This window comes from Arthrobacter sp. UYEF20, from assembly GCF_040546335.1.
Classification (GTDB): domain Bacteria; phylum Actinomycetota; class Actinomycetes; order Actinomycetales; family Micrococcaceae; genus Arthrobacter.
Genome location: NZ_JBEPNP010000024.1, coordinates 1 through 52,926 on the forward strand (window position 1 = coordinate 1; position 52,926 = coordinate 52,926).

49 protein-coding genes and 1 pseudogene are annotated in these 52,926 nt (G+C 65.7%); 31 read left to right on the forward strand and 19 right to left on the reverse strand.

What is annotated here, in order from left to right:
• The first annotated feature begins 244 nt into the window (after positions 1–244).
• The gene (locus ABIB26_RS20035) at positions 245–475 is read left to right on the forward strand and encodes a hypothetical protein (protein ID WP_354247215.1); all 231 of its coding nucleotides are present in this window, start codon (positions 245–247) and stop codon (positions 473–475) included.
• Positions 476–516: 41 nt separating this feature from the next.
• Complete coding sequence (locus ABIB26_RS20040) at positions 517–861, forward strand: hypothetical protein (protein ID WP_354247218.1); 345 nt, start codon at positions 517–519, stop codon at positions 859–861.
• Between the two features lie 172 nt (positions 862–1,033).
• On the opposite strand, the gene ABIB26_RS20045 is transcribed toward ABIB26_RS20040, so the two are convergent.
• Entirely contained in the window at positions 1,034–1,645 is a 612-nt protein-coding gene (locus ABIB26_RS20045; RefSeq protein ID WP_354247221.1) for a pyridoxamine 5'-phosphate oxidase family protein, read from the reverse strand.
• 104 nt (positions 1,646–1,749) lie between these two features.
• On the opposite strand from ABIB26_RS20045, the gene ABIB26_RS20050 reads away from it, so the two are divergent.
• Positions 1,750–2,229, forward strand: coding sequence for a hypothetical protein (locus tag ABIB26_RS20050; protein WP_354247224.1), 480 nt, complete (start codon positions 1,750–1,752; stop codon positions 2,227–2,229).
• Between the two features lie 43 nt (positions 2,230–2,272).
• Here the strand turns inward: ABIB26_RS20050 and ABIB26_RS20055 are convergent, their stop codons facing one another.
• The 6 genes from ABIB26_RS20055 to ABIB26_RS20080 form a co-directional block, all read right to left on the reverse strand.
• Positions 2,273–2,653 carry a hypothetical protein gene (locus tag ABIB26_RS20055; protein ID WP_354247227.1) on the reverse strand — a complete coding sequence of 127 codons (381 nt, stop codon included), beginning with the start codon at positions 2,651–2,653 and terminating at the stop codon, positions 2,273–2,275.
• 60 nt (positions 2,654–2,713) lie between these two features.
• A protein-coding gene (locus ABIB26_RS20060) for an IS3 family transposase (protein ID WP_354247229.1) occupies positions 2,714–4,098 on the reverse strand; the annotation gives its coding sequence in 2 pieces (ribosomal slippage) (positions 2,714–3,780 and positions 3,780–4,098; 1,386 coding nt in all).
• Positions 4,099–4,600: 502 nt separating this feature from the next.
• Entirely contained in the window at positions 4,601–5,269 is a 669-nt protein-coding gene (locus ABIB26_RS20065; RefSeq protein ID WP_354247231.1) for a LysR substrate-binding domain-containing protein, read from the reverse strand.
• A gap of 274 nt (positions 5,270–5,543) precedes the next feature.
• Positions 5,544–6,047, reverse strand: a complete 504-nt coding sequence (locus ABIB26_RS20070) for a GNAT family N-acetyltransferase (protein ID WP_354247234.1) — start codon at positions 6,045–6,047, stop codon at positions 5,544–5,546.
• 65 nt (positions 6,048–6,112) lie between these two features.
• The gene (locus ABIB26_RS20075; RefSeq protein WP_354247236.1) at positions 6,113–6,667 is read right to left on the reverse strand and encodes a GNAT family N-acetyltransferase; all 555 of its coding nucleotides are present in this window, start codon (positions 6,665–6,667) and stop codon (positions 6,113–6,115) included.
• Positions 6,668–6,789: 122 nt separating this feature from the next.
• Entirely contained in the window at positions 6,790–7,935 is a 1,146-nt protein-coding gene (locus ABIB26_RS20080; RefSeq protein ID WP_354247239.1) for a LysR family transcriptional regulator, read from the reverse strand.
• Positions 7,936–8,061: 126 nt separating this feature from the next.
• Here ABIB26_RS20080 and ABIB26_RS20085 point away from each other — a divergent pair, with 126 nt between their 5' ends.
• The 6 genes from ABIB26_RS20085 to ABIB26_RS20110 all read left to right on the forward strand — a co-directional run bounded on the left by ABIB26_RS20085 (position 8,062) and on the right by ABIB26_RS20110 (position 14,768).
• A complete protein-coding gene (locus ABIB26_RS20085) occupies positions 8,062–9,513 on the forward strand; it encodes an aldehyde dehydrogenase family protein (protein WP_354247241.1) in 1,452 nt (483 codons plus the stop codon).
• Between the two features lie 2 nt (positions 9,514–9,515).
• A complete protein-coding gene (locus tag ABIB26_RS20090; protein WP_354247244.1) occupies positions 9,516–11,234 on the forward strand; it encodes a hypothetical protein in 1,719 nt (572 codons plus the stop codon).
• On the forward strand, positions 11,231–12,223 hold the full coding sequence (locus ABIB26_RS20095; protein WP_354247245.1) for a membrane dipeptidase: 993 nt from the start codon (positions 11,231–11,233) through the stop codon (positions 12,221–12,223). The genes ABIB26_RS20090 and ABIB26_RS20095 overlap by 4 nt, the downstream gene beginning before the upstream one ends.
• Entirely contained in the window at positions 12,216–12,962 is a 747-nt protein-coding gene (locus ABIB26_RS20100; protein ID WP_354247247.1) for a hypothetical protein, read from the forward strand. The genes ABIB26_RS20095 and ABIB26_RS20100 overlap by 8 nt, the downstream gene beginning before the upstream one ends.
• Positions 12,959–13,339, forward strand: coding sequence for a RidA family protein (locus ABIB26_RS20105; RefSeq protein WP_354247250.1), 381 nt, complete (start codon positions 12,959–12,961; stop codon positions 13,337–13,339). Before ABIB26_RS20100 ends, ABIB26_RS20105 begins: the two co-directional genes overlap by 4 nt.
• A 100-nt stretch (positions 13,340–13,439) precedes the next feature.
• Complete coding sequence (locus ABIB26_RS20110; protein ID WP_354247252.1) at positions 13,440–14,768, forward strand: MFS transporter; 1,329 nt, start codon at positions 13,440–13,442, stop codon at positions 14,766–14,768.
• 210 nt (positions 14,769–14,978) lie between these two features.
• On the opposite strand, the gene ABIB26_RS20115 is transcribed toward ABIB26_RS20110, so the two are convergent.
• Both ABIB26_RS20115 and ABIB26_RS20120 read right to left on the reverse strand, forming a co-directional pair.
• The gene (locus ABIB26_RS20115) at positions 14,979–17,357 is read right to left on the reverse strand and encodes a thiamine pyrophosphate-binding protein (RefSeq protein ID WP_354247255.1); all 2,379 of its coding nucleotides are present in this window, start codon (positions 17,355–17,357) and stop codon (positions 14,979–14,981) included.
• Positions 17,358–17,427: 70 nt separating this feature from the next.
• Entirely contained in the window at positions 17,428–18,435 is a 1,008-nt protein-coding gene (locus ABIB26_RS20120; RefSeq protein ID WP_354247257.1) for a 1-aminocyclopropane-1-carboxylate deaminase, read from the reverse strand.
• A 131-nt stretch (positions 18,436–18,566) separates the two neighbouring features.
• Here ABIB26_RS20120 and ABIB26_RS20125 point away from each other — a divergent pair, with 131 nt between their 5' ends.
• Complete coding sequence (locus ABIB26_RS20125; protein WP_354247260.1) at positions 18,567–19,226, forward strand: GntR family transcriptional regulator; 660 nt, start codon at positions 18,567–18,569, stop codon at positions 19,224–19,226.
• Positions 19,227–19,387: 161 nt separating this feature from the next.
• On the opposite strand, the gene ABIB26_RS20130 is transcribed toward ABIB26_RS20125, so the two are convergent.
• Positions 19,388–20,740, reverse strand: coding sequence for a YsnF/AvaK domain-containing protein (locus ABIB26_RS20130; RefSeq protein WP_354247263.1), 1,353 nt, complete (start codon positions 20,738–20,740; stop codon positions 19,388–19,390).
• A 2,704-nt stretch (positions 20,741–23,444) separates the two neighbouring features.
• Between ABIB26_RS20130 and ABIB26_RS20135 the strand changes: the two genes are divergently transcribed.
• The 3 genes from ABIB26_RS20135 to ABIB26_RS20145 are packed head-to-tail and all read left to right on the forward strand — an operon-like array spanning position 23,445 to position 30,224.
• Positions 23,445–26,636, forward strand: coding sequence for an efflux RND transporter permease subunit (locus ABIB26_RS20135; protein ID WP_502913724.1), 3,192 nt, complete (start codon positions 23,445–23,447; stop codon positions 26,634–26,636).
• Positions 26,633–27,088, forward strand: a complete 456-nt coding sequence (locus ABIB26_RS20140) for an efflux RND transporter periplasmic adaptor subunit (RefSeq protein WP_354247269.1) — start codon at positions 26,633–26,635, stop codon at positions 27,086–27,088. The genes ABIB26_RS20135 and ABIB26_RS20140 overlap by 4 nt, the downstream gene beginning before the upstream one ends.
• 1 nt (position 27,089) lies before the next feature.
• Entirely contained in the window at positions 27,090–30,224 is a 3,135-nt protein-coding gene (locus ABIB26_RS20145; protein WP_354247272.1) for an efflux RND transporter permease subunit, read from the forward strand.
• Positions 30,225–30,333: 109 nt separating this feature from the next.
• Here ABIB26_RS20145 and ABIB26_RS20150 read toward each other — a convergent pair whose 3' ends face one another.
• Together ABIB26_RS20150 and ABIB26_RS20155 are read right to left on the reverse strand one after the other, a co-directional pair.
• Positions 30,334–30,651, reverse strand: a complete 318-nt coding sequence (locus ABIB26_RS20150; RefSeq protein ID WP_354247275.1) for a DUF6457 domain-containing protein — start codon at positions 30,649–30,651, stop codon at positions 30,334–30,336.
• 110 nt (positions 30,652–30,761) lie between these two features.
• Positions 30,762–31,742 carry a LysR family transcriptional regulator gene (locus ABIB26_RS20155; RefSeq protein ID WP_354247341.1) on the reverse strand — a complete coding sequence of 327 codons (981 nt, stop codon included), beginning with the start codon at positions 31,740–31,742 and terminating at the stop codon, positions 30,762–30,764.
• A 120-nt stretch (positions 31,743–31,862) separates the two neighbouring features.
• Here ABIB26_RS20155 and ABIB26_RS20160 point away from each other — a divergent pair, with 120 nt between their 5' ends.
• Genes ABIB26_RS20160 through ABIB26_RS20200 form a run of 9 tightly spaced genes read left to right on the forward strand, consistent with a single transcriptional unit; the run spans position 31,863 to position 41,507 of the window.
• Positions 31,863–32,741: an FAD binding domain-containing protein gene (locus ABIB26_RS20160; RefSeq protein ID WP_354247277.1), complete on the forward strand. Its 879-nt coding sequence runs from the start codon at positions 31,863–31,865 to the stop codon at positions 32,739–32,741.
• A 5-nt stretch (positions 32,742–32,746) separates the two neighbouring features.
• Positions 32,747–33,313 carry a (2Fe-2S)-binding protein gene (locus tag ABIB26_RS20165; protein WP_354247279.1) on the forward strand — a complete coding sequence of 189 codons (567 nt, stop codon included), beginning with the start codon at positions 32,747–32,749 and terminating at the stop codon, positions 33,311–33,313.
• Entirely contained in the window at positions 33,310–35,703 is a 2,394-nt protein-coding gene (locus ABIB26_RS20170) for an aerobic carbon-monoxide dehydrogenase large subunit (RefSeq protein ID WP_354247282.1), read from the forward strand. The genes ABIB26_RS20165 and ABIB26_RS20170 overlap by 4 nt, the downstream gene beginning before the upstream one ends.
• Position 35,704: 1 nt before the next feature.
• Positions 35,705–36,649, forward strand: a complete 945-nt coding sequence (locus ABIB26_RS20175; RefSeq protein ID WP_354247285.1) for an XdhC family protein — start codon at positions 35,705–35,707, stop codon at positions 36,647–36,649.
• A 57-nt stretch (positions 36,650–36,706) separates the two neighbouring features.
• Positions 36,707–37,630: an AAA family ATPase gene (locus tag ABIB26_RS20180; protein ID WP_354247287.1), complete on the forward strand. Its 924-nt coding sequence runs from the start codon at positions 36,707–36,709 to the stop codon at positions 37,628–37,630.
• Positions 37,623–38,885, forward strand: coding sequence for a vWA domain-containing protein (locus ABIB26_RS20185; protein ID WP_354247290.1), 1,263 nt, complete (start codon positions 37,623–37,625; stop codon positions 38,883–38,885). The genes ABIB26_RS20180 and ABIB26_RS20185 overlap by 8 nt, the downstream gene beginning before the upstream one ends.
• Positions 38,885–39,712, forward strand: a complete 828-nt coding sequence (locus tag ABIB26_RS20190; protein WP_354247293.1) for an SRPBCC family protein — start codon at positions 38,885–38,887, stop codon at positions 39,710–39,712. Before ABIB26_RS20185 ends, ABIB26_RS20190 begins: the two co-directional genes overlap by 1 nt.
• On the forward strand, positions 39,705–40,832 hold the full coding sequence (locus ABIB26_RS20195) for an XdhC family protein (protein WP_354247295.1): 1,128 nt from the start codon (positions 39,705–39,707) through the stop codon (positions 40,830–40,832). Before ABIB26_RS20190 ends, ABIB26_RS20195 begins: the two co-directional genes overlap by 8 nt.
• Positions 40,833–40,841: 9 nt before the next feature.
• Entirely contained in the window at positions 40,842–41,507 is a 666-nt protein-coding gene (locus tag ABIB26_RS20200; protein ID WP_354247298.1) for a DUF5134 domain-containing protein, read from the forward strand.
• Here ABIB26_RS20200 and ABIB26_RS20205 read toward each other — a convergent pair.
• The 3 genes from ABIB26_RS20205 to ABIB26_RS20215 form a co-directional block, all read right to left on the reverse strand.
• A complete protein-coding gene (locus ABIB26_RS20205; protein WP_354247301.1) occupies positions 41,482–42,000 on the reverse strand; it encodes a helix-turn-helix domain-containing protein in 519 nt (172 codons plus the stop codon). The two genes, ABIB26_RS20200 and ABIB26_RS20205, sit on opposite strands and share 26 nt — an antisense overlap.
• A gap of 471 nt (positions 42,001–42,471) precedes the next feature.
• Positions 42,472–42,729 (reverse strand): hypothetical protein, encoded by a 258-nt coding sequence (locus ABIB26_RS20210; protein ID WP_354247303.1) that lies wholly within the window; start codon positions 42,727–42,729, stop codon positions 42,472–42,474.
• 227 nt (positions 42,730–42,956) lie between these two features.
• Positions 42,957–43,229, reverse strand: a complete 273-nt coding sequence (locus ABIB26_RS20215) for a hypothetical protein (RefSeq protein ID WP_354247306.1) — start codon at positions 43,227–43,229, stop codon at positions 42,957–42,959.
• A gap of 176 nt (positions 43,230–43,405) precedes the next feature.
• On the opposite strand from ABIB26_RS20215, the gene ABIB26_RS20220 reads away from it, so the two are divergent.
• The 3 genes from ABIB26_RS20220 (at position 43,406) to ABIB26_RS20230 (ending at position 44,420) form a co-directional block, all read left to right on the forward strand.
• Positions 43,406–43,600: a hypothetical protein gene (locus ABIB26_RS20220; RefSeq protein ID WP_354247309.1), complete on the forward strand. Its 195-nt coding sequence runs from the start codon at positions 43,406–43,408 to the stop codon at positions 43,598–43,600.
• Positions 43,601–43,679: 79 nt separating this feature from the next.
• Complete coding sequence (locus ABIB26_RS20225) at positions 43,680–43,910, forward strand: zinc-ribbon domain-containing protein (protein ID WP_354247312.1); 231 nt, start codon at positions 43,680–43,682, stop codon at positions 43,908–43,910.
• A 306-nt stretch (positions 43,911–44,216) separates the two neighbouring features.
• On the forward strand, positions 44,217–44,420 hold the full coding sequence (locus tag ABIB26_RS20230; protein ID WP_354247315.1) for a hypothetical protein: 204 nt from the start codon (positions 44,217–44,219) through the stop codon (positions 44,418–44,420).
• A 442-nt stretch (positions 44,421–44,862) separates the two neighbouring features.
• Here the strand turns inward: ABIB26_RS20230 and ABIB26_RS20235 are convergent, their stop codons facing one another.
• The gene (locus ABIB26_RS20235; protein ID WP_354247318.1) at positions 44,863–45,159 is read right to left on the reverse strand and encodes a hypothetical protein; all 297 of its coding nucleotides are present in this window, start codon (positions 45,157–45,159) and stop codon (positions 44,863–44,865) included.
• Positions 45,160–46,061: 902 nt separating this feature from the next.
• On the opposite strand from ABIB26_RS20235, the gene ABIB26_RS20240 reads away from it, so the two are divergent.
• The 3 genes from ABIB26_RS20240 (at position 46,062) to ABIB26_RS20250 (ending at position 48,852) form a co-directional block, all read left to right on the forward strand.
• Positions 46,062–46,601, forward strand: a complete 540-nt coding sequence (locus tag ABIB26_RS20240; protein WP_354247344.1) for a PadR family transcriptional regulator — start codon at positions 46,062–46,064, stop codon at positions 46,599–46,601.
• A gap of 5 nt (positions 46,602–46,606) precedes the next feature.
• Positions 46,607–48,319, forward strand: a complete 1,713-nt coding sequence (locus ABIB26_RS20245) for an ABC1 kinase family protein (RefSeq protein WP_354247321.1) — start codon at positions 46,607–46,609, stop codon at positions 48,317–48,319.
• Between the two features lie 71 nt (positions 48,320–48,390).
• Positions 48,391–48,852, forward strand: coding sequence for an oxidoreductase dimerization domain-containing protein (locus ABIB26_RS20250; RefSeq protein WP_354247324.1), 462 nt, complete (start codon positions 48,391–48,393; stop codon positions 48,850–48,852).
• Between the two features lie 493 nt (positions 48,853–49,345).
• On the opposite strand, the gene ABIB26_RS20255 is transcribed toward ABIB26_RS20250, so the two are convergent.
• Together ABIB26_RS20255 and ABIB26_RS20260 are read right to left on the reverse strand one after the other, a co-directional pair.
• A complete protein-coding gene (locus tag ABIB26_RS20255; RefSeq protein WP_354247327.1) occupies positions 49,346–49,672 on the reverse strand; it encodes a hypothetical protein in 327 nt (108 codons plus the stop codon).
• 848 nt (positions 49,673–50,520) lie between these two features.
• Positions 50,521–50,949 carry a hypothetical protein gene (locus ABIB26_RS20260; RefSeq protein WP_354247330.1) on the reverse strand — a complete coding sequence of 143 codons (429 nt, stop codon included), beginning with the start codon at positions 50,947–50,949 and terminating at the stop codon, positions 50,521–50,523.
• A gap of 88 nt (positions 50,950–51,037) precedes the next feature.
• Between ABIB26_RS20260 and ABIB26_RS20265 the strand changes: the two genes are divergently transcribed.
• The 3 genes from ABIB26_RS20265 (at position 51,038) to ABIB26_RS20275 (ending at position 52,572) form a co-directional block, all read left to right on the forward strand.
• Complete coding sequence (locus tag ABIB26_RS20265) at positions 51,038–51,427, forward strand: hypothetical protein (protein ID WP_354247332.1); 390 nt, start codon at positions 51,038–51,040, stop codon at positions 51,425–51,427.
• Between the two features lie 186 nt (positions 51,428–51,613).
• A complete protein-coding gene (locus ABIB26_RS20270) occupies positions 51,614–51,802 on the forward strand; it encodes a hypothetical protein (RefSeq protein WP_354247335.1) in 189 nt (62 codons plus the stop codon).
• A 551-nt stretch (positions 51,803–52,353) separates the two neighbouring features.
• Positions 52,354–52,572, forward strand: coding sequence for a hypothetical protein (locus ABIB26_RS20275; protein ID WP_354247338.1), 219 nt, complete (start codon positions 52,354–52,356; stop codon positions 52,570–52,572).
• 209 nt (positions 52,573–52,781) lie between these two features.
• On the opposite strand, the pseudogene ABIB26_RS20280 reads toward ABIB26_RS20275, so the two are convergent.
• Positions 52,782–52,926: pseudogene (locus ABIB26_RS20280) on the reverse strand (IS1595 family transposase); the annotation flags it as partial.

Genomic DNA, 52,926 nt, shown 5'->3' on the forward strand with positions numbered 1-52,926 from the left:
GGCGTCGTCCTTGTACTTCTGGCTATACCTCTTACGGTCGGTCATTGTGAAGAAGGGCTCCTAACAAGCTGTCTCACAAAACCATACGGCCGCAGTCGCTCGGGGTCGCGGGCAACGTAATGACAGCGGCCCCCACGACCATCACCGAAACAAAACGGGGGAAGCTTTGGACCAACGTCCGACACATCACACTGGAAAGCCAACGGCACTGTCCGTCGTCCACCTTGTCCTCAGCCTCTGCGCCTTGGCGGCAACAAGCGCCGCGGCCATCCTGTGGAATCCGATCGACACAGACTTCATCACCCGCGCCGACAACGCGGGGTGGGACGTGACCATGCTCCTGCCTCACCAAATGGAACTCTCGCTCCTCGTCAACGCGTCAGTTCTCATAACCTTTGTCCTCGTCGTGACCGCGTCCTATGGAGTGCTGGCATCACGCCGGCGGGCCAAAGAATCACACGGAGCAAACGCATGAGCTACGAGCGGCACCTGACCTTCAACCTCAGAATGCGTGGGTTGTCCGAACCCGAGATCGCCGAAGTACTCGACGAGGTGCGGGCGCATGAGGCCGCCGCAGGGCATCCCGGTGACACCGAATTCGGCACGGCCGAGGACTACGCGAAGCAGTTCCCCAAGAAGAAGAGGCGGACACGGGGAGCCACCATCGTAATCATCGGGGGAGTATTGACGATCGCCTACCTTCTCTTCGCGATCCTCCTCGCAATCCTCTTCAGAGTAGACATTCGAGAGTACGTCGGCCCGGTCACGCTCTGGCCGGGGCTCGTGGTGATCCTGGCTGGTACCTTGGCTGGATTCCTTACCGATTACTTCCAGCCAGCCCGGCGCTCACGAGCCCGCTAGGACTCCCCCAAACGGGACGTTGACAACGCGCCAATCAGAGCTGCGATTTAACCGCCACTTACCGCCAACAGTCACACATTCTGAGACTTCGGAGGGGTGTGTCGAACCGCAGGATCATCGACATTCCTGCCACCACCCGAACACCGGCACGATCGTCTCAGTAATGGATCCCTCAGCGATCACGTCCTTCGAGACCGGGACCGGTCGCGAGGGACTCGCCTCCCGGAGGGCTGGCCGCCTCGGCAGGGAACCCGGGCAGACCGTCGATGCTCCGCGCGTTCTTCCCGGCGCGGTACTCGACCATGCCGTCCGCGCCTTTCTTCTCGGCCTGCAAGCGGAGAAGGTCACGCTCGCCGGTCATTTCCATGACCGGGACACCCCAGCCACACGAGTCGCTGATGCGGGTGACGTCTACCGTGATGACCGCTCGGGTGCTCGGGTGCTCGGGGTGAAGTGCCACTACCTCTTCGAATGTTGCCTCACCCGGAAGGAACACCGAGCCTCGACCGTGTAGGCGAACGATGCGGGGACGGCTACCGAACGAATTGAACATGAGGCACACGCGGCCATTTTCTCGGATGTGTGCGATGGTCTCGACGCCGCTGCCGGTGTAGTCGACCCAGCCGACCCGGTGGGCGCCCAAGACAGAAAACGAGTCGTGGCCACGGGGAGACATGTTTACATGCCCGTCTGCTCCAAGGGGCGCGGTTGCGACGAACCACATGGGCTGTTCCTCGATCCACGACTTGAGGTTCCTGTCGATGGAATCGAAGATTTTGGCCACGGTCAAAGCATAGTACGTCGGATCGGGTCCACTCGGTTCCGTCCCGATTGGGATCCTATCGGGCGGACATACGTGAACGTCTTGCGCATCGGTAGGCTAGGTCCATGGCGTTGGGGGACGCGGCGCAGCCGCAGGCAGTTCAGTCACACAGGGTGGTCCTGGACGCTTACGCGTTCATCAAGGGCTGGTTGATCGCCACTTCGCTCTGGGTAGGCCTATTGCTGCTCTTGGTTGCGGCAAGCTACGGCGTGCCCGCCGCGCGATACGGCACCGACGCCGGCCACGTGTGGGGCCTTCTGGGCATGGTGGTTTTTTATGGCTTCGGAGTTTCTCTGGTGTTCGCGGCGCCACTGGCCTGGGTCTTGGCCTACCTTCTGCGTCCAGTCCGGAATCAAAGGATCCACATCGGGGCCTTTTTCGCGGTGCCCACCCTAGCGTTCTGGCTGCTGGGGAGCGTCCTCGGTCTCGGCTGGCAGCCCTTGCTGCTGATCCCGTGGGCCACCGTTGGCGCAGCGGCAGCGATCGGCCGTTGGGCGGTCCGCAAAGACGTCCTTTCCTCGACTTCCGCAGCTGCCCCCACCTGACCGCCCGGTGAAGGATCCCTAACCGGGCGCTCGATCGTTCATGTCAGTGGGGTACTACAACTATCTGGACGTCGTCCTCGTAGAGTATCTTTCCCGGAGCATCCGAGTAAATGACGTGCCAACCGACGTTATATCGGAGCAGAAGATCCGTGTAAAACGCCACTCCGTCCAACAAGTGCGTGGCCTCGCACTTGAACCAAGACTGCGCGGTTGGGTTGACCGCGCGGTCATAGATTGTTTCGTCCACCGTTGAGGGATCGGCGTACGCCGAGTCGTAGTCATTATTTGCACGACGCCATGATGCCCAGTCTGAGGCGCTAAGTCTGCCGGTGCTTGCGAGGCCATTGGCGAGAGCGAATATCCCCGGGTAGCTTCCTCGGGCGTTGGGCAAGCTGGACTGATAGCGCACATACTTCGGGTTCATGCTCACAGCCAACCAGATTCGGCGTCCGGAATTTTTCAAGTCGGTTGGTACCAGGGGGAGTTAGGCTGCTAGTTTTTCGGTGTTTTCCTTGGGTTGGTTGATCCATGCGGGCCCGGGCAGGGACAGTATTTTGGGGTCGGTGGTTTTGGTGAAGCGGTTGGGATGTTTCGCTCGTGCCGCGGCGAGGGTTTCGGAGCGTTGCTTGGCGACGCCGGCGGCGAGCCTGTAGTGGACGTTGGCGGGCGTGTGGAAGCCGATCCCGGAATTCTGGTGATGATGGTTGTACCAGTCCACAAACTCACTGATAAAGGCCCTGGCATCGCCGAGGGAAGCGAAGCGTTCGGGAAACATGGGCCCGTATTTCATGGTCTTGAAGAGGCTTTCTGAGTACGGATTATCGTTGCTCACGCGGGGCCGGGAATGTGACCGGGTGACCTCCAAATCTGCCAGCAACGCGGCCACAGTCTTGGACGTCATCGAGGTCCCCCGATCCGCGTGCACCACCTGCGGGATGCCGTGGATGCCGAAGATTTCCTTCATCATCTCCACCGCCAGAACCGCGGATTCGCTGGCGTGCACGTGCGCGCCGACAATGAAGCGGGAGTGGATGTCGACCATCATGTAGCAGTCGTAGTATTTGCCCTTCACGGGCCCGGCCAGCTTCGTAATGTCCCACGTCAGCACCTGGCCCGGGGCAGTGGCCACAAGCTCGGGAACGGCCCGGGGAGGGTGCTTGGCCAGGCGGCGGCGTTCCTTGACCTGCTTGTTCTGCTCCAACACCCGGTAAAACGTTGACAACGAGCCCAGATAGATGCCCGCATCCAGGAGCTTCGCATAGACCTGCATCGGTGCCAGGTCCACGAACTCCGGGGCGTTCAACGCCGCCAACACCGCAGCCCGCTCGGCAGGGCTGAGCTTGTTCGGTGGCGTCACCGCCGCCGTCTCCCGGGGCGGGGCCGGCTTGCGGTACACCGTGGTGCGTGAGATCCCGGCCAGGGAGGCCGCCTGCCGGGTGGGGACCTGTTGTTGGCGCAGGCCGTGGTAGGCGGCCATCAGCTCTTCTTGGACTTCGGCTCGTCCGGTGATTCCTGAGTGGCGTTCTCTAAGAACGCCGAGAGTTTTTCCATGATTCCCAGGGCTGCCTCGGATCTTTTCAACCGGCTCTCACTCACCTCCAGCTGGCGGCGCAAACGCGCGATCTCGGCCTGGTCCTGGGAGAGTTTCCCGATTGTTTCCCCGGGCTTCTTGCCCGCCAAGACGCCCGCGTCACGGAGCCGGCGCCATTCAGTCATCTGCGAGGAATACAGGCCCTCACGGCGCAGGAACGCGCCGCCTTCATTGGACTCGATGGCGGCCTCGTACGAGGCCAAAAATTCAAGCTTCTGCGCGGGGGTGAACGACCGACGAAGGCTCGGTCCACCGGCACGCGGTCCGGGACTGTTCATAGGACCATCTTGGCCTACGGCACTCAAAACTGGGCTAGACATAATGATTAGATTCCTGGTTCTCGCCCCACGCGATCAAGCGGACTTGCTATGACCCAGTGGCACCGTTCCAGCCTGACACGTAGGGGTCCGGTAGCCCATCCCTTATCGAGACAGTAGGCGGTCCAGGGCAAGGGCTGCCCGGCCTCATAGCCTGCAAGTCAGAGCGGCCGCACGCTCCTGACGTGACCACTCCAAGCTGCTGCGGATAGGCACTCTCCCGGAAGCAGCGATCCAACCGACCACGGCCTACCCTGCATCATTTGACCGGTAGAAGCACCGGAGGAGTGGCAGCCTCCGCCGCCAGCTCCCCCGGTCGCCGCCATGACAAGGTGCGCCTCCATCACCCTCAGCCACGAACCCCTTTGTCCCGGCTCGGTACAGTAGGTAAACTAGGACAGCCATAATCCTCAGGACCAGGACCAGGACCAGGACCAGGTCTCACCTGCACGTCAGAGATCACCTAGGCCCCTGCCGCGGATCCGAAGCCGGCTACCTCCACCTCCGACCCTGCCGCTGAAGAGGCGGCCCTGACCCATGCTGCATCCCCCGAACAAGGACCGGCCACCCGGTGTTTACGGGGATGAAGGCTGGATGGCCCTTCCCGGCGCCTAGGCCGATCGGGGTTAGGAGTACGGGAAGGCTGCGGGGCCGACGTGCCGTCGGCCCCGGTTGGATCCGAGACGCGATCGGCGCGGCCGTAGCCGCCGAGTTTTTCCACCGCGAAGTCAAGAAGAGCCGAGGCACGCGGCGTGAGGTTCATGTCCTCAGGCCAGATCCCGACCACGTGCGAGACCGTGACGGGTGGGTCGAGGGGCCGCCTGACTACCTGCCGGCCCTCGGTGCTCATCGGGAGCCTGTTGGGTCGTGACATGAGCAGGCCATAGCCCACGCCGCGGCCCACGAGCGCCTCGACGAGGTCCGTCTGGCTGACACGGGCTTCGATCCTGGGTTCAAGACCGCGCGCGGTGAATGCATCGGTGACGTTGACGGTGCCGGGGGTCGCCTCATATTGGATGTAGGGCTCGCTGGCGAGATCCGCGAGGTCGACGGCGCTGGCCGACGCGAGCGGATGGCTCGAGGCGATGGGTTTTCTCCAGATCGTGTTGGCGGCACTCGGGAAGACACGCAATGAATCAGGATTCACCCTGCTGCAGTGAGCAGAGAGCGGTGCATAGTGGTCTGCATCAGGATTCCCCCGAATACGAGACTGTGCCGAAGCGGCACGGCTCCGGTGACCTGAAAGCTAAGCCGTGGCCGGTCGAGGTGTCCGCACATTCCTGTCTATAGGCAGGTATGTGCGGGCATTAGGCCCAAAACTACTTGTTTTCCCTGCTCATAGATCACTTTGGGGTGAGGAAAGATGTCGCAGTGAGGGATCCTCCAGCGGACAGACTCGGACGTGTCTACAGCTGCATGCTGAGGACTGTCCGGACGGGGATGTTCCCGCCTCGATCATCAGCGACGCGATGCATTCCGATTTTCTCAGCTACCCGCTCAGAAGCTCTGTTATCCGGATGGATGATAGCTATCAGTTCGGTGGCTTCAATATGTTCTCGGGCGTAGTCGCGACAAGCAGTGGCTGCTTCTGTCGCGAACCCCTGGCCCTGTAGGTCGGAGCGCACGTGGTACCCGACCTCAAGCTTCTGCGCGCCGTTCACCGGCTGCCAGGTCAGGCCGCAGTCGCCTATGAACTCTCCGTCATGTGTCTCGACAATCCACAGGCCGTACCCGTGCTCCGCGTAGTTCTCCTGGTTCCAATGAATCCAGCTTGCTGCTTCCTCCTGAGACTTGGGTGCAGGGTAGAAGCGCATCACCTCGGGGTCTCCGAGCAACGCGGTCATGTTGTCGAGGTCGACATCAGTCATCTCACGGAACTGCAATCGATCAGTCGGTTGTGGCGTTAGCATCCAATGACTCTATTTCCAGTGCGTGGCTAGGGCCCGCAAGCCGAACGCTCTGCGGGACAGATCAGTCACCAGGGCGTGCCCCGAAGATCGATGTCACCGTTCGGCCACTCGCTCGCATCACGTTTTGCGGAGCAGATGAGGTTCGGACCGCCCTGAGACACGACGACGGACGTCTGGTCTACACGAGACAAACAACGTTCTGCGGCGTAGACCTCAACCCACCCCGCCGACTCATAGAACGGCACGACTTCCCTTCGACAGCCAAGAAAGCCAAAGTCGACCCCGGTTTCATCACGCATCACCTTTTGAGCGTGTCGCAATGCTCGCCCGCCGAGACCCGTACCGCGTGAGCGCTCACCGACCAAGACACCTCCCGTGCCGGCCACCATGACTTCATCTGTGCCCACTGAGATCAGGCGACGTTGAAAGCCCACATGTGCAGCCAACGCTTGCCCACGGAACGCCAGTACGTGACTGTCTGCGGGTGAATAGCCGTAGGGCGCATCGGGGTTCCATGGGCCAAATTCGTTCCGGTACTCACTATTGAAAAGGTTCTCGAGCGCACCAAGTTCCGTTGTAGTGAGGTCGACGTGCCGTCGCACTCGAACGATTTCATTCATAGTTGGAGCATATGTCTCAGCCACCACTGATCCCGGGCCGATCCATGCCCGTAAGTCGATCGGCTTACGGGCACCAGGGTGACATTTAGCGCCGCGAAAACACCGCCATTTATCGCTGCGAATCACATGCTAGTACGGAACATGTCTCGCTGACCTGTCTTGCAACCCTCGGTTTGCAAGACAGCGGGAGGGCTCGGCTTGTCGGCTGATAGGGAGACAACGTCAAGCTGAACGGTGATTGTTGGCTCTGATCCATCGTCCCCACCCTCGCGCTCATTCCTCGCTGCATGGGGGGGTGGTGGCGCTGGGGTGTGCGTGAGCTTTCGAGAGCTGACGTCGTCTTTTTCTTCAGCCGGCGCTCCCCTCTGCTGGTCCTCCCCAGGGTGCCCCATGGTTTGGAGGCAGGCTTCCCTGACTTTGGCCACGAGCAGTGAATCGGTCATTTCGTTGCTGCAGATCAGGCTGAGGCGGGAGATGGCGTTGGTGTCTTGGATATCCAGATATGCCAGTCCGGGGATGACAAAGGCGCGGAGGGATTCGGGGACCACCGCGATGCCCAGGTGCGCGGCCACGAGCCCGAGGATGGTGGGGAATTGGACGGCCTGCTGGACGATGTCGAACTCGACATCGACGGCATGGAACAGTGCAGCGATGTGGTCGAAAAGCCGCGATATCCGGTCCCTCGGGAAAGCGATGAACTTCTCCCCCTTCAGCTCTTCAAGCCCGACCGACGTGCGGGACGCCAGATGGTGGTCAGTGGCGACGGCCACAACGAGGCGTTCGTTTTGAAGGAGTGTCGCGCTGAGGCCTGGAGCGTTCCGGACTTCCCGGGCTATTCCGGCGTCCAGTGTGCCGGCGGCAATGAGGTCAACCTGTGCATCCGTTGTTTCTTCACGCAGCTCAAGGTCTATGCCGGGCCATTGCGCTCGGAGATACCGGACCACCGGCGGCACGGCCGAGATAGCTGCTGAGGAAACGAAGCCGAGCCGAAGCCGGCCGATTTCCCCGTCACGGGCCTGCCGAAGTGCGGCCGTCATGGCCCCGTACTGACCCAGGACTTTCCGGGCGTGCTTCAGAAGGAGCTCGCCGTCCGCGGTGAGCTGCACGTTACGCGAGTTGCGCACGAACAGCTGGAGTTTGCATTCCTCTTCCAGCTTGCGGATCTGCTGGCTCAGCGGAGGCTGGGCCATGTGCAGCCGTTCGGCGGCGCGGCTAAAGTGCAGCTCTTCCGCCACTGCGACGAAAAGCTCCAGACGTCTCAGGTTCATAAAACCAAGACTAAACGAATATTGATAGGCGTCAAATAGATACTTCAGTGAACAGGCCCGCGGGTCTACCGTTGATCGTGAGGACAGTCACAGATCAACGCAATAAGAGGTTAGAGAATGCCCGTAATGACCAAGACCGCCAGTAGTTTCATCAACGGCGCATGGGTGGAGGGGACCGGCGCGTCCGCGTCCCGTTTCAACCCGGCGGCACCGGATGAAACGGTCACCACTTACCGCCAGGCCGGTTCGCCGGAGCTGGAACAGGCGATTCAGGCTGCTGCTGCAGCGGCACCGGCATGGGACGGTCTGGGCATTTTGGCCCGGGGCCGGATCCTGTCAACTGCTGCGGCGCTGATCCGGGAACGGGCCGAAGACATTGCCCGGGCCATGACAGCCGAACACGGCAAGACACTGGCGGAGTCCAGGATGGAGGTCGAAGCCTCCGCCGATACGTTCGACTACCACGCCGGATCTGCCCGGAATCCTGTCGGCACTGAATACCCTTCAAGCCATCCTGACGAGCGGATCCTCACCGTCCGCAGGCCCCTGGGTATCGTCGGTGTGATCACGCCCTGGAACTTTCCGCTGCAGATCCCCGCCTGGAAGATCGCACCGGCGCTGCTGCACGGCAACACGGTGGTCTGGAAGTCCGCCAGCCACACCCCCGGCGTCTCCGTCCTGCTCATGGAAATCCTTGCCGCCGCGGGTGTTCCGGCCGGCGTAGCAAACCTGCTGCTGGGACCTGGCCCGCTGGGCTCTGAACTGGTTTCACATCCGATGGTAGCCGGCGTGACGTTCACCGGGTCCGTGCCGGTCGGCCATCACATCCGCTCCATCGTCTGCGGCCGCGGAGCCAAGCTGCAGATGGAGCTCGGCGGACACAATGCGACACTCGTCCTTCCCGACGCCGACGTCGAGCTGGCGGCCAGCAGCGCCGTCAACGCTGCCATGGGCTCCACCGGGCAGAAGTGCACCGCCACGCGGCGCATCATCCTTGTCGGAGACGGCCACGAGGACTTCCTCGCGCGGCTGAAGGAAACGGTCTCAGCACTGGTCCTGGGTCCGGGCATGGACCCGGCAGTCCAGATCGGTCCTGTCGTTTCCGGCTCGGCACGGGATGAAATCACCTCCGCAATCAGCCAAGCCGTCGCCGAAGGCGCCGACATTCTGGCCCAGGCCACGGTGCCGGCCGGCGGCGGACACTATGTTCCACCGACGGTGCTCACCGGCCCGGCGTCCATGACCATCTGCAGGGAAGAAGTGTTCGGACCCGTCGTCACCGTCCTGCGGGCAGCCACCCTCGATGGGGCCATCGAGCTGGCCAACAGCACAGACTTCGGACTTACCGCGGCAGTGTTCACCAGCGATGAGCGCGCCGCCAGGCGGTGTGTCACCCACCTGGACGCGGGGCTGGTGAAAATCAACGCACCCTCGACCGGCTCCGAGCTGCACGCACCCTTCGGCGGCATGAAGGACTCAACGTTCGCCGGGCCGCGGGAACAGAACAGCGCCGTCGCTGCCGCCTTCTTCACCCACGAAAAAACCGCGTACCTGCGCCTGGCCCCGGAAAAGGCATGATCATGACTCTCCAGGACGAACGCACCATGGACACACTCCGGTCCCCCCACGACGTGCTCTCCGGCACCGACATGAACGGCGCCTGGGCGACACGGCACTCGTTTGCACGCTCGATGCTCCGCCGTGCAGCCTCACACCGCTGGACTTTTGCCAAGACGCGTCTGGACCTCGACGAGCAAGGGTGCGGAACGGCGGTCTACACCGTCCACGCCGAAGGCGCGGAACTGAACTTCATCGCCTTTTCCCGGACGTTGGATGAGAGCGAACGCACCGACCGGGTCATCGCCGACGCCTGGGACGTCACGGCCGCCCTCATCGAGGGCGAACTGACCCCTGAGCGCGAAGCGGGCCTGCGCCGCAACGTTCCGGTCCAGGAACGCGGCCGCGTCGATCCGGACACCATCATCCTGACCCGGGCCAACCGCAGCGCCCGCTTCTTCGACTACGTCAGCGACTGCCTCGCCAACGGATCCCAACCCGACGTCGCAAAGATCGGCCCCAGCCCGTACCTGATCCGCAGCACAGCCTTTTACGGCAACGGAAAATTCGGGCTCAAGGAATTCGCCGACATCCCCGCCGGCCACCCGCTCTCCGTTCCCTACCGTTCCCAGATGCTCACGGCGTGGCTACTGCGCGAACTCAGCATGGATATGGTCGAACACGTCGCAGGGGCCAAGGCCGCAGCCGCCGGCACCCTCGCGGTACCTCTCGACAGGAACTGGGGTACCTACCTCGGGCTGGGCAACGCCACCGGCCTGGGAATGGTCCCGTTCGTCATCAACCACCCCGGCTATCTCGATGCCTGGTGCCGGCTCCGCGAGGTTCCCCTCGCCGCAGGGCTCAGCACCAGCTACGCGCCGGACCACCCGGATCTTTGCCGCATCGCGGAACTGCTCGTCAAAGCAGACCGGCATCTGGAAGAAAAAAACGAGCTCAGCACAGCCCCGTTCCTGCCAACAGATCGGATCCGGCCCCAGCTGCAGCAGCTCCTGGGCGAACTTCAGTCCTTCATGGCCTCGGGGGAGGAACCGGGCCCTGTGCTGGCTCGACTACATGAAAACGCCGCCGGACTCAGCCCGGAAGTCCGCGGCATCTTTGCTTCCATCGTCATCGAACTCCGTACCGACTTCGACGATGAAGCTGAGGCCCTGCTCACCCTCACCGGCTACGCACCGTTCGATCCTGCCATGCGCTGCCATGAACTGCAGGACATTGTGGGGCAGAACTACGGCTGGGCGCGAAGCTACGACTTCACGAACCCGGAGCGCACGAGCTACTACTGGTACTCATCTGCAGCCAACGAGGAACCCCGCCGGGCGCTGCGAACCGGTCTGGCCCCCGGCGCCACTGAGCACTGCACCGACATTGCACGCCGGATCAACGCACTCGCCGCCGATCTGGAGCGGTTCCCTGCCCACCGCACGCTCGCTGACTTCCTCCTGGCACACCCCGTCCACCGGTTTGCTGCAGTCCGCATCCAGCAGACCCGTCCCTACCTCTACGGCGAACTCCGGGACAACCTGCTCGACGCGAACTTCCTGCCCCTGAGCACCCAGCGCTTCCAGCTGGCCACGTATGGCATGAATAACTTCAGCCCCCAGTCAACGGACTGGCTTCGAGTCACCCTGTTCAGCGGCGCCCCACGCGCCGCGGACATCAATCAGGGAACCGACGACGACGACTGGCTCTTCCCCCTCGCACCGGAAGGACCAAAACAATGAGCCTCCACGAAAAAACAACCGTCGTGGACGGACTCCAGATCAGTAACTGGAGCCGCCCGGTCCTGGAGGAACTTCGCACCGGCGGGGTGAGCGCCGTCAACGCCACGTGCGCCGTCTGGGAAAACGCCGCAGACACACTCCGCTCCATCGGCCAATGGCTTGAAGTGGCCAACCGCAACCCGGACCTTGTATTTCTCGCCACCTCAGGCGCCGACATCGAGGCCGCCAAAGCACAGAACAGAATCGCCGTTTTCCTCGGATTCCAAAACGCCAGCCCCTTCGAAGACGACTACCGGTACGTGGAAGTCTTCCACCGCCTCGGGGTCCGGATAGCCCAACTGACCTACAACAACCAGAACCTCATCGGCGGCGGGTGCTTCGAAACGACGGACGCCGGACTTACCCGCTACGGCCAGGTGGTAGTGGAAGAGATGAACCGCGTCGGCATGCTCATCGACCTCTCCCACGTCGGGTACCGGACCAGCCGCGACGCGATCGAGGCCTCCGCCGTCCCGGTATCGGTCACCCACTCCAATCCGCTCTGGTTCCACGACACCCCCCGGAACAAGCCCCACGAAGTGATCCAGCCGCTCGTGGACAGGGGCGGCGTTATCGGCTGCTGCCTCTACCCCACCGTCAGCGGCGGCGAACACGTCACCATCGAAAAATTCTGCGGAATGATCACGCGCATGGTCGACCAGTACGGGCCCTCCCACGTCGGCATAGGCAGCGACTGCACCAGGGGTTGGGACCAGGAATTCGTCGGCTGGCTCCGCAACGGCCGCTGGCAGCCCACCGACCCCCGGAACGCACCCGCATGGCCCGTATGGCCCAACTGGTTCACCGGCCCCCTGGACTTCCCCCGACTCACCGACGGGCTTGTCACCGCCGGCCTCAACGACCACACCATCTCAGCGGTGCTGGGCGGAAACTGGACCCGCCTCTTTAGCGAGGTCATGGACACCACGAAGGAACACGCCCATGTCTGACACCATCACCGGGAACCACCGCGCCAACGCAACCAGGCTCCCCGCATCAGTCACCGTCCAGCCCCGGGAAATCACCGAAGCGGCCTTCCGGGCCCTGTGCGCAGCCGGCGCCGACCCGGCAGAAGCACAGGAAGGAGCCCTCGCGGTCCTGCGCGCCGAAGCCGACGCACAGACTGGCCTCAGCCTCTTCCTGCTACTCCTCGAAGGGGACTGGGCACAACCGCACCACCCTGCCAGAGCAGAGTCCAGTTCCTGGGACGGCGGCACCGTCCGCGACCTCTGCCCCCCGGAACAGCCAGGGCTGCGGACAGCGCTTCAGCTGCTGGACCTGGCCTGCGACGGACCGGCCGACGAAATATCCGTGGCCCGCACCACAGCTCCCATCCCCCGCAGCCTGTGGAACGATCTGCTCCTCCGCCGGACCGCTGAGCTTCAACGCCGAATCGTCGTCGCGACATCCCCACCCGCCAACGGCAACCCCGACGTCGACGCCGGCACCAACTTTCTGACCGTCCGGAACGGCACCGCCACCGCCACCGCCACCCTGCCCTCCGAAGCGCTCACGACGCTGGTGTCCCAACCTGCAGACCCGCGCGCAACGATTGTCATCAGCCTTCCAGGCGGCTCCCAGCCCGACCCGCAAGACATCTCCGTTCCCTCGAAACCCCTGAAAGTCCGAGAAGACCAATGGCATCAGATGTATCAGTTGTCCCGGAAGTTCCTGGTGCCGGGCGCATGAACCCCATCGCCCGCACCCAGTTCTCCGACGGCAAACCCCGCCCCTACTCAGCCTCCGCCGCCGCCAACGGCATCATCTTTCTCTGCGGCCAGGTCCCAACCGGCCCCGACGGGACCTGCCCGCCGGACATCACCGGACAGGTAAGGCAGGTCTTCGAAAACCTGGAACAGGCCCTCACCGCCGCACAATCCGACCTGTCCAGCCTGCTCAAACTTACCGTCTACCTCGCGGACCTGGACGAGTTCGAGGACTACAACGCCGCCTACCTCACCCGGCTCAGCGGCCACCCCCTGCCTCCGAGGACCACCGTGCAGGTTGCCCGTTTCCGAGGCGAGAAGCGCATCGAGATCGATGCAGTCGCAGCCGTAACAGCCTAACCGGACAACGGTCACGGATCTGTTGGGTAACCAACGTCGCTTTCCCTCTTCTCAGATCGGAACCATCATGCTCTCCCAAGCACCAGCCCCTTCCTCTCAAATGACCATCGATTCAGCACCGCTGAACTCTTTCCATAAACGCCTGACCCTCTTCAGCTCCGGCGGACCCTTTCTCGACGGCTACATCCTGGCGATCATCGGAATCGCCCTGGTCCAGATCATTCCCAGCTGGCAGATGAATGACTGGTGGAACGGACTCATCGGCGCCTCCGCGCTGATCGGCGTCTTCCTCGGCGGCCTCATCTTCGGAAACATCACGGACAAAATCGGCCGCAAGCTCATGTACACCATCGACCTGGTCGCCATCATTGTCTTCTCGATCATGCAGTTCTTCGTCCAGGAACCCTGGCAGCTATTCCTCCTGCGGCTCCTCATCGGAATCGCCGTCGGCGCCGACTACCCCATCGCCACAGCCCTCGTCGCCGAATTCGTCCCCGCCAACTGGCGGGCCCGGCTCCTGGGGGGCCTGAACGCCATGTGGTTTGTCGGCGCCACAGTGGCGGCCTTCGTGGGCTACTGGCTACTCTCACTCGAGGACGGATGGCGCTGGATGCTCGTGTCCTCCGCCGTACCGGCCGTGATGATCCTCATCGCCCGCGCCACCATCCCCGAATCCCCGCACTGGCTCGTCGGCAAAGGGCGCCACCAGGAAGCCCTGGACATCCTGCGGAAAACCATCGGTGAAGGCGCAACACTGGACGGAATCACCGCCCATGACCCCAACGCAGCCAAACTCAGCACCAAAAAAGCCTTCGGACTGGTCCTCACCGGCGGATACCTGCACCGCGTCGTCTTCATCTCCATCTTCTGGACCTGCACCATCGTGACCCTGTTCTCCATCTACGCCTTCGGACCCCAGATCCTGGCCCTCTTCAACCTCCAGTCCGGCGACGAGGCCAACATAGGCTACGGCCTGATCAACCTGTTCTTCCTCGTCGGCAACGTCGTAGCCCTCCTCGTCGTGGACAAACTCGGCCGCCGCCCGGTACTCATCTGGGGATTCATCCTCTCCGGTGTCGGGCTGGTATTCCTGGCCCTCTTCCCCAACGCGCCCCTGGCCCTGATCGCCCTCGCCTTCGCCTTCTATGCCATCTTCAACGGCGGCCCCTCCATCCTGGAATGGATCTACCCCAACGAACTCTTCCCCACCAAAGTCCGCGCCACAGCGGTAGGCTTGTGCACCGGAACCAGCCGCATCGGCGCCGCAATCGGCACTTTCGCCACCCCGCTGGCGCTCACCCACCTGGGACTCTCAGGAACCATGTGGATCGCCGCTGGCATCGCGCTTGTCGGAGCAGCAGCAAGCTACTTCATGGCCCCCGAAACCAAAGGCCAGAACCTGGAAGAAGCAGCCGCGCTCCACGCCTAAGCCACACCGCCCTGCGGCCCCCAATTCAGACACAGTCGCGGGGGCAGCCTGATCCCCTAGGACAGGCTGCCCCCGCGACGCTTAATCTCCGGAAAGACCCCTCGAGGAACCTATTCTGCTCCGTGAGGAATCATCTAATGCCAACGCCGAATTCACGTTAGATGAGCGTTCCCAGGGCCAGGATCATCGGCCCGCTGGTCCAGGGCGGCATTACCTGCCGAGGAGGTCCAGGGCGGCAGACGCGATCGAGTCGACGTCGATCCCGTGGATCCCGTACGCCTCCTCAAGGCTGGAGGATTGGCCGAATTCGGTCACGCCCAGGTTGCGGATCCGGTCCCCTCGGGCGCCGGCCAGGAAGGCCAGCGTGTGCGGGTGCCCGTCCAGGACAGTGACCAGCGGGGCGGGGTGCGCGGCTGGGAACAAGGTCTCCACAATGGCGCTGCGTGTTGAATCCCCCACGGAGTGCCGCTCCTGCATAGACGCAAAGACCAGCTCAGGGCTGGTCAGGCACACGACGCCGGCCGCGATGCCCAGCCTTTCCAGCTTTGCGGCTGCGGTCAGCACCTCGGGCATCATGGCGCCCACGCCCACCAGGGTCACCTGCTCGGTCCCGGCATGGTGCGGGGTGATCCGGTAGCCGCCCGCCAGAGCCTGCTGCCGGCGTCGTTCCAACAAAAGCGGGTCCTCCGGCAGGGCGGCCAGAGACTGGTCCACCGGCTTGGTGGAAAGCCGGAAGTACGCGCTGCGGCCGCCGGGGCGCCCGATCTGGTTCATGGCGTGCAGCAGGCACCATTCAAGGTCCTGGGCAAAGGCCGGCTCCCAGGCCGTGCAGCCAGGCTGCTCCAGGCCGATCGACGGCGTCGTGATGGACTGGTGCGCGCCGCCCTCCGGGGCGAGCGTGACACCGGACGGGGTGCCGATGAGAATCGACTGGCCGCCGGCGTAAATTCCGTACGACCACGGCTCGAGGGCGCGGCTGACGAAGGGGTCGTAGATGGTGGCGATGGGGATCAGCGGCTGGCCCCACCGGCTCCACGTGGCGCCCAGCTCGCCGGCCAGGCACACCAGGTTCACCTCGGCGATGCCCAGTTCAATGTGCTGGCCCGAAGACCCTTCCGTCCACTTCAGGAGCCGGCCGGCGTCGTCGGCAAACCAGTCGCGGCGCTCCCCCACGCTCCACACGCCCGTCTTGTTGATCCAGCCGCCCAGGTTCGTGGAGGAGGCCACGTCCGGGCTGAGCGTGACAATGCGTTCGGCCGCTTCCGGGGCGCCGCGCTTGATGTCGGAGAGGAACCGGCCGAGCGCCGCCTGGGTGGACAGTTGTGCCTTGTACGCCCACGGCAGCGAGTCCGGCAGCTTCTTGATGGTGTTAGTCGCCGGTTCCCCGCGTTCCAGCCTCTTCGCTGCGGCGGTGCACGCCGCGGCTTCATCGGTGCCGTTGGCAAAGCGCTGCCACGGCGCAGCCAGGCCCATGCCGGAAAGCTCCGCCAGCTCCTCCATCTGCAGGCGTGTCAGTTGGGCGGAATGGTTGTTGGGATGGCCCTCGGTGGCGAGGCCGCGGCCCTTGACCGTATAGGCAAACAGGACGGTGGGCCGGCCCGGGTCGATCTGCTTGTACGTTTCCAGCAGCATGCCGATGTCGTGTCCGCCCAGGTCGCGGATCGCGGCCGAGAGTTCGCGGTCGCCCAGGGTGGCGACCAACTGGTCAAGGCGGGGGTCCGGCGCTTCCCCGAGCAGCCGGCGTCGTACATCCTGGGGAGGTGTGCGCAAAAGGCGCTGGAATTCCTCATTGGGCATGTCCTCAAGGCGCCCGCGCAGCTGTTCCCCGCCGGGCTGCAGGAACAGCGACTGCAGGCGGCGGCCCCACTTGCAAGTGAGGACCTGCCAGTCGGCGGCCGCAAACATGCCCTGGAGCCGCTCAATCTGGACGTCGGGGATCACACGGTCCAGGGACTGGCGGTTCAGGTCAACAATCCACAGCAGCTCGCCGAGCTGGCGCGCGCCGGGGTCGGTGATGGCCTCCCAGATGGCGCCCTCGTCCAGTTCCGCGTCGCCAAGCAGGCTAATGAAGCGGCCGGCCTTGGGCGTTTCCGGGAAAGTGTCGCGCAGGTAGCGGTGCGACATGGCAGCCCACAGGGGCGCGGTGGCGCCAATGCCCACGCTCCCGGTGGAAAAGTCGACGGCGTCCGGGTCCTTCGCGCGGCTCGGGTAGCTTTGCAGGCCGCCCTTGGCGCGCAGGGTGCCCATGTACTGCTCATCCAGCTTCCCCAGGAGGTAGTTGATGGAGTGCAAGACGGGCGAGGCGTGCGGCTTCACCGACACCCGGTCCAGGGCAGTCAGCTCGGAAAACCACAGCGAGGTCATGATGCCCACCATGGACGCACTGGAAGACTGGTGGCCTCCCACCTTCACACCGGACGTGTTTGCCCGGCCGCGGTTGGCGGCATCGATCATGGCCGAGGACAGCCAGAGAACCCGCTGGGCGATGGAATCAAGGACGTCCCCGTCCAAGGTGGCCGCTGCCGAAAGCGGGCGGCCGTTCACCGCGGGTTCTTCGGCCCCGGGTTCGACGTCGGTCAGTGCGGTCATGATCCATCCCTCCAGCAGGTTCTGTTGTGGCCGTTGCCCCGCGGCGCCGTCGGCACGGGGCAGGTTTGCTTTAGCGGAACAGGCCGCTGTAGGCGTTCAAGGCCAGCTGGCCGCCAAGGTGGGCGTACAGGACGGTGCTGGTCTCGGGAATCTCCTTGGTGCGCACCAGCTCGATGAGCCCGGCCATGGACTTGCCCTCGTAGACCGGGTCAATGATCATGCCCTCCAGGGAGCCCGAGAGGCGGATGGCCTCCATGGTGGATTCCACGGGGATGCCGTAGAAGTCGCCGGCCCAGCCTTCCATGACGTTGATCTCGTCGTCGCGCAGCTCGCGGCCCAGGCCGATCAAGTCCGCGGTGTGCCGGGCGATCCTTGCCACCTGGTCGCGGGTCTTCTCGATCGTGGCGGAGGCGTCGATGCCGATCACACGGCGGGGACGCTTCTGCCCGGCAAACCCGGCGATCATGCCGGCGTGCGTGGAGCCGGTGACTGTGCAGACCACAATGGTGTCGAAGAAGACGCCCATTTCCTGTTCCTGCTGCTCCACCTCGTAGGCCCAGTTGGCAAAGCCCAGGCCGCCCAGATGGTGCTCGGAGGCGCCGGCCGGGATGGGGTAGGGCTTGCCGCCTTCGTCCTCCACGTCCTTGATGGCCTGTTCCCAGCTGCTGCGGATGCCAATGTCAAAGCCGGCCTTGTCCATGCGGACGTCAGCGCCCATGATGCGCGAAAGCTGGATGTTGCCCACGCGGTCGCTTAGCGGGTCCGGCCAGTCAACCCAGTTTTCCTGGACCAGGCGGGCCTTCATGCCGATCTTGGCGGCGACGGCAGCCACCTGGCGGGTGTGGTTGGACTGGTGCCCGCCGATGGATACGAGTGTGTCCGCACCCTGGGCAATTGCATCCGGGATGATGTATTCAAGCTTGCGGGTCTTGTTGCCGCCAAAGGCCAGGCCGCTGTTGCAGTCCTCGCGCTTGGCCCAGATCTTGGCGCCCCCAAGGTGCTCGGTAACGCGGGGCAGGTCGTGGATGGGGCTGGGGCCAAAGGTCAGCGGATAACGCTCAAAATCGGTGATTGCCATTTTGCTGGTCCTCAATCTTGGTGGGAGTGCCGCGGATCACACCGCATGCCGTTATGCAATATATTGCATGCCCTCGACGCATGGTGTCAAGCCTTCCGAACAGGACCTCCCGGCGGGATACGATCATTTGCATGCCCACACCTGCCCCCGATGGCATCCACAAGCGCTCCCTGCTGCGCGACGACGTCTACGAATCCATTCGGGACGCAATAGTCGACGGCACCTTTGGGCCCGGGGAGCGCCTGAAGGACCCGGAGCTCGAGGCGTGGCTTGGCGTGAGCCGGACCCCCATCCGCGAGGCCCTGCTGCGGCTGGAGCGGGCGGGACTGATTGTTGCCCAGCCCGGACGGGCCACCATCGTGACACCCGTGGACCCGGCATCGACCATCAGCGCCCAGCAGGTGGTGGCGGCCATGCATGAACTGGCCGCCCGGCTCGCCGTGCCCTCGGTGACGGGCCATCAGCTAGCCGCCATGGCCGAGGCCAACAGCAGGTTTGAGACTGCCCTGGGGGACGACGACGTCGAGCTCGCCCTGGCCGCCGACGACGACTTTCACTCAGTCTTCATCGGCGCGTGCGGCAATGAAATGATCCCGGACGTCCTTGAACAGGCCCTTCCCCTGCTGCGCCGCGTGGAACGTCAGCGGTTCGGCTCGCGTTCCGGGCGGCACTCAGTGACGGTGCATGCGGAGATCATCCGGCTCGCCGGCATGGGCGACTCCGACGGCGCGGCGCTGGCCAGCCGTGAAAACTGGCTCTCACTGGGGACGGAAAAGCCCGACGCAGGCTGATCGCGGGCGCAGGTCACGGCTCCGAGAGCGAGTCGCGAAGGACATCAATATATGCCGCAACGGCCGATAACCCTTTCTAGTACTCGTTGCCGGGGGCGAGGGAAACAAAAATGCCGGGTAAGGGCGGCTGGCCCTTACCCGGCATTTGTGGGTTCTGCGGGTTAACCGCGGCCGTCTTCGGGGCCGTCGGTGTCCATATGTTCCTTGCGGATGTCCTCATCGACGGTGACCTCGTCGGTGACTTTTTCCGTGCCGATGCGGATCCGTTCGACCGGGACGTTCTCCTTGTGGACTATGAGTCGTTCCTCATAGAGGATGACCTCGTGCTCGTCGTCGCTGTCCGGGCCGCTCAACGCCTCGCCGCGGTTTTCTTCCGTGATCGGCTCTCGCTCGATCCGGATTTCGTCGCGCTGCACCGGCACCGTCTTGGTGACGTTTTCCGTGGTGACGTATTTGCGCAGGCGTGCCCGGCCGGTGGCTTGCTGTTCAGCACCCACGTTCGGGCGTTCCTCGGCACGGGTCGTGGTGTCGTCGGTGGTGCGCCCGGAGGTGTCGTACCCGGCGGCGCCGGTGGCTGGCTGTTCAGCCCCCACGTTCGGGCGTTCCTCGGCGCGGGCCGTCGCGTCGTCGGTGGTGCGTCCGGAGGTGTCGTACCCGGCGGTGCTGGTGGTGCCGGGGACTTGCTGTTCAGCCCCTACGTTCGGGCGTTCCTCGGCGCGGGCCGTGGTGTCCTCGGTGGTGCGTCCGGAGGTGTCGTACCCGGCGGTGCCGGCGGCGCTGGTGGTGCCGGGGGCTTGCTGTTCAGCGCCCACGTTCGGGCGTTCCTCGGCGCGGGCCGTGGCGTCGTCGGTGGTGCGTCGGGAGGTATCGTACCCGGCGGCGCTGGGGGCGCCGGTGGCTTGCTGTTCAGCGCCCACGTTCGGGCGTTCCTCGGCGCGGGCCGTGGTGTCCTCGGTGGTGCGTCCGGAGGTGTCGTACCCGGCGGTCCCGGTGGTGCGCCCGGAGGTGCCGGTGGCTTGCTGTTCAGCACCCACGTTCGGGCGTTCCTCGGCGCGGGCCGTCGCGTCGTCGGTGGTGCGCCCGGCGGTGTCGTACCCCGCGGTACCGGTGGCGCTGGGGGTGCCGGTGGCTTGCTGTTCGACACCCACGTTCGGGCGTTCCTCGGCGCGGGCCGTGGCGTCGTCGGTGGTGCGCCCTATTCCGAGCTGGTAGTGCTGGTAGAGCCGGTCTTCCTCTGCAGGCTCCAGGGGCCGATCGGAATCGATCCGGGGGGCGTCCTTGACTTGGTCTTTGCTGTAAGGGACGACGATGTCATTGCCCTCTGTCCGAGCGCCTTCAAGGGGCACGAAGGATTCAGACATTCCGAACAGTCCGGTCCTGACGGTCACCCAGCTGGGCTGTTCGTTCTCGTTGTCCACGAAGGCCTGGCCGATGGATCCGATCTTTTCGCCGTCCTGCGAAAGGATACTTCCGCCTTGGCTGAGCAGACGGTCAATTTGTTCCTTGGTGAGCATTGTGACTCCTTGGATCCTTTGAATGTTGGAATCGTGCGTCCGATCGGGAGCCTGTGATGGACTACCGGACCGGTACCGGGCAGACCGCCTTTAATGCTGACCGGTGTTTTGTGAGTTCGTGGCGGTGCGAACCGCCCAAGGGGAGGTCGGACCCCGGGGGAACCGCATATCGGGGTCATCACGGACTCCACGATCACCGCGCTGGAATTGCCACGACGATCCTTGGCAGAAACGCGATGATCGCGGCCAGCGGCAGACTGAACGGTTTGGGCCGAAGGCGCCGGGGTCGAACCGCAGCACTGACAGGACCAGCACTGGCAGGACTAGGACTTGTGTGTAATGGAAGTTTTTGGAACTGGTGGCACTCGCCATCGGTGAGGATTTGTCGATTGCTTTGTTGATGCCGCCGCGCCTCATCGGACGGCCAGGGCCCACTCGGTGCAGCACCTGGGTCCGAGCGCTGGAGTCCGCCTTCGCGGCCGGCAGCCAAACGGCCAGGACGATCAGGAGCGGGGGGAGGAACGTTGTCATTACCGCCAGCCCGGCTTTGAGCGAGTGGAGAATCTCCAATGGTGTTCGCCGCCCTTCGTGCAGGAGGCTGGGACCGTTTCCGTCGCGCAGGTGAAAGTCTTCCTGTGCACTACGCCGTTTTTTTACCATAAGGCAGCCTATTTGGGAAGCCTCTTGTGAATTAGTCGCATATTGAGCCCGGCGGAAGAAGCGATGACGGCTCCTGGGACAAACACGGCTCGGTGGAGCAAGCTGACATGAACACGGATCAGGCCGGCCTGCACCCGGAAAGGCATGCAGGAGGACGGGCCGATAGCCGGGATTATGTATGTACGAGATCATGTATGTAACGGTCTGGGTAGCTTGTGCTGGCACCTTGCCGTTTCAGCTTCTGAGCCCCACGCCGTAGTTCGCTACTGTGCGGCCGGCTGGGCACCACACCCATGCAGTCTGCTGAGTTCCGGCGCGCATCCAGTCGCTCTCGACGAACGCGCGGTCGTACGGCCAGAAATTCTGCTTACACACGGCCCAGGCTTGGTAAGAGCCCGTTCCGCCGGAACAGTAAGCAGTGGCGTAGGGGAACCAGACGCCGTCATTCGCCCAGCAGCCCGTCGGTGCGGCCGTCGCCGGCGCAGCACTCAAGGGGAGCAGCAATATGCCAAGCACAGTGGCGGTGAGTGCAATTCGTTTTGATCGTTGTTTCATAGCGGACCCCCTTTGCAGGCCGGGCGAGGCTTCGCGTCGTGCCCCGAATAGGCCAATGCTAAGAGCCTGCCCGATCGTGGGCAATAGGCAGGGCAAACTCCTTGTTTCCGACGGCACCATGCCGGTCCCCCAATGCCTGCCACGCCCGGCCGACGGAATATCTGCACGGGGTGAAAGGAGAGGGCTGGCGCAGGCCAGCCATCCCGGGGATTCAGGATGGGCTGAGACCGGAAACCGCCGGTCGGAGAAGGCAGTTCCAAAGAAACCCCCAAAGTCGCCCGGTACCCGTGCACAGACTCGATGCTGCGCGGGGCAGCCTGCAACGGAAGCGAGCCTCCGTTCAGTGCCCGCGGCACTATGATTTTGCATTTGTAAGACGTTGCGCTTCTGCGCCCGGGATGTCTTCATGTGGGGCAGGTGTCCCGGGCGGTTGAACAGTTCAAATGTTCTTGGCCCATTGTTGAAGGGGTCGGAACCTGTCCGGACGTGGCGTAGCTCAGCCCACAGCCCTCCGCCCGTACGACCCGCTTAGCTGGAGCAGGACGGATCAGGTGCCGCGCCAGCGAAGACGTTTGTGGTGCCCGCTGACGGCCGTCGCCGGAATTCCGGCCCGCCCGGATCCTGCTTCGGCACCAGCCTTCGCGGCTGCAGTGCGCTCATGGTCCGGGGCGCAGTCCCAGTTGCCCCGAGAGGTTCGCGGCATCCAGGTGCGCCCTTGCCGCCATTCCCTGGTCATCAATTCGCTCAACATCGGCGATGGACATCGCACGTCTCCTCCTCCAAGGGTGCTGATGTGCATCATCGTAGGCTTCCAGACGCGGGAGTCAATGCCCGGGTAACCTTGTCGGGCCAGGATCCGCGTCCATGTTCAGGGCCGGCGGGGACAGCTCCGGAACGGTCCGGGGCCCCGCCGTCTGGCGCTTTTTGTGGCTGTACCGACCCTTGCGTTGGGGGCCTTGGCCTTGTCGGGATCCCGGCCATGGCGGCCGATCGTACCAGTCGACGCTGGGCCAGATCAATGGAAGTTCCGCTTCCGGAACCAAAACTGTTGATGTCAAGGGCGACCAGGCCCATGCCGTCTTGAAGGTCTCCGGCCTCGCGGCGACCTTCGTGGACGCCGGTCCCCGCACGTCCAGCACATCAACGTTGGAGGACATGCACTTGACGTCATGTTCTTCCCTTCCGGCAGCGGCGGAAAAGCGTGTCCCGGCGAAGTATTGACGCAGGTGTCCCCGGACGTCATTATTTCCCTTGACGGCTGGGGGGCGCTAAGGCAACCAAGGAGCCGCGCCGTGGATAGCTACTCAGCAGCACAGGAATTCAGCAGTGCCGTTCATTTTCCGGAGAATAATTCCCAGGCACGTCCGCGCCCCAGTACCCCGGAGGCGGCCGGCAACCCCGAAGGGCCCCGCCACCGACGATACCGACGCCGCCCCAGTGGCATCCCCGTAGTGGCTGCGGCTCCGGAGCCTGCGGGGTACCGGCCATGATGGGCGCGGTACTCCGGGGGGCCCTGCAGTTCCGGCTTTTGGTGCTGGCCCTGGCGGTCGGAATCCTGGGCTTTGGGCTCACCACCCTGCCCAACATGCCGGTGGATGCGTTCCCGGAATTCGCTCCGCCCCAGGTCGAGATCCAGACTGAGGCGCTGGGGCTGTCCGCCGCTGAAGTCGAACAGCTGATCACCTCCCCGATGGAGGCCGATCTGCTGAACGGCGTCGCCTGGGTGGAGGCCATCCGCTCCAAATCCGTCCCGGGTCTTTCCTCGATCCAAATGGTCTTCAAGCCGGGAACCGATCTTTTCCGGGCCCGCCAGCTTGTCGCGGAGCGCCTGACCCAGGCGCGCGCGCTGCCGAACGTTTCGGCGGCACCGGTGCTCATGCAACCACTGTCATCGACCAGCCGGGTGATGATGATCAGGCTCACCTCGACGGACATGTCGGCCATCGACATGTCCGTCCTGGCACGATGGACCATGAAGCCCGAGCTCCTGGCGGTGCCCGGCGTTGCGAACGTCGCCATTTGGGGCCAGCGAGACCAACAACTACAGGTCCTGGTCGATCCGGCTCAGCTGCAGGCCAAAGGCGTGACGCTGGACCAGATCATCAAGACCACCGGAAATTCGGTCTGGGTCTCCCCGCTGAGCTACCTCGAGGCCTCCACTCCGGGCACCGGCGGCTTCTTCGAGACGGGACACCAACGGATCGGTGTCCAGCACGTCCTGCCGATCACCACTCCCCAGGATCTGGGTCAGGTTCCGATCGAGGGGCCGGCCGGGAACCTGCTCCTGAAGGATGTCGCCACGGTTGAGACTGACCACCAGCCATTGATCGGCGATGCCCTCCTGAGCAAGGATGCCGAGCTTTTGCTGGTCATCGAGAAGTTCCCCGAGACTAACACCATGGACGTGACGAAGGGCGTCGACGAGGCCCTGCGCTCACTCCAGCCCGGCTTGCCGGGGGTCAAGGTAGACACCACCGTCTACCGGCAGGCGTCCTTCATCGAGGAAGAGGTCGGCACGGTCGGCGCAGCGCTGCTCATCACCTTGCTGCTCATCGTGGCAATGTTCGGGGCGTTCTTCCGGTCCTGGCGCACGGCTCTCATCAGCCTGATCACCATCCCGGTATCGCTGACCGCGGCCGCTCTGGTGCTCTACGTGCGCGGGACCGGCATGAACACCATGGTCCTGGCCGGAATGGTCCTTGCCTTCGCGGTCATCGTGGGCGACGTCGCCGAAGACCTCACGGGGGCCGCCCGGGAAGTCCGGACCTCCACCGCAACCGGAGGCAAGGAGACTGCCGACGCCGGGGCCGCGGCCAAGGAGGCGAGGGAAGCACGGGAAGGACTGATCACCGGAGCCCTGCGCTCGGTTCGCACCCCCATTCTCTATTCCCTGCTCATCATGGCGCTGGCCCTCGTGCCCGCGCTCTTCGTCGCAGGCGAAAACGGTGCGCTGTTCGGGCCCCTCGTGCTCTCCTACCTGCTCGCCATGGCCGTCTCGATGATCGTGGGACTGAGCGTTACGACGGCGCTGGCATTTGTTCTCCCCGGCGACTCCGCGCCGCGGCGGGAAATCCGCGCCGTCAAGCGCCTGGAAAGCGGATACGCCCGGCTCGTGTCGCGTTTGACCGGGAAGACCCGCTGGGTCTTCGCCGCCTCGGCAGTGATCGCCCTGGCCGGCCTTGCACTGGTGCCCCAATTGGCCAGCAACCATCCGATCGTGCCGGTACTGGCCGACAAGACCCTCGTGGTGCACTGGAGCGCGGTAGCCGGCACCTCGGACCAGGAAATGAGCCGCATTACTGAATCGGCCGCCAACGAACTCCGAGCCGTGTCCGGTGTAGCCAACGTGGGTGGGCACGTGGGACGCGCAGTCACCTCGGACCAGTTGGGTGACGTCAGTTCGGGCGAACTGTGGATCACAGTGGCCCCGGACGCCTCGTACAGCGACACTGCCGCCGCTATCGAGCAGGTGGTCCACGGGTATCCCGGCCTGTCCAGCAAGGTATCCACCTACCCGCAGCAGCAGATCGACGAAATCCGGGAGGCCGGCGACAGCGGATTCGCGGTCCGGGTCTACGGGCTGGACATGACAACCCTGCGACAGAAAGCCGGGGAGGTGCAGCAGATACTGGAACACACGGCCGGCGTCGTGAATCCCCGGGTCGATGCACCTAATGAACAACCGATCGCGGAGGTCAAGGTGGATCTGGCCTTAGCCCAGAAGGCCGGCGTCGTACCCGGCGACATCCGACGCGCGGCGGCAGCCCTGCTGCAGGGCATCGAAGTCGGCAACCTCTACGAACAACAGAAGGTCTTCTCGGTGATCGTGAAGGGTGCGGCGTCCACCCGGAACAGCCTGGACAGCGTCCGGAATCTGATCATCGACACTCCGAACGGAGGGCACGTGCGCCTCGGCGACGTCGCCCAGGTCACCATGGTCGGGAATGAAGCGGTGATCCTGCACGACGACACGTCCCGCCGTATCGACGTGAAGGCCGAAATCCAGGGCCGCGCGCTGGGCGACGTCCAGCAGGAAATCGAGCAGAAACTTCAGCAGATTCAGTTCCCGCTGGCCTACCACGCGGAAATCCTCACCCAGTATGCGCAGCAGCAAGGCAACTTCCAGTGGCTGTGGGTGCTGGCGGCGATCGCCGCAGCAGGCATCCTGGTTCTGTTGCAGACGGCCCTGGGAAGCTGGCGGCTCGCCGCCCCGGTCTTCCTGGGCCTGACCGTAGCCCTGTCCGGCGGCGTGCTGGCTGCCATGGCCACCGGCGCGGTCAACTCGCTGATTTCCTTTGTCGCATTCGCTGTCATCCTGGGCTTTGCGGCCCGCGGTGCCATCCTGCTGGTCAGCCATATCCGGAGCCTGCAGGCAGAGGACAGCACGGCCTCCGGGTCCGCCCGGGTCATCCGTGGCGCGAGGGAGCGGGTGGGGCCCGTCCTGATCTCGGCTGTGATGACGGCACTGGCGCTGCTGCCGCTCGTGCTGTTCGGCGGCGTGATCGGAACGGAAATCATTCAGCCGCTCGCGGTGATCATCTGGGGTGGACTGCTCACCTCGACCCTCTTCATTCTGTTCGTTGTACCCGCCGTGTTGCTTCGGTTCGGATCGGAAGCAGCGATGAACCATGCGGTCAAGGATGATTCCCTAGCCCGGCCGGAAAGTCAGGATGCATCATGAAGTCGATAGCTTCGCCACGGGGCCGCAAGCTCGCCGCCCTGATCATTGCGGCCTTCCTGGCACTGAGTGCCGCAAGCTGCGGCCAGGCCCCCGCAGCCGCCCCCACCGACGGCGACCCGGCGGTCCTTGCCGAGGTCCCGGGAACAGACCTCCACCGCCTCACCCTGACGGAACACGCCCTCGAGCGTGTCGACCTCAAGACCGAGGTGACATCCCTGGATCCGCAGACCCAGAAGCTGAGCGTCTCCTACGGGGCCATCCTGTACGACAGCACGGGCCAAACCTGGGTCTATACAAATCCCGAGCCCCGGGTCTTCGTCCGCCAGGCCGTCACCGTCGAACGGATCAACGGCGGCGTCGCGCTACTGACGGACGGTCCAGCGGCCGGCACCGTTGTGGTCACCACGGGGGCCGAGGAACTGTACGGCGCCGAATTCGATACGGCGCGCTGACATGCGCTGGCTCATAGGCATCAGCCTGAAGTTCAGAACCATCGTCGTCGCCCTCGCGTGCGCGGTAATGCTGCTCGGTTCAGTGCAGCTGGGCTCCGCGTCCGTGGACGTCTTCCCCGAATTCGCGCCGCCCCGTGTGGAAATCCAGACCGCCTGCCTGGGTTTGACCGCGCAGGAAGTCGAAGAGCTGGTCAGCGTCCCGATCGAGGCGGCGGTGGGCGGAATGCCGGGCCTGGACGAGCTGCGGTCGAAGTCCGTGCCGCAGTTGTCCTCGATCGTGCTGATATTCCATCAGGGCACCGAACTGCTCGACGCCCGCCAGCTGGTGTCGGAGCGGATGGCGGCCGTGACTGCGGCGCTGCCTACCTGGGCGGCCCCGCCCGTGATGCTGCAGCCGCTGTCCGCGACGAGCCGGGTCATGAAGATCGGGATGACCTCGTCCAACCGGTCCCTGATCGAGATGTCCATGCTGTCCTACTGGACCATCCGGGCCCGGCTACTCCGCGTGCCGGGCGTGGCCAATGTAGCCATCTGGGGCGAACGGCTCCAGATGCTGCAGGTACAGGTGGAGCCGGACAAGCTCAAGGCCCAAAACGTGTCGCTCAACGAGGTCATGGAGGTCACCGCCGGAGCCCTCGACGCCGGGCTCCTGAAGTACTCGCCGGGAAGGTTCATCGGCACGGGCGGCTTCATCGACAGTCCGACCCAGAGAATGGGTGTCCGGCACGTCCAGCCTATCCAGACGCCTGAGGATCTGGCCCAGGTGACCATCCGGGAAAAGGACGGTGTGGCACTGCACCTGGGCGACATCGCCCAGGTCGTGGAGGACCACCAGCCGCTCATTGGTGATGCCGTCATCAACAACGGGCACGGGCTCATGCTGATCGTCGAGAAGCTGCCGTGGGGCAACACCCTGGACGTGACCAAGGGCGTTGAGGAAGCCCTGCACGAGCTCCAGCCGGGGATGAGCGGGATCAGCTTTGACACCACGATCTTCCGCCCGGCAAGTTTTGTCGAGGAGTCGATCTCCAACCTCAGCACGGCCCTGCTGCTGGGCTGCCTGCTTGTCGTCATGATCCTCGGTGCCTTCCTCTTCCAATGGCGCACGGCCCTGATCAGCCTGATTGCGATTCCGCTCTCGCTGCTCACTGCCGCACTGGTCCTCTATTTCACGGCCAGTTCCATCAACACGATGGTCCTCGCGGGGCTGGTCATCGCTGTGGGCGTGGTGGTGGATGACGCCATCATCGACGTCGAAAACATCATGCGCCGGCTGAGACAGCACCGCGCCCGGGGCAGCGACGAATCGGCGGCCTCGGTGGTCCTGAAGGCCTCGCTCGAGATGCGAAGTCCGATCGTGTACGCGACTCTGATCATTGTGGTGGCCGCCGTGCCGATCTTCTTCCTGGACGGACTGACCGGCGTCTTCTTCCGGCCGCTGGCCATCACCTACACCCTGGCAGTCCTCGCCTCCATGGTGGTGGCACTGACTGTCACGCCGGCCCTGGCTCTGATCCTGCTGGGTAATGCGAAACTTGAGGAGCGGGACCCGCCGCTGGTCAGGGTGCTCAAGCGCGGCTACCACGCCGTGCTGTCCCGGATCATGAACCGTCCCCGCTACGGCTATGCCGGCTTCGGCGTCCTCGCCGTCGTGGGCCTGGCGATCACCCCCCTGATGGGCTCGTCGCTGTTCCCCACGTTCAAGGAACGGGACTTCCTGATGCACTGGATCTCGCAGCCGGGAACCTCGGCGGAGGAGGAGTACCGGATCTCGCAGCGCGGCTGCGAGGAATTCCTCAAGGTGCCAGGCGTGCTGAACTGCGGGACGCACATCGGGCAGGCGTTCGCGGCGGACGAGATCGTGGGTGTCAATGCCGGCGAGCACTGGATCAGCATCGACCGCCACGCCAACTATGACCAGACACTGGCCGCGGTCCAGGAAGTGGTGGACGGCTACCCTGGCCTTCACCGCGACGTCCAGACCTATCTGAAGGAGCGGATCGAGGAAGTCCTGACAGGGGCCAGCGAGCCCATCGTGGTCCGTGTCTACGGTGATGATCTCAACGTGCTGCGGGAACAGGCCCAAAGGGTCAAGACGATCCTCGATGACATTCAGGGCACCGATGACGCCCACGTGTCCCTCGAGGTGGAGGTGCCGCAGATTACCGTCACCGTGGATCTTCCCGCGGCACAAAAATACGGGCTCAAACCCGGCGACGTGCGGCGCGCCGCGGCGACGCTGGTCGCCGGGGAAGAGGTCGGCGACGTCTTCCGGGACGGACGGGCCTACGACGTCCAGGTCTGGAGCACCCCGGCGACCCGCTCCAGCCTCACCAGCATCGAGGACCTGCCGATCGACACCCCCAGCGGCCAGCGGGTCAGGCTGGCCGACGTCGCGGCCGTCAAACTGCAGGCGACGCCGAATCAGATCGACCGCACCAACGGGTCGCGCCGGGTTGAAGTGGGATCGTTCCTCGACAAGGGCGCCGATCTGGGGGTGGTGGTCGGCCAATTGCAGAATCGGCTGGACGCACTGGCGCTGCCGCCCGGCTACAGCGTACAGCTGCTGGGTGAGTACACCGAGCGCGAGGCGGCGACGAACCGCCTCATGATCTTCGCGGTGGCGGCCCTTGCCCTGATCCTGCTGCTGCTGCAGACCTCCTTCCGCAGTTGGCGGCTGGCAATACTCTCGCTGTTGACGCTGCCGATCGCCCTGGTCGGTGGGGTCATTGCCGCGTACATCTCCGGCGGGGTCCTGTCCTTGGGATCGGTCGTCGGGTTCCTCACGGTCATGGGGATCGCGGCGCGCAACGGCATCCTGCTCATCAACCACTGCCAGCACCTGGAAAAAAACGAGGGCGAGACCTTCGGCCGAGCACTCGTGCTGCGCGGAGCGGGGGAACGGCTCTCGCCGATCCTCATGACCACGCTGGCCACCGGACTGGCCCTGGTACCCCTGGTGGTCATGGGCACAGTCCCGGGCCATGAAATCGAACACCCCATGGCGGTCGTCATCCTGGGCGGGCTCTTTACGTCGACGCTGCTTAACCTGTTTATTGTTCCGTCGCTCTATCTCCGCTTCGCCAAGTCAAAGAAGGAGCGGGCGGCGCTGGTGCCGGTGCCGGTGCCCGCGTAAAACCGCGGACAGGCGACGCCCCTGCGGAAACCCCGGGTCCTCTATATCATGGTCCCGGGGACCGTCAGGAGGCGTCGCCTGCCCCAGGAGTCATGCCGACAACCGGCCGTTATTGGGCCGTCTTGGTCCAGCCCTTTTCGTCGGGGCCGCCGGACTCGCCGTGCTCGCACAGCTCAAGGACCTTGTTGGAGGCGGCGTGAACAGCCGCCTGGGTGCTCTTGCGGCCGTCGGTGGACGCGGTGCCGGCCGCATAGCCCACGATGAACGCGCTGATGGCGTCCGCGTGCGGTCCGACGGCCTTCGCCGATTCCTCCGCGACTTGGATGATCTTCGCGTGGTCGACTTCCAGATCAAGTATCTGCAGTGCCTGGATCAGGCGGCTGCTCCAATGCCGCAGCGAGCTGTCTTCATCTCGGGTCAAAGTCATTGGTACTCCCCTTCGTAAACTGCTTGGGTCGAACGGCTACCCCTCAAGGGTTAGCACCGACACCGGCCATGTGCAACGCTGCACTTGGCATTTTCCCCGGCTGACTGCCACTAACTCCACAAGGCGACGTGGAACTTCGACCCCCGGCGCTCAAGTCCGCGCGAACCTCCCGGGGCGACCATCGCGGCGGTCGCATCCGCGGTCCCGACGAATCGCTGCAGCGTCTGCGCCACCGTCGTGGTCCGTCGGTGGTCCAGCGTGCTGGCCCACCAGAGGCCGGAGACCGGAGTCCCGACGACGGGCACGTGGACCAGCGACCCGCTGTGGAGTTCAGCCCGGACAATGTGGCCAAGCGCCAGCATGATGCCCTCCCCCGCCCGGACGGCGGCGAGGGCGTCAGTCTCGCTGCTGAGCCGGATGATGTCCGGCCCCACGCCCGTCGAGGCGAGCCAGCGTCCTTCCTCCGTGCTGTCTTGGATCCCGGCCGGGCCGGCAAACCACGGCCGGCCCATCAGCTGCTGCACGGAAACCGGTCCGTGCAGCCGGCCCAGAGGATGGGATGGCGCCGCAATAACAGCGCGCTGGTAGCGCAGGAACGCGACCGACTCCAGACCGAGCTCCGTCACCGCGGTGGCGGCGGGCGCCGTCGGCCGGGCGCCCAGGGCGATGTCGTACGCACGCTCCTTCAGAAGAGAGCAAAGGTCCTCCGCGGACTCGACCACGACGTCGACCGACGCGCCCGGCACCCGTTTCGTGAAGACGTCGAGCAGCCGGCCGGCTGCGTGCTCGGCGAAAGGTGCGGTCGCAGCGATCTTGAGCCGCCCGGCGTCGTTCTTGGCGTTGGAGACCTCCCACCGGGCCTGGTCCGCTAGACCGATGATGTCCTGGGCGTAGTCGGCCAAGGCCCGGCCGCCGGGAGTCAAGGCAATCCCGCCTCCGGCGCGCACGAAGAGCGGGTCGCCGAGGTCCTGCCGGAGCGCGGCCAGGGCGGCGGACACGGCCGGTTCGCTGACCTCCAGGGTTGCCGCCGCAGCATGAAGCGAGCCCAGCCGGGCCACGAGGGCGAACGTGCGGAGTTGGCTCAATGTCATCGACACGGCGTCATAACCTTTCGCTTATGACGATATTGACACTCCGTATCAGCCCGAGCAACACTTTCCTCAAATCGGTGCTGCGCGACGTCGCCAGCGACCAGGAGTGAGGTAGGGACTATGCAGATTCCGGCTCCATTCGACTATGTGCGGGCCACCTCCGTGGACCACGCGCTGGCACTCCTCGCGCGCCACGGCCCGGAGTCACGGGTGGTCGCCGGGGGTCACAGCCTCCTGCCGATGATGAAGCTCCGGCTGTCCCGGCCGGAGTGGCTCATCGACATCAACGACCTCTACGAGCTCGACTTCATCCTCCGCGACGGCGACAAGCTGCGGATCGGCGCCCTGACCCGCCACACCACGCTGTTCGAGTCCGATGAAATCAACGGGCTGTTCCCCATCGTCCGGGACGCCGAGTCCGTCATCGCCGATCCGGTGGTGCGCAACCGCGGCACCATCGGCGGCTCACTCTGCCAGGCAGACCCGGCGGAGGACCTGTCCACCGTGTGCGATGTCCTGGGCGCGGAAGCAGTCATCCGCGGACCAGGCGGCGAGCGCATCCTGACCATGGCCGACTTCCACCGCGGCCCCTACGAAACGGCCGTGGGTCAGGATGAGCTGCTGTGCGAGCTCCGCTTCCCCATCCGCCCGGGCTCGGGCAGCGCCTACGAGAAGGTCGAACGCCGGGTGGGCGACTGGGCCGTGGGAGCGGCCGGCGCCGCCGTCACGCTCGCGGCGGACGGCAGCATCGCCGACGCCGCCGTCGGACTTACCGCCCTCGGCCTGGACCATACCGTTGCGGAGGCCGCCGCGGTGTTGCGGGGCCAGCGGCCCGCGGAGGAACTGTTCGTCGAGGCCGGGCGGCTCGCGGCGGCGGCCTGTGACCCGGTGGATGACCAGCGCGGCCCGATCGACTACAAACGGCACCTCGCCGACGAACTCACGCGGCGGGTGTTGCGGCTTGCCTGCTCCCGCGCCGCCCAGACCCAGGAAGGCTGAAGCGGATGCAGATCAGCATGACCGTGAACGGCAGCGAAGTCATGAGCGACATTGAACCCCGGGTGCTCCTTGTCCACTACATCCGCGAGGTCCTCGGCCTGACCGGCACGCACTGGGGCTGCGACACGAGCAACTGCGGGACCTGCGTGGTCCTCATGGACGGGCAGCCAGTGAAATCCTGCACCGTCCTGGCCGCCATGGCCGCCGGGCACGACATCCGCACCGTCGAGGGGCTCGCGAGCGGCGGAACCCTGGATCCTGTCCAGCAGGGCTTCATGGAGGAGCACGGGCTGCAGTGCGGCTTCTGCACCCCCGGCATGATGCTCACCGCCCGTGCCCTGCTGGACAAGAATCCGCATCCGGAGCCCACCGAGATCCGGCAGGCCATTTCGGGCCAGATCTGCCGGTGCACCGGCTACGCCACGATCGTCCGTTCAGTGCAGTGGGCCGCGGCCCACCCGGCAGGCGCCGGTACCGACGTCGGCGCCACGGCCGGCGAGGTCATCGACGGCACGGATACAGCAGTCCCGGATAGTGCGACGGAGCGAGAGGACACAGAGGTGAAGGCATGACCGTCATCCACGAGCGGCCCAGCAATCCCGCGGCAGGCGACGAGGACCGCCCCATCGGCTATGGCCGTATCCAGCGCAAGGAAGATCCACGCTTCGTGCGCGGCAAGGGCCACTACCTCGACGACATCGTCCTGCCCGGAATGCTCCACGGCGCCATTCTGCGCGCCCCGGTAGCGCACGCCCGGCTGGTCTCCATCGACACCACCAATGCCCTGGCCCATCCCAAGGTCCTGGCCGTCATCACCGGGAAGGATCTCCTGGGACTCAAGCTGGCCTGGGCCCCGACGCTCTCTGCGGACGTCCAGGCCGTCCTGGTGACCGACAAGGTCCGCTTCCAGGGACAGGAGGTCGCGTTCGTCGTGGCCGAGGACCGCTACGCGGCCCGGGACGCACTGGAACTCATCGAGGTTGAATACGACGTCCTCCCCCCGGTCATTGACGCCCGCAAGGCCCTCGATGCGGACGCCCCCGTGATCCGTGACGACATTGAGGGCCGGAAGGACAACCGGATCTTCGACTGGGAAATCGGCGACAGGGCGGAAACCGAGGCCGTGTTCGCCTCCGCCGACGTCGTTGTGTCGCAGGAGATCGTCTACCCGCGGGTGCATCCGGCCCCGATGGAAACCTGCGGCGCCGTCGCGGACTTCGACGCCGTCAACGGGAAGCTGACCCTCTACGAGACAACCCAGGCCCCGCACGCCCACCGCACCCTCTTCGCGATCGTCGCCGGGATTCCCGAGCACAAGATCCGGGTGGTGTCCCCGGACATCGGCGGCGGCTTCGGCAACAAGGTCGGCATCTACCCCGGCTACATCCTGGCCGTGGTTGGCTCGATCGTCACCGGCCGGCCGGTGAAGTGGGTGGAGGACCGCTCCGAGAACCTGATGTCCACCTCCTTCGCCCGTGACTACATCATGCAGGGCGAGATCGCGGCCACCAAGGACGGCAAGATCCTCGCCGTGCGGACCAACGTGCTGGCCGACCACGGCGCGTTCAACGCCACCGCCCAGCCCACCAAGAACCCGGCCGGCTTCTTCTCCATCTTCACCGGCAGCTACGACCTCAAGGCCGCGTACTGCAGCGTCACCGGCGTCTACACGAACAAGGCCCCGGGCGGTGTCGCCTACGCCTGCTCCTTCCGCGTCACGGAGGCCGTCTACCTCGTGGAGCGGATGGTGGACATCCTGGCCCGGAAGCTGGAAATGGATCCGGCCGAGCTGCGGCTGAAGAACTTCATCAAGCCGGAACAGTTCCCCTACGCCAACAAGACCGGCTGGGTTTATGACTCGGGCAACTACGAGCCCGCCATGCGGCTTTCCATGCAGATGGCCGGCTATGACGAGCTCCGGCGCGAGCAGAAGGAGAAGCGCGAGCGCGGCGAGCTGATGGGGATCGGCGTCTCGTTCTTCACCGAGACCGTAGGCGCGGGACCCCGCAAGCACTTCGACATCGTGGGCCTGGGCATGGCCGACGGCGCCGAGCTGCGCGTCCACCCCACCGGCAAGGCCGTCGTCCGGCTCTCGGTCCAAAGCCAGGGCCAGGGCCACGAGACCACCTTCGCGCAGATCGTCGCCGAGGAACTCGGCATCCCGCCGGAGGACATCGATGTGGTCCACGGCGACACGGACCAGACGCCGTTTGGCCTCGGCACCTACGGGAGCCGCTCGACGCCGGTCAGCGGCGGCGCAGTCGCCCTCGTGGCACGGAAAATCCGGGAAAAGGCCAAGCTGATCGCCGCGGCGATGCTGGAGACCCGGGCCGAGGACCTCGAATGGGAGAAGGGACGCTGGTTCGTCAAGGGTGACCCCAGCGTCGGGAAGACCATCGCCGAGATCGCCATGGGAGCCCACGGCACCGTCGCGCTGCCCGAGGGGGTGGACGGCAACCTCGACGCCGAGGTCACCTACGATCCCCCGAACCTGACGTTCCCCTTCGGCGCGTACATCTGCGTGGTCGACGTCGATCCGGGCACCGGACACGTCAAGGTCCGGCGCTTCATCGCGGTGGACGACTGCGGCACCCGGATCAACCCGATGATCATCGAGGGCCAGGTGCATGGCGGACTGACCGACGGCGTCGGGATGGCATTGATGGAGATCATCGAGTTCGACGCCGACGGCAACTGCCTCGGCGGGTCCTTCATGGACTACCTGATCCCCACGGCCATGGAAGTGCCGGACTGGGAGACCGGTTTCACGGTCACCCCGTCCCCGCACCACCCGATCGGCGCGAAAGGCATCGGAGAGTCCGCCACAGTCGGCTCGCCGCCGGCGATCGTGAACGCCGTCGTCGATGCCCTCGCGCCCTACGGGGTGGTGCACATGGACATGCCGTGCACCCCGGCCCGTGTCTGGGCCGCGATGCAGGGCCGTGCAAGGCCACCGATCTGACATGACCACCGCCGCGGAATCCCTTACGGCCCGGGCGAATGATCTCGCCTCCCGCCGTGAGCCGTTCGTCCACGCCACGGTGGTCCGCGCCCAGCGGCCCACCATCGCCCACGCCGGAGACACCGCGCTGGTACTGCCCACCGGTGAAATCCAGGGCTTCGTGGGCGGAAACTGCGTCGAGTCCTCGGTACGGGACTACGGCCTTCAGGTCCTGGCGTCCGGGGAGCCGCTGCTGCTGCGCGTGCTCCCCGGCAAACCGCTGCGCAGCGCTGAAGAGGGCGCCGTCGAGGTCTCCAACCCATGCCTCAGCGGCGGCGCCATCGAGATCTTCCTGCAGCCGCGCATCCCGGAGCCCCGCGTCCTGGTGGTGGGCACGACGCCGGTAGCCCAGGCCCTCGCGACGCTCGGCTCCGGCGTGGGCCTGGCCATGGAGCTCACGGACGGGCAGTCCGCGGAACCCCGGGCCGACGACGCGGCGCTGATCGTCGCCTCCCACGGCAAGGCGGAGGAAGTAGCCCTCGAGGCGGCCCTGCGCGCCGGCGTGCCCTACATCGCGCTGGTGGCCAGCGAGACGCGGGGCGCCGCCGTGCTGGACTCCCTCGAGATCACCACAGAGCAGCGCTCGCGGGTCTTCACGCCGGCCGGTCTGCAGCTTGGGGCCCGCACCCCCGGCGAGATCGCCCTGTCGATTCTCGCCCAGCTCATTCAGGAACGGTCCAAGGCCCGGTATCACCCGCCGCCCGGCGCACCCGCGGCCATGCCCGCGGGGATGCCGCAACCGGACGCGGCCCCGGCAACCGCGATCGATCCGGTCTGTGGCATGACCGTCGCAGCGGTGGAGGCGTCACTGCATCTTGAACACAACGGCGTCACCGTGTACTTCTGCTCACCCGGCTGCCGTGCCGCCTTCCGCAAGGATCCGGAGCGTTATGCCCTTACTACTTGAGCCCTCCCCCACGCAACGCAGGACCGCCGGGCTGATCCGGGCAGCCGGAGGCCCCCGGTGACCACGGCGGCGCGAACCGGCGCGGAGGAAGACGTGCAGCGCAGGGTGCCCGATGTCCCCTCGCTGATGTCGGCGCTGGACCGGGGCGATTACCTGGCCGACGTCGGCCTGGCCACGGCACTGTTCCTCGCCGTCCGGCTGCCGCAGCCGATCCTGCTGGAGGGTGAGGCCGGGGTGGGCAAGACGGAGGCGGCGAAGGCCCTGGCGGAGCTGCTCGACACGCCGCTGTACCGGCTGCAGTGCTACGAGGGGATCGACGCCGGGGAGGCGCTCTACGAGTGGAACCACCAGCGGCAGCTCCTCGGGATCCGCCTGGCCGAGGTGCGGGACGCCGCCGTCACCGAAGCCGACCTCTTCAGCCCGGAGTACCTGCTGCGGCGTCCCCTGCTGCAGGCGATCGAGCATCCCGGCCCTCGCCCGGCGGTGCTGCTGCTGGACGAGATTGACCGCGCCGACGCCGAATTCGAGGCGTTCACCTTTGAGCTGCTGGCCGAGGCCGCGGTCACCATCCCGGAGCTCGGCACCATCCGGGCCACCCACCCCCCGATCGTGATCCTGACCTCGAACCGGACCAGGGACCTGCACGATGCCCTCACGCGCCGCTGCCTCTACCACTGGATCGACTACCCGGGACCGGACCGGATCGCGGAAATCGTGCGCCGCCGCGTGCCGGCGAGCAGGGGCCCGCTGGCGCTGCAGGCAGCAGCCGTCATCACCAGGTTGCGCGGCCTGGACCTCGCCAAACCGCCGGGGATCTCGGAGGCCATCGACTGGGTGTCCGCCCTCGCCGTGCTGGGCATCGAACGCATCGACGCCGCGACGGCGGAACAGACCTGGGGCTCGATCGTCAAGAACCGCGACGACCTGGAGTTGGTCGGCGCCCGCGGGGCGGCCTGGCTCGTGGACGGCACCGATGGTTGAGGCCAGCACTCTCCCGACGGTGGAGGCGGCCGCCCTGTCCGCCGCTTTCATCACCGCGCTGCGCCGGGCCGGGCTCTCCTGCTCCCCGGACCGGGCGGTCCGGCTGGCCGAAGCCCTCCGGCTGGTGCCGCCGGACGACGTCGAACGGCTCTACTGGACGTCCCGGGTGGTGCTGGTGACCGCGCGCGAACAGCTCCCGGTGTTCGACGCCGTCTTCACCACCGTGTTCCGCAGCGGCTTCGACCCCGCCGCGCAGCCTGCCGTGCATCGCGCCGCGGCCGAAGCGCCGGCCGCCTCGCCGTCGGCGGGCCCCGTCGAGGCCCGCACCAGGCCCGCCCCCGCCGACAACCGGGCAACAAGGAAGCCACCACCCCGCCAGCAGCCCCGTTCGGCTGTTGCCACGGCCGGGCCTGACAGTTCCGGGGACCACGACGCTGCCGAGCGGGGGGCCGTACTGGCCATGGCTTCAACCGAGGAACACCTGCACGAGATGAACTTCGCCGAGCTGTCCTCCCCGGAAGTCCAGGACATCCGGCGGTTAGCGTTCCGGATGCTGCTCGCAACTCCGTCGCGCCTGAGCCGCCGCACCCGCAAATCCGCCCACAGCACCGCCCGGCTGGACGTGCGCGCCACGGTCCGCGCGGCCCGGCGTTCCGGCTCCGACACCACCCGGCTGCTGTACGCCCGGCGCCGTGAACAGCGGCGCAAACTGGTGCTGCTGTGCGACGTCTCCGGCTCGATGGAACCCTACGCGCGGGTCTTCGTGTCGCTGCTGCAGGGAGCGGTGGCCACTGCCGGGGCCGAGGCGTTCGTGTTCTCCACACGCCTGACCCGGCTGACCCGGCAGCTGTCGCTGCGCGATCCCGACGTGGCGCTGGCCCGTGCCGCCGCCACGGCGCCCGATTGGGCCGGGGGCACCAGGATCGCCGAAAGTCTCCGCCGGTTCGTCGACGAACACGGCCGCCGCGGGCTGGCCCGCGGCGCCGTCGTGGTGATCTTCTCGGACGGCTGGGCCCAGGAGGATCCCGCCCAGGTCGCGGCCCAGATGGCGAGGCTGCGGAGGCTGGCGTACCGGATCGTGTGGGTCAATCCCCGGAAGGCGGCCCCCGGCTACCGGCCGCTGGCGGGCGGAATGGCGGCTGCCCTGCCGTACAGTGATGCGTTCGTCAGCGGACACAGCTTCAGGGCTTTGGAAGAGGTGGCGGCTGCAATCCGCGGCGACGGCCAGTCATCACCCGAGAGAAGGACGAGCTAATGCAGATCGACAGCACATTCTCGGTGGTCGCATCCATCGACAAGGTCTGGGACACCCTGATGGATTTCGAGCGGGTGGCGGGCTGCCTGCCCGGAGCCAGGATCCTGAACAAGCTCTCTGAGGACGCCTACCAGGTCGGCATGACGGTCAAGTTGGGGCCGGTGAACATGCAGTACAAGGGTCTGCTGAACGTCGTCGAGCGCAATGCGGCCGAGCACCGCGCCGTGCTTGGCGGAAAGGCGCAGGAGACCCGGGGGCAGGGCACCGCCGAGGCCACCGTGACCATGATCCTGACCGAAGAGCCCGGCGGCACCACTCGAGGCACGGTTGACGCCGACCTGGCGCTCTCGGGCAAGGCGGCCGCGATGGGCAAGGCGGTGATCGGCAGCGTGACGGAGCAGATGATGCGCCTCTTCGCCAGCAATCTGCAGGCCATGATCGCCGAGCCTGTGCCGGCGCAGGCGTCCGCCGCCGGAACCTCGGTGCCGGGCCCAGTCCCCGCGGCTGAAGCCGCCACCGACCAAGTCGCTGCCCCGGCACCGTCGTCGGAACTTCCGGGCGTCCCGCCGGGCGCCGTGCCCGCAGCGGCCACGTCTGCCCCCGCGCCCACCCCGGCGCCTGCCAGGGCAGCGGTGCCAACCGCGCCCGGGGCCGGCAGCCTGGACGCCCTCAGCCTCGCGAAGGGGATCGCGGCGGAGCAGCTGTCCAGCCCCGGAAAGGTCCTGGCGCTCGTGGCTGTTGTGGCGTGCGTCTCCTACTGGGCGGGCCGTCTGTCCGCGTTCCGGATGATCCGGGCGATCGGAAGGCTGAAGTCCTGCCGTGCGTGATGTCCTGGCAGCCATGATGCCGGGCTGGCGGAAGGGTGACACCGCTGGCCTGGCCACCGTGGTGAGCACATTCAAGTCAGCCCCGCGGCTCCCGGGCGCGTCCATGCTCGTCACCGCCGACGGCGAAGCAGTCGGCTCGGTCTCCGGCGGTTGCGTCGAGGGTGCCGTGTACGAGCTCGCCACCCAAGTCAAGGAGGACGGCACCCCCGTCCTGGTGCGCTACGGGATCAGCGACGACGATGCGTTCGCCGTCGGCCTGACCTGCGGCGGGATCATCGACATCTTCGTCGAGCCGGTTTCCCGGCAAAGCTTCGCCGAACTCGACGCCGTCCGGCAGGACATCGCCGGCGAGCGCCGCGTCGGAGTGGCCACGGTGATCGAACACCCGGACAGCAGCTGGCTGGGCCGGCACCTGGTTGTGCGGCCGGCCGGATTCGAGGGCCACCTCGGTTCCGAGCGGGCCAACCACGCCGTGGGCGATGACACCCAGGGCTTGCTGGCCGCCGGCCGCTCCGGCATCCTTAGCTACGGCCCCGACGGGGAACGCCTGGACAGCGGGATGCGGGTCTTCTTCGCGAGTTACGCCCCGCCGCCGCGAATGCTGGTCTTCGGCGCCATCGACTTCGCCTCGGCGCTGGCACGGCTGGGCACCTTCCTGGGCTACCGCGTCACGGTGTGCGATGCAAGGGCAATTTTCGCAACCCCTGCACGCTTTCCGGATGCGGCGGAGGTGGTCAACGCCTGGCCGCACCGCTACCTTGCCGAGCAGCTGGAAAAGGGTCTGGTGGATGAACGCACCGTGATGTGCGTCCTCACGCACGATCCGAAGTTCGATATTCCGCTGCTGGACGTCGCCCTGCGCGGACAGCCGATGGCCTTTATCGGTGCCATGGGTTCGCGCCGGACCCATGCCGACCGGATCGCCAGGCTGCGCGAGGCGGGCCTGGGCGAGGAAGAGCTGGCGCGGCTGCACAGCCCTGTGGGCCTTGACCTTGGTGCACGGACCCCCGAGGAAACAGCAGTGTCCATCGCCGCGGAGTTCATCGCGAAGCAGTGGAGCGGAAGCGGGGAACCACTCCGGCAGCTCGACGAGCGCATCCACCACGACGAGCAGCATTGAGCGGGCACCTTGATCGAGAACGAGTTCCTGCGCTTGGGGCTGACGGCACTGCTGCTGGCAGCCTCGCTGTACGCGGCGTTCCGCGCCAGCCGCAAGTCGCCACCGGCCACCCGTGTCGGTTTTGGGCTCCATGCCGCGATGATGAGCGCCATGGTGCTGATGCTCGCCCCCGGGCTCCAGGGGCCCGCACTCCCCCAGATCTTCTTCTTCGGCCTGGCCGCGTGGTGGTTCGTCCTCCGTGCCGTCTCCCGGCGGCCTCTGCCCGTCGCCTGTCAGGGGCGCGCTCGCCGTGCGGGAGCAACCGGCATGGGAGGCCTGCTGTACAACGCGCTGACCATGGCCGCCATGGCGTACATGCTGGCGGCCACGGACGTCCGTGGCGCCCACGGCGCGCTGGCCGGTCTGGGGGCCGCGGGGCTTCCGGGCCAGTCGGCGCACCACGGTGGGCCCGCCGCGGGGCCGTTGCCGCCGGGATCCCGGCCGGGCTACCTCCCGGGCTGGAGCAGCCAGTCCGCCCTCGTCCTGGCGGCTGCCTTCGGGGTGGCCGGAGCCGTGTGGGGCTTGCTCCTGCTCCGGCGGCTCCGTCCCCAGGCCCGCCGGGGCCGCGGCGACGCGTTCCTGGAACTCGTAGGAGCGGCGTCGATGGCAGTCATGTTCGCGGCGCTCGCGGTGTGAGACCTGCCAGGGCCGCCGCCCGGTACTCTGCCGGTGCCCGGCCCGTGTATTCCTTGAAGAGCTGGCTGAAGTAGGACTGGTTCTTGAACCCGTTGCGGTGGCTCAGGACGCTCACCGGAACGTTTGCCAGGCGCGGGTCGCGCAGCTCGCGGGCGCAACGGTCCAGCCGCCGGGTGCGGATCCAGGTCCCGACGGTTTCGCCGGTTTCGGAAAAGATGGCGTGCAGATAGCGGACGGAGACAAAGTTCGCCGCGGCGATGCGGCTGGGCGTGAGGTCCGGATCCTGGAGGTGTTCGTCAATATAGGCTGCGATGCTTTCGAAGCGGACGCGTTTCTGCCCGGCGGGTTCGGCGGTCACGGCGGCGGCCAACTCGTGACGAATCATGGTTGACGCCAGGTCCACGGCATTGTGGAGGGTGAGTTTCCCTTGCTGCTGCCGGGTGTGCGGCTTGGTATGCGCTCTCGTTGTTAGCCACAATGTCTCCTTGTTCATGGTTGACTGCAGAGCCGAATAGGAGGCTGCCTGCCTGTCATTAGTGGGGTATCTCCATCTGGAATCCGCACCGGCACCGCAAAACCCGGGTCCGCAGATAGACACCCAGGAACTCCCTGGGCCCGGCCTGAGTGGAAACCGGCCACTGCACGCCCCGAAGCTCGGGGTCCGCGGGTGACATGGGTTCCTGGCAGTGGATGTACGCGGCGTCTCGGTGCACGACGTCGCCGCTGTCTTCGTTCCGCTCCGAAACGGCCCCGACAAAGGCCGCGGTGGTCGCAACGACACGTGAACCGCGGCACTTCGTGCAGGTGATGGCGGCCGCCAGTGTTTGCTGCTGCGCGTTCAGGGAGGTGACGGAGTCTACGAGGAGGTGCCGGTCAGTGTCGCATGTCGGGCACCAGAGGCGCCGACCGCGGGGCTGGTGGGAATCCCGCGGCAGGTACGTGGGGGAGGTCGTCGACATCCGGATCAGACCAGACCCGCGTAGCTGGCCAGCATGTAGTCCACTGCGGCCGGGCCTCGCATGCGGAGGCTGGTGCGCTGGGAATGGATCCGCTTGATCTTCATGGCCGCCCAGAAGGCATCCTCTGACCTGGGCGCCGCCTGGGCCAGGAAACACCGTCGGCTGTAGAGACCGTAGAGGCGGTTGCGCCAGAGGGCGCGATCGGCTTCAGGGTCGCGGGTGGTGGCTTCCTGGAGGAACTGGTCGTACTGCGAAGCTGCCATGGGTGGCTCGTTTCCGCTCGGTGCGTTTCATGCCGCCGTGCGGCCACAGCAGCTGAAGCCTCAAGGCCGTACACGGGGCGCTGAAGCAGGCTCCCGGACAGGTGCAGCACTGCAGATCCGGGGATAAAACGTTTCGGGTCCAGGATCCTGGTGCCGCCGCCCTTCCGGTGGCCGCACCAGGATCCACCGTTGTTCGGCAGCACCCGCAGCCGAAGGCTGGGCAGCCGTTATCCGTGGTTGTGGTCGCGGTTGCCGGCCTTGGCCAGGCCGCGGGCCACCATGAGACCAACGGTCAGCCAGGTAATGAGCTGCATCGCGTCATGGGCGTTGAATACATCCACGCCGTTTTGGCTGCGGTCATCCCCAACAGCAGAGGTAATGATGGTGGCGAGCACGGCGGCGACGTACACGGCGAACTCCAGCGTCCTCGTGGAGATCTTAATGTCATTCGCGTTCCGGGCCGTGCCTGTGCGGGAGTTTTGGGCGTCGTTCGTAGTCATGGTTTGTCCTGGGGTGAGGTGAGGGGAAAGGTGGCCGTGCAACCCGGGTCCCGCTTCCGAGACCGGTGATCACAAGCTTCTCTACAACGGAGACTCTACGCATAAGCTAGGTAATTAGCAAGCATACTTACTAACCCTGGAAGGCGGCTTGACGGCAGCCCCGCGAACGGAGAACCATGTCACCCGAAGAGAATCCGGCGCCTGTCAAGGGCCCGGGCAGGAAGAAACAGCTCAGCCGGGGAGATGGCCCTGTCCACGCCCTGGCCCTGGTGGACGCAGAGGGACTCGATGCCCTCATGATGCGCCGGCTCGGGCGGGCCGCCGGGCCGAGGACGACGGCGAAGAACTGGAACAGAGAATCAGCATCCTGATCTCGGGCCTCGCCGCCCGCCCCCGACGCGAAGCACCAACGCAGCCCTGACCGGCAAACCCACTTGAAAGGCACACACCATGTTTCTGCTCTTCGGCCTCAAAACCGTCCTTCGCGACCTGCCCGGACGGATGGCGACGTGCCAGTACTGCGGCCGGTTCGTCCAGCATCATCTGCAGGAACGCGCCACTAAATTCACCCTGTTCTTCATCCCGGTCTTCACCACATCCAAAACCTTCAACATCACCTGCAGCAAATGCGGGCAGAGCTCAACGATCAAGTCCAGACAGAAGAACGCCCTCCCCAGCTAGGAAGGAAACCGCAGCGCGCAAGGAACTGCGCCGGCACTGGGGACGACAAGCAGCCGCTGCCCGCCCGCTCAGAGGGCAGGGGCGCGTGCCGCCGCCTCGCTGTGCTGCTTGGGGACCCGTCACGGGCGAGGAGTCCGCCGCAGATCCGGCAGACGAGCAGGCGGCGGTTACCGCGATCTGCCTCCCACGACTTCGGGCCGGACAACGGCCCCGTCACCTACCCCGTGCCGTTCCCCGCGCATTCCCGTAGAATCGGGGTACTCAAAGTCGGAATCCAGACCCCGACATGGCAACACGGAGGACCCGATGACCGAGAAACTACATATCACCCCGGAAGACCCTTTTCCCGAGGATCTGGTCGAGGTCGAAGATCAGAAGTTGCAGGTCCTGGACAGCCAGGTCCAGCGCCAGCTCGACCATGAGGTCGTTGCCGAGGGGGAACCGAACCCGGAGACGGAGTTCCGACACTTTGAGCTCGATGAGGAGTTCCAAACCCGCGACAAGCGTTAGCGCCAAGCCAGAGCCCTGCTTTTTGTATCCGTGGACGTCGGTGATCGTGTCGCCCACGTCAACGAGGATGTATTCGGCGGTCCTGCCGCCAATCAGCCGTGTCCATACCGCCGAGTCCTCCAGGCGCCGTCGATGCGCATATGAACGGACTGATTCCGCAGCCCCCCAAAGTCTGCGACCTGCCGACGTTGGTCCTCAATGAGCGCCTGACTGAACTCCGCGGGCCTACCTCGCTTCCCACCGAGGCCAAGGACGCATCACGGAGCAAGGCCCCGAGGATGTTCAGGCCGCGCGGGACCAGGGAGGACCCGGCCTGGATGTGCGTTGCATCTTCACCGTGAAGAGCAAACGCCGCGTCCTGATCTACGCTCATCCTCAACTCCAGGCAGGGTTTCAGATTCGGCGTTTGTGGCCGACATTTGTGAGCCCGCTGCCGCGGCGATCAGCCGTGCGAGGCCGTGCCGGGCTCGTCCTGCAAAAATCCTGTGCACAACCAGATGAGGCTGGCCCACCCGGCAACGGGAGGGCCGGCCACGGCAGCGGGCCTAGGTCCCTGGCTGGCTGACGGGCCGGGCCGGGCCGCCAGATGCAGCATCAGGCCGCGGAGGTCCGGCCGCCCGCCGCGCCGGTCCCGGATCTTCCATCGCTCGATCTGTGATTCAGCTTCTTCCTGGCTGCTGAAGCTGCCCATCCCGGTGTTCTTGCTGTTGCGGACGTCGTAAGTTTCCCAGCGCATCATAAGAGCCTCTCGTGGTGCTGTTGGCGGTGCCGGGCCCGAACCTTGGGGACACTCGGGCCCGGCACCGCCGCCCACCCTAACAGGCCTAAATGGACGCCACGTGTGACATCAGGTTCCGGTCCCCTGCCGTCGGCGGGCCCGTCCTGCATGAACATTCAAGGCTGATGTTGAGGCCGGGTCTCCCCCGGGCTGTCGGCGGAGGTCATGCCGACTACGCTAAACCGGTAGCTTCATTCCTAGCCAAGGGGCAGCAATGGGTTTTAATCGGGACCATTTCCCGCCCCGGGGGAAGACCTGTGCCTGACCATTGCCTGACGCTGACCTGCGACGCCTGCGGCGCTGCAGAGAATTTCGTGGTGCGCGTATCGGGCGCCAGGCTTCGAACACGCATGTCTGCCCGGTAGCGGCCGCCCGGCACCGGAGCCCGGGGTGGTTCCTCTGCGGAATATTCGTCCCCTCGACTGCCTGACGCTGAGAACGCAAAAAGCACCCGGCGACATGCCGGAATTCGGAACCGGGAACGACCTGAGTCCCCGGAGCAGTGCCGCCCATCGCTGCCAACGATCCAGAACCCGCAGGCTGGCTCCACCGTCTTGAGACGATGGAGCCGGCCTTAGCGGGATCGGCATGACGCGCGCGCCGGTTGGCCTGCCCCCAACTTTGGTTGCCCGGGCCATTCCCCTGGCCAGAGTAAACGTGGCACGCCCGTCAGGCAATAGCTCTCATTTGACTCGAAATTTCATCGCACCTACGGTTTGTGGGTCCCGCTGCCTCCCTCATCTGTCAGCATTTGGGCGTCAGGCTGTGCGTAAACGACCGTTCATGAGAGGACCGAGAGGGCACGTCTCCATGTATCGTTAACTATCGTTGTATATCGTTCACGGTTCACGGAGGAGAGCATGATGCGTAATTCATACCCGGCGGGCGGATTCGGCGGCCCCAACATCGACGGCATGTGGCAGGCCGTTGAGGAGCTGCGTTCAAGGTTTGAGAAGCGCTCGGGCACCCGCGCGGGTCGAGGCGAGGTACGGTCGGCGATACTGACCCTGCTCGCGGAGCGGCCAATGCACGGCTACCAGATCATCCGTGAAATCGAGGAACGCAGCAGTGGCAGCTGGAAGCCGAGTGCCGGCTCCGTCTACCCAACCCTTCAACTGCTGGCCGATGAGGGGTCCATCAGTGCCGAGGAATCCAACGGCCGCAAGATCTACTCTCTGACCGAAGCAGGCCGGGAAGAGGTAGCGGGTGCCGATGCGTCAGCGCCATGGGAGTCAACGCCGGCATCAGGCACAGGGTTCGCGGCACTGCCCAAGGCTGGCGTCGAGCTCGCGCAGGCCGCGTCCCAGGTGGGTCGCACAGGCTCGCCGAAGCAGGTGCAGGAGGCCGTAAAGGTGCTCGACGAGGCACGTCGTCGGCTGTACTCGATCCTCGCCCAGGACTGACGAGGGTGGCGTCGGTTCGCCGGGGCCGGGCAGATCCGGTACCCGGCGCCGGGAACACCCGTGCCCGTTACCGTCGCATCCTCCGCTTCGCCGCGTGGCATCTCGCGGTGACGTGGTGGTTTGAGCTGTTCCTCCCTCGCATCGGGCTGGCCAGGATTGCCGAACGCACCCGGACCAAGAGGATGCGGCGCTTCGCGCAGCGCTTCCATGTGCTCGCAGTGGACCTTGGCGGTCTGATGATCAAGGTTGGTCAGTTTCTGTCGTCCAGGCTCGATGTGCTCCCGCCGGAGATCACAGCTGAACTGGAAGGGCTGCAGGACGAGGCGCCCCCCGTCCCATTCCCAGCAATCCGCGCCCTTGCCGAGGCGGAGCTGGGTGCGCCACTGGACCGGGTGTTCGCCTCGGTCGAGGAGACGCCAATCGCCGCCGCATCCCTGGGGCAGGCGCACCGGGCTGAACTTCTTCGCACCGATGCTGAGGACACCGGTCTCGAAAACGTAGTGTTGAAGGTGCAGCGACCGGGCATCGACGCGATTGTCGACGTCGATCTGGCCGCGTTACGCAAAGTTGGCGGCTGGCTCAGCCGCGTGCGCCTCGTGTCCGATCGTGCTGACATGCCCGCACTGGTCCAGGAGTTTGCGCAGACCAGCCTCGAGGAAATCGACTACCTCCATGAAGCGGCGAATGCAGAGCGCTTTGCCGCTGATTTCGACGACGACGACAGAGTGATCGTCCCTGACGTCGTCTGGGAGCGGAGCACCCGCCGCGTCCTCACCCTAGAAGACGTTACGGCGATCAAGATCACGGACTTGGCGGCCCTTCTTGCGGCTGGCATCGATCCCGTGCAGGTTGCCCCGGTCTTCGCGTCGGTGATGTTCGACCAGATATTCACGACGGGCTTCTTCCACGCCGATCCGCATCCCGGCAATATCTTTGTCACTCCGAATGCCGATTCATCCGCACAGCGCCCATGGAAGCTGACGTTCATCGACTTCGGCATGATGGGAGAGGTGCCGCCCAAGACACGCAGTGGCCTGCGGAAGCTGCTGATCGCAGCCGCCTCGCGTGACGGTAAGGGGTTGGTGACAGCGATCAGAGACGTGGGTGTGCTGGTGCCGTCGGCCGACACGGTCGACCTTGAGCGGGCCATGACGCACCTCTTCGGCAGGTTTGGCGGGATGGGCTTCGCCGAGCTTCGTGAGGTGGACCCGCGGGAGTTCCGTGACTTTGCGCTGGAGTTCGGTGACGTGGTTCGCTCGTTGCCCTTTCAGTTGCCGGAGAACTTCCTACTCATCATCCGCGCGATGTCACTGACGTCGGGTGTGTGCAGCTCGCTGGATGCCCGGTTCAATTTGTGGGACTCGGTCGAACCCTATGCGGCGCAGCTACTGCGCGACGAGCGCGGCAACATCGTGCAGGACGCTGCTCAGCAAGCGCTCGACGCCGCCGGGGTCGCCCTGCGTCTGCCCAAGCGCGTGGATGGGCTTGTCACCCGAATCGAGGAGGGTTCACTGACGGTGGCCAACCCGCGCCTCGAACGGCAGCTGGCACGGCTTAGCCGCATGGCGCAGCGGTCGGTGTCAGCGCTGGTGTTCGGAGCCCTGCTCATCGCAGGTTCCGTGGTCCGAGCGGATGACACGGTGCTCGGCAGCGTGCTGATGATCGCGTCGGTGGTTCCGCTGCTGCATGGCCTGTGGGTAGGGCGCCGCGGCCTCTAAAGGAGCTGGTGAGCCGAAACCCGGCTGTAATTGCAGCGTCGGAAACGCTCCCCCACGCCCGTTGACCAACTTTGATATCGACCTCGAGTTCTGACTGCCAGAGCCGAGTTTTCGCCCGTCGCCGCTGTTCGGCAGCCGCCGTCGGACAGTCCGCCGACGCCTCCGGGACAGCCGCCACCGTCCGGACGGTCCGCCACGCCCACATCGACCGGGCCGTCACCGACAACACAACAGGCGGCTTCACCCGGCTGATCCTGGACCGCAGGGGCAGGATCCTCGGGGGCACTATCGTCAGCCCCCGGGCCGGCGAATCCCTGGCCGAGGTCACCCTCGCCATGCACCATCAACTGTCCACCTCGGACATCGCCGCCACCACTCACGCCTACCCGACGTACTCGGACGGGGTCTGGAGCGCGGCCATCGCCGATGCCCGGGCCCGCATGAACAACCCCCTCATGGCCAAAGCCACGAAAACACTTGTTATCCTGCGCCGGCGGCTCACGGGACGACCGGACCGGCGGGAACAGACGTAGCCGGGTGTGACCACGCGCCATTCCTGCGCGGGACATGCCATACCCGTGCCGACAAAAATATCCCGGGCGGACGTGAATTCCGGAGGCTGCTCCCGGCCGCGGGCTGTGGGACCCTGTGGGACGATGCAAGGATGAGTAACGAGGAATCTTTGAGAGCCACTGCTTCCGGACAAAAGCGCGGAGGAAGAAACCGGTGCCGGGCGGATCCGAATCCACCCGGAAGCTTCGCGAGACTGCACGCCGGCGCCGGGACGCGGAACAGAAACTGGAACACCACCTCCGGGAGTCGAAGCAGACCCCGCCGGCGTGAGGTAACCGCCTGTCCGTCCTGGTCAGCCGGGCTAATCGCGCGGACGGCCGCCGATGCGGCTCGCGGGCACCGGCATTCACCGGGGCACGCTCACGGCGTTCTGCATCCGGTGGAACGGGCCGCGCCGGGCGGGTCTGCCGCGCCGTTCGAGCCCCGGCGCGGCGTGCGGCGAGGCGCGTCGGGTCAGGCTGCCAGACCCGCCATCCCTGCGGTAGTTAAAGCATCGACGGGTGCCAGGATACTGAGCCTGCAATCGGCCCGGAACGGATCAATATGCGCGGGCAGGTGTTGGGAGTGCGAGCAGGCGCGCAGCTGCTCCAGCGCGGCCGGCTCGACCCGGGCGCGTGATAGGTCGATTTCCAGGGCCAGGCCCTCCACCATGGCGTTGGCGCGTTTCACGACCACATGGAGGGCCTGAATGCTTTGCGACGTCACATGGCCCTGGGCCGCGACCCGGGCCAGGGAACAATCGAGGTCCACACGGACCAGGATGCTGATCTTGTCGTTCATGGTGCTCCGCCCTTCAAGGGATGGCCGCGACGCTGCGGCACCCACGCAAGCGTAGGCATGAACTGTGATGCACGCACCCCGGCCCCAGAGCCTAGGATCCTGCCGACCGGCCGCCGGATGACACCGGCAGGCGCCCCAGGCCCGATGCGTCCCGGGTGCCGGCCGCGTTGCCTCCGGCAGTCCCTCGCACGCCGCACATCCCCGGGAAGGCACCGGCCACATGCCCCGCCAGGTACTTCACGGTCAATCTGCGATGTGAAGGGTCGGGGCGAGTGGGCGATATCGGGCCCTGACTGTTGGATGAGGTCCTGAAGGTTGCGTGGCATGGGACTGACCGCCGGGGACAGCAATATGAGCTATTGCGTGAGCGAGGGAATTCCCCGGTTCGCTGCCGATGTCAGCCGGCCCGGGAATGACGCTGACGGCTACATCGATAACGCACTCCCGGGATCGTTCGCGCTCGAGGGCGAAATGAAACCGGCCCGCCCGCGCGCGCCTTGCAAGGCCGCAGCTTCAATACGCCTGTCAGCGCGGCCCCGGACCCCCGCAAGCTGGCTCCACGCATTGGATTCATGGAGCCAGCCGTGCGGGACTTGGCAAGAGGCGTGCCGTGCCTGCCGCCTCCAACGCGGGCAGCGTCCCGCCCAAATACTAAACAACAGTAAGTGGGCCTAGCAATAGTCGTGATTGACAGGACTCTGGACCCGGCTCAGGCTTGGCGCGTCCGCTGCAACCCGCAATAGCGCGTCAAGCGAAGGGCCCTTCGCGGCTCCTCGACTCCGCGTTGTATCCGGGTCCGCGGCATGGTGTTCTTCGACGCTGCCGCACCACCGTTGCGGTGTCTGGTTTCAGTCCGGTATCTCCATTCGGAACCCGCAGCGGCACCGCAGGACCTTGGTCCGCAGATGCACGTCCAGGGGTTGCTCGTCCGTCCATTCGGTGAAGGAGGGTGCGTAGATGCTGCGGCGCTCGGAGCCCGCGGTAGCCATTGGTTCGCCGCAGTGAAGATAGGTCCCGCCGAACTGCAACACGCCGAAGCCTGGACCGGAACGGTTCAGGACGGCGCCCACCTGGGCCACCGTGGCCGGGTGGGAGTAAAACGACACGCATTCAATGCACGTGTACTCGGTTTCGACCAGCACCGCCGTCGGCGGTTCCAGGGCCCGGATGGACTCAATGACCAGGTGCTCGTCGGTGTCACAACCTCGGCACCAGAGCCGCCGGCCGCGAGGCCGGTTTGCCGGTCCCGGCTTCCGCGGATGCGAGACGGTTGACATGGCAGACTCCTTCGTCCGGGAGAGCCCCGTCCAGGATCCGCCGGCCTGGCCCTCGTGACCTTACCCCCTGGGATGAGGATAACGCCGGGTGCAGAATACCGACAAGGACATCGGCGCCTCCCGAATGGGCGCAGACCGGGCGGAAGCGGAACATATACTCACCCTGCTTGAGCATCCCGTGGAAACCCTGACCACCGGGACCGAGCGCATCCAGCAGCGCCTGACCGACGCCTACCGGTACAGCCCCATCGCCGACGACGCGAACATCAGCCACAGGCTGCCTCCGACGGTCTATGCCCTCCAGCTGGATCTGCGCGAGGCCATGACGACGGTCCATGACGGGGAGCGCGGATGGGCAACTGCCAGCGCAGCGATACTCAGCGATGACCAGTGCCTCATTTTCGCCCGCAGGATCCTTGACGCCGCCCGCCTGATGCGCGGGCATGCGGCGGCGCCCAGGCGGGCCGGAACTACGTAGTTTCTTAACAGTCCTATATCCCTCCGGGGTGGGACCGTTGTGGCTGGGTGCACGGCCGCAAAGAGAGCCGCTGCAGCCGCATGGTGGCACATTGATGCACCCGTGAGAAAGGGGCCGTGATGACCATCCTCGCGCTTCGAACGATTCGTCCTGGAAGCCACAGTCCCTGATGAGACGCATTGCCCCTTGGGGCCGGACTGTCTCTACGGCCTGTACACCAGCTGGTGCCTGCTCCACCACATCAACCCCTCGGCAGACATCACCTTCCGGGCAGCCATGCACCGCAGGGGCATCGATCGGCCCAACTGCGGCCGACGGATGATGGGCCCGGCCGCGACAGACTACATCCTGGCAAGCTACCCCGCCACGGCCTGACCATGTTGATTGTTCCCGGCGCCTCCCCGACGGACGGGGCGGACCGACCCCGGGACGGCCCCCTACGCTGTGACGAATGCCGAACGGACAAGCACCTGCCCATCAGATCCATCAAGGCATTGGCGTTGCTCACTTTGTGCTGGCCGTGCCTAAGAGTTGCCAGGACCCGGATATCCCAGCCCGCCCGCAGGGACCGGGCGCACCAGAGCCGCCGTCCGTGTGTGCCGCCGGAACGAGCCCGTCCGTGCGGGTGGGAGATGGCCGACAGTGACAGACTCCCGTATCAGCGGGAAGGCCCGGAAGCATCGGGCGGATCCTCATAATTGGGCCTCCAGGCATCTGGATAACGCCGGTCCCAAGAGCTGACAGGATACCGGTCCCGGGAGGACGCCGTCCCCGCCCTGGTCTGGGGCGGGGCCCCGAAGACAGGCGCCGAACAACCAGCACGTGGCCGGTTGGCCGGGTAGCCCCTCCTCGGTCGTTCTTCCAAATTCCGCGACGTTGCCATTTTGTGCCTTATACCCGGGAAGATCGTGTGCGACGATGCGTTCATGAGCGAACACACCGCACCCGGCCCGGACGCCATCGGGGCCCGGCCGGCACAACGTGCCGGACATCAGGGGCGCCGCGAGGACCTGACCACACACCAGATGCGCACCATCGGACAACGGCGCTCGGACGCTGAAGAAAAGCTCGCACGCCATCTCAAGGAAGGCCGCCACCCGGCCGGAGAACATCCCCCGGCAATGGAAAGACCCGCTGATGACTAGCCGGCCGTAAGCGGCGCAGCTGCCTCGCCCCGTCGGTGCGAATGGTGGCGCCTGGCGCCACGACGCGCTGGCCGAACCTCACCAGCGCCAGCCTGCGGTCGGCCGCCCCAGGCACAGACGGATCCGCCCGATCCGGTTGTGGTCCAGGTGCTCGGCGGCGATCAGGACCGAGATCTTGTCCGGGCCGACGCCGGGAAGGCCGCGGTGGACCCCGCCGATGAAGCTCTCGTCGAGCTCGACCAGCCCCGAGAGCAGTTCTCGTTCGGGGGGGACCATGGCGCGGCGGAGCTTGTGCATCCACGCCCATGCCGTCTCATAGGTCTTAGCCCTAGGACCCGCTGCAGCTTTTTGCGG

Excerpts from the sequence above, each read along its gene's own strand:
- ABIB26_RS20050 (WP_354247224.1), top strand. The coding sequence starts at position 1,750 with ATGGCGTTGGGGGACGCGGCGCAGCCGCAGGCAGTTCAGTCACACAGG.
- ABIB26_RS20055 (WP_354247227.1), bottom strand. The coding sequence starts at position 2,653 with ATGAACCCGAAGTATGTGCGCTATCAGTCCAGCTTGCCCAACGCCCGA.
- ABIB26_RS20070 (WP_354247234.1), bottom strand. The coding sequence starts at position 6,047 with ATGCTAACGCCACAACCGACTGATCGATTGCAGTTCCGTGAGATGACT.
- ABIB26_RS20075 (WP_354247236.1), bottom strand. The coding sequence starts at position 6,667 with ATGAATGAAATCGTTCGAGTGCGACGGCACGTCGACCTCACTACAACG.
- ABIB26_RS20080 (WP_354247239.1), bottom strand. The coding sequence starts at position 7,935 with ATGAACCTGAGACGTCTGGAGCTTTTCGTCGCAGTGGCGGAAGAGCTG.
- ABIB26_RS20085 (WP_354247241.1), top strand. The coding sequence starts at position 8,062 with ATGACCAAGACCGCCAGTAGTTTCATCAACGGCGCATGGGTGGAGGGG.
- ABIB26_RS20090 (WP_354247244.1), top strand. The coding sequence starts at position 9,516 with ATGACTCTCCAGGACGAACGCACCATGGACACACTCCGGTCCCCCCAC.
- ABIB26_RS20095 (WP_354247245.1), top strand. The coding sequence starts at position 11,231 with ATGAGCCTCCACGAAAAAACAACCGTCGTGGACGGACTCCAGATCAGT.
- ABIB26_RS20100 (WP_354247247.1), top strand. The coding sequence starts at position 12,216 with ATGTCTGACACCATCACCGGGAACCACCGCGCCAACGCAACCAGGCTC.
- ABIB26_RS20105 (WP_354247250.1), top strand. The coding sequence starts at position 12,959 with ATGAACCCCATCGCCCGCACCCAGTTCTCCGACGGCAAACCCCGCCCC.
- ABIB26_RS20110 (WP_354247252.1), top strand. The coding sequence starts at position 13,440 with ATGACCATCGATTCAGCACCGCTGAACTCTTTCCATAAACGCCTGACC.
- ABIB26_RS20115 (WP_354247255.1), bottom strand. The coding sequence starts at position 17,357 with ATGACCGCACTGACCGACGTCGAACCCGGGGCCGAAGAACCCGCGGTG.
- ABIB26_RS20120 (WP_354247257.1), bottom strand. The coding sequence starts at position 18,435 with ATGGCAATCACCGATTTTGAGCGTTATCCGCTGACCTTTGGCCCCAGC.
- ABIB26_RS20125 (WP_354247260.1), top strand. The coding sequence starts at position 18,567 with ATGCCCACACCTGCCCCCGATGGCATCCACAAGCGCTCCCTGCTGCGC.
- ABIB26_RS20130 (WP_354247263.1), bottom strand. The coding sequence starts at position 20,740 with ATGCTCACCAAGGAACAAATTGACCGTCTGCTCAGCCAAGGCGGAAGT.
- ABIB26_RS20135 (WP_502913724.1), top strand. The coding sequence starts at position 23,445 with ATGGGCGCGGTACTCCGGGGGGCCCTGCAGTTCCGGCTTTTGGTGCTG.
- ABIB26_RS20140 (WP_354247269.1), top strand. The coding sequence starts at position 26,633 with ATGAAGTCGATAGCTTCGCCACGGGGCCGCAAGCTCGCCGCCCTGATC.
- ABIB26_RS20145 (WP_354247272.1), top strand. The coding sequence starts at position 27,090 with ATGCGCTGGCTCATAGGCATCAGCCTGAAGTTCAGAACCATCGTCGTC.
- ABIB26_RS20150 (WP_354247275.1), bottom strand. The coding sequence starts at position 30,651 with ATGACTTTGACCCGAGATGAAGACAGCTCGCTGCGGCATTGGAGCAGC.
- ABIB26_RS20155 (WP_354247341.1), bottom strand. The coding sequence starts at position 31,742 with ATGACATTGAGCCAACTCCGCACGTTCGCCCTCGTGGCCCGGCTGGGC.
- ABIB26_RS20160 (WP_354247277.1), top strand. The coding sequence starts at position 31,863 with ATGCAGATTCCGGCTCCATTCGACTATGTGCGGGCCACCTCCGTGGAC.
- ABIB26_RS20165 (WP_354247279.1), top strand. The coding sequence starts at position 32,747 with ATGCAGATCAGCATGACCGTGAACGGCAGCGAAGTCATGAGCGACATT.
- ABIB26_RS20170 (WP_354247282.1), top strand. The coding sequence starts at position 33,310 with ATGACCGTCATCCACGAGCGGCCCAGCAATCCCGCGGCAGGCGACGAG.
- ABIB26_RS20175 (WP_354247285.1), top strand. The coding sequence starts at position 35,705 with ATGACCACCGCCGCGGAATCCCTTACGGCCCGGGCGAATGATCTCGCC.
- ABIB26_RS20185 (WP_354247290.1), top strand. The coding sequence starts at position 37,623 with ATGGTTGAGGCCAGCACTCTCCCGACGGTGGAGGCGGCCGCCCTGTCC.
- ABIB26_RS20190 (WP_354247293.1), top strand. The coding sequence starts at position 38,885 with ATGCAGATCGACAGCACATTCTCGGTGGTCGCATCCATCGACAAGGTC.
- ABIB26_RS20205 (WP_354247301.1), bottom strand. The coding sequence starts at position 42,000 with ATGAACAAGGAGACATTGTGGCTAACAACGAGAGCGCATACCAAGCCG.
- ABIB26_RS20210 (WP_354247303.1), bottom strand. The coding sequence starts at position 42,729 with ATGGCAGCTTCGCAGTACGACCAGTTCCTCCAGGAAGCCACCACCCGC.
- ABIB26_RS20215 (WP_354247306.1), bottom strand. The coding sequence starts at position 43,229 with ATGACTACGAACGACGCCCAAAACTCCCGCACAGGCACGGCCCGGAAC.
- ABIB26_RS20220 (WP_354247309.1), top strand. The coding sequence starts at position 43,406 with ATGTCACCCGAAGAGAATCCGGCGCCTGTCAAGGGCCCGGGCAGGAAG.
- ABIB26_RS20225 (WP_354247312.1), top strand. The coding sequence starts at position 43,680 with ATGTTTCTGCTCTTCGGCCTCAAAACCGTCCTTCGCGACCTGCCCGGA.
- ABIB26_RS20230 (WP_354247315.1), top strand. The coding sequence starts at position 44,217 with ATGACCGAGAAACTACATATCACCCCGGAAGACCCTTTTCCCGAGGAT.
- ABIB26_RS20235 (WP_354247318.1), bottom strand. The coding sequence starts at position 45,159 with ATGATGCGCTGGGAAACTTACGACGTCCGCAACAGCAAGAACACCGGG.
- ABIB26_RS20240 (WP_354247344.1), top strand. The coding sequence starts at position 46,062 with ATGCGTAATTCATACCCGGCGGGCGGATTCGGCGGCCCCAACATCGAC.
- ABIB26_RS20255 (WP_354247327.1), bottom strand. The coding sequence starts at position 49,672 with ATGAACGACAAGATCAGCATCCTGGTCCGTGTGGACCTCGATTGTTCC.
- ABIB26_RS20260 (WP_354247330.1), bottom strand. The coding sequence starts at position 50,949 with ATGTCAACCGTCTCGCATCCGCGGAAGCCGGGACCGGCAAACCGGCCT.
- ABIB26_RS20275 (WP_354247338.1), top strand. The coding sequence starts at position 52,354 with ATGAGCGAACACACCGCACCCGGCCCGGACGCCATCGGGGCCCGGCCG.